Annotated in this window: 48 protein-coding genes and 2 pseudogenes; 34 read left to right on the forward strand and 16 right to left on the reverse strand. The window is 64.8% G+C overall.

What is annotated here, in order from left to right:
- Positions 1-52: 52 nt before the first annotated feature.
- Together pcaC and pcaD are read right to left on the reverse strand one after the other, a co-directional pair.
- Positions 53-472: a 4-carboxymuconolactone decarboxylase gene (gene pcaC / locus DFO45_RS25355; RefSeq protein ID WP_280960295.1), complete on the reverse strand. Its 420-nt coding sequence runs from the start codon at positions 470-472 to the stop codon at positions 53-55.
- Positions 458-1234, reverse strand: a pseudogene (pcaD, locus tag DFO45_RS23925) (3-oxoadipate enol-lactonase); the annotation flags it as partial. The gene pcaC and the pseudogene pcaD, both read right to left, overlap by 15 nt.
- A gap of 89 nt (positions 1235-1323) precedes the next feature.
- On the opposite strand from pcaD, the gene pcaQ reads away from it, so the two are divergent.
- Positions 1324-2250 carry a pca operon transcription factor PcaQ gene (gene pcaQ / locus DFO45_RS23930; RefSeq protein ID WP_133866837.1) on the forward strand — a complete coding sequence of 309 codons (927 nt, stop codon included), beginning with the start codon at positions 1324-1326 and terminating at the stop codon, positions 2248-2250.
- 22 nt (positions 2251-2272) lie between these two features.
- On the opposite strand, the gene pobA is transcribed toward pcaQ, so the two are convergent.
- Positions 2273-3445: a 4-hydroxybenzoate 3-monooxygenase gene (gene pobA, locus DFO45_RS23935; RefSeq protein ID WP_133866838.1), complete on the reverse strand. Its 1173-nt coding sequence runs from the start codon at positions 3443-3445 to the stop codon at positions 2273-2275.
- Between the two features lie 605 nt (positions 3446-4050).
- Here pobA and aroQ point away from each other — a divergent pair.
- Positions 4051-4494, forward strand: coding sequence for a type II 3-dehydroquinate dehydratase (gene aroQ, locus DFO45_RS23940; RefSeq protein ID WP_133866839.1), 444 nt, complete (start codon positions 4051-4053; stop codon positions 4492-4494).
- 12 nt (positions 4495-4506) lie between these two features.
- Here the strand turns inward: aroQ and DFO45_RS23945 are convergent, their stop codons facing one another.
- Positions 4507-5187 carry a TetR/AcrR family transcriptional regulator gene (locus tag DFO45_RS23945; RefSeq protein WP_133866840.1) on the reverse strand — a complete coding sequence of 227 codons (681 nt, stop codon included), beginning with the start codon at positions 5185-5187 and terminating at the stop codon, positions 4507-4509.
- A 212-nt stretch (positions 5188-5399) separates the two neighbouring features.
- Between DFO45_RS23945 and DFO45_RS23950 the strand changes: the two genes are divergently transcribed.
- The 7 genes from DFO45_RS23950 to DFO45_RS23980 all read left to right on the forward strand — a co-directional run bounded on the left by DFO45_RS23950 (position 5400) and on the right by DFO45_RS23980 (position 11805).
- Entirely contained in the window at positions 5400-6068 is a 669-nt protein-coding gene (locus DFO45_RS23950; RefSeq protein WP_133866841.1) for an amino acid ABC transporter permease, read from the forward strand.
- A gap of 10 nt (positions 6069-6078) precedes the next feature.
- The gene (locus tag DFO45_RS23955) at positions 6079-6720 is read left to right on the forward strand and encodes an amino acid ABC transporter permease (protein WP_012169978.1); all 642 of its coding nucleotides are present in this window, start codon (positions 6079-6081) and stop codon (positions 6718-6720) included.
- Positions 6721-6776: 56 nt separating this feature from the next.
- Positions 6777-7610, forward strand: a complete 834-nt coding sequence (locus DFO45_RS23960; protein ID WP_012169979.1) for a transporter substrate-binding domain-containing protein — start codon at positions 6777-6779, stop codon at positions 7608-7610.
- Positions 7611-7683: 73 nt separating this feature from the next.
- Positions 7684-8412, forward strand: a complete 729-nt coding sequence (locus tag DFO45_RS23965) for an amino acid ABC transporter ATP-binding protein (RefSeq protein ID WP_133866884.1) — start codon at positions 7684-7686, stop codon at positions 8410-8412.
- An 88-nt stretch (positions 8413-8500) separates the two neighbouring features.
- Complete coding sequence (locus DFO45_RS23970) at positions 8501-9331, forward strand: shikimate dehydrogenase (protein WP_133866842.1); 831 nt, start codon at positions 8501-8503, stop codon at positions 9329-9331.
- A gap of 13 nt (positions 9332-9344) precedes the next feature.
- A complete protein-coding gene (locus DFO45_RS23975; RefSeq protein ID WP_133866843.1) occupies positions 9345-11264 on the forward strand; it encodes a sugar phosphate isomerase/epimerase and 4-hydroxyphenylpyruvate domain-containing protein in 1920 nt (639 codons plus the stop codon).
- Between the two features lie 142 nt (positions 11265-11406).
- Positions 11407-11805, forward strand: coding sequence for a cupin domain-containing protein (locus DFO45_RS23980; protein WP_133866844.1), 399 nt, complete (start codon positions 11407-11409; stop codon positions 11803-11805).
- A 39-nt stretch (positions 11806-11844) separates the two neighbouring features.
- Here DFO45_RS23980 and DFO45_RS23985 read toward each other — a convergent pair whose 3' ends face one another.
- Positions 11845-14199: a heavy metal translocating P-type ATPase gene (locus tag DFO45_RS23985; protein ID WP_133866845.1), complete on the reverse strand. Its 2355-nt coding sequence runs from the start codon at positions 14197-14199 to the stop codon at positions 11845-11847.
- Positions 14200-14301: 102 nt separating this feature from the next.
- Between DFO45_RS23985 and DFO45_RS23990 the strand changes: the two genes are divergently transcribed.
- Positions 14302-14757 (forward strand): helix-turn-helix domain-containing protein, encoded by a 456-nt coding sequence (locus DFO45_RS23990; RefSeq protein ID WP_133866846.1) that lies wholly within the window; start codon positions 14302-14304, stop codon positions 14755-14757.
- Positions 14758-14767: 10 nt separating this feature from the next.
- Here the strand turns inward: DFO45_RS23990 and DFO45_RS23995 are convergent, their stop codons facing one another.
- Positions 14768-15076: a GNAT family N-acetyltransferase gene (locus DFO45_RS23995; protein ID WP_133866847.1), complete on the reverse strand. Its 309-nt coding sequence runs from the start codon at positions 15074-15076 to the stop codon at positions 14768-14770.
- Positions 15077-15434: 358 nt separating this feature from the next.
- Between DFO45_RS23995 and DFO45_RS24000 the strand changes: the two genes are divergently transcribed.
- Together DFO45_RS24000 and DFO45_RS24005 are read left to right on the forward strand one after the other, a co-directional pair.
- Positions 15435-15623, forward strand: a complete 189-nt coding sequence (locus DFO45_RS24000; protein WP_133866848.1) for a hypothetical protein — start codon at positions 15435-15437, stop codon at positions 15621-15623.
- 351 nt (positions 15624-15974) lie between these two features.
- Positions 15975-16253, forward strand: coding sequence for a hypothetical protein (locus tag DFO45_RS24005; protein WP_133866849.1), 279 nt, complete (start codon positions 15975-15977; stop codon positions 16251-16253).
- 127 nt (positions 16254-16380) lie between these two features.
- On the opposite strand, the gene DFO45_RS24010 is transcribed toward DFO45_RS24005, so the two are convergent.
- The 5 genes from DFO45_RS24010 to DFO45_RS24030 all read right to left on the reverse strand — a co-directional run bounded on the left by DFO45_RS24010 (position 16381) and on the right by DFO45_RS24030 (position 23500).
- Entirely contained in the window at positions 16381-17154 is a 774-nt protein-coding gene (locus tag DFO45_RS24010) for a hypothetical protein (protein WP_133866850.1), read from the reverse strand.
- A gap of 336 nt (positions 17155-17490) precedes the next feature.
- On the reverse strand, positions 17491-18582 hold the full coding sequence (locus DFO45_RS24015; protein WP_133866851.1) for a hypothetical protein: 1092 nt from the start codon (positions 18580-18582) through the stop codon (positions 17491-17493).
- A gap of 335 nt (positions 18583-18917) precedes the next feature.
- Positions 18918-20114 (reverse strand): aminotransferase class V-fold PLP-dependent enzyme, encoded by a 1197-nt coding sequence (locus DFO45_RS24020; RefSeq protein ID WP_133866852.1) that lies wholly within the window; start codon positions 20112-20114, stop codon positions 18918-18920.
- A 465-nt stretch (positions 20115-20579) separates the two neighbouring features.
- Positions 20580-21995 (reverse strand): class I SAM-dependent methyltransferase, encoded by a 1416-nt coding sequence (locus DFO45_RS24025; RefSeq protein ID WP_133866853.1) that lies wholly within the window; start codon positions 21993-21995, stop codon positions 20580-20582.
- Between the two features lie 758 nt (positions 21996-22753).
- On the reverse strand, positions 22754-23500 hold the full coding sequence (locus DFO45_RS24030) for an N-formylglutamate amidohydrolase (RefSeq protein WP_133866854.1): 747 nt from the start codon (positions 23498-23500) through the stop codon (positions 22754-22756).
- Between the two features lie 140 nt (positions 23501-23640).
- Between DFO45_RS24030 and DFO45_RS24035 the strand changes: the two genes are divergently transcribed.
- Positions 23641-24447, forward strand: coding sequence for a transglutaminase family protein (locus DFO45_RS24035; RefSeq protein WP_133866855.1), 807 nt, complete (start codon positions 23641-23643; stop codon positions 24445-24447).
- Between the two features lie 68 nt (positions 24448-24515).
- On the opposite strand, the pseudogene DFO45_RS24040 reads toward DFO45_RS24035, so the two are convergent.
- Positions 24516-24648: pseudogene (locus DFO45_RS24040) on the reverse strand (IS5/IS1182 family transposase); the annotation flags it as partial.
- Positions 24649-24912: 264 nt separating this feature from the next.
- Here DFO45_RS24040 and DFO45_RS24045 point away from each other — a divergent pair.
- The 4 genes from DFO45_RS24045 (at position 24913) to DFO45_RS24060 (ending at position 26879) form a co-directional block, all read left to right on the forward strand.
- Positions 24913-26019 carry an FkbM family methyltransferase gene (locus tag DFO45_RS24045; protein ID WP_133866856.1) on the forward strand — a complete coding sequence of 369 codons (1107 nt, stop codon included), beginning with the start codon at positions 24913-24915 and terminating at the stop codon, positions 26017-26019.
- Positions 26020-26120: 101 nt separating this feature from the next.
- On the forward strand, positions 26121-26408 hold the full coding sequence (locus DFO45_RS24050; protein WP_133866857.1) for a hypothetical protein: 288 nt from the start codon (positions 26121-26123) through the stop codon (positions 26406-26408).
- Positions 26405-26617, forward strand: coding sequence for a tail protein X (locus DFO45_RS24055; RefSeq protein ID WP_133866858.1), 213 nt, complete (start codon positions 26405-26407; stop codon positions 26615-26617). The genes DFO45_RS24050 and DFO45_RS24055 overlap by 4 nt, the downstream gene beginning before the upstream one ends.
- Before the next feature lie 31 nt (positions 26618-26648).
- The gene (locus DFO45_RS24060; RefSeq protein WP_133866859.1) at positions 26649-26879 is read left to right on the forward strand and encodes a hypothetical protein; all 231 of its coding nucleotides are present in this window, start codon (positions 26649-26651) and stop codon (positions 26877-26879) included.
- A gap of 1046 nt (positions 26880-27925) precedes the next feature.
- On the opposite strand, the gene DFO45_RS24075 is transcribed toward DFO45_RS24060, so the two are convergent.
- Positions 27926-28408: a helix-turn-helix transcriptional regulator gene (locus DFO45_RS24075; RefSeq protein WP_133866861.1), complete on the reverse strand. Its 483-nt coding sequence runs from the start codon at positions 28406-28408 to the stop codon at positions 27926-27928.
- Positions 28409-28671: 263 nt separating this feature from the next.
- Between DFO45_RS24075 and DFO45_RS24080 the strand changes: the two genes are divergently transcribed.
- From DFO45_RS24080 to DFO45_RS24150, 16 genes are all read left to right on the forward strand, one after another.
- Positions 28672-28977, forward strand: a complete 306-nt coding sequence (locus DFO45_RS24080) for a helix-turn-helix domain-containing protein (protein WP_012170652.1) — start codon at positions 28672-28674, stop codon at positions 28975-28977.
- Positions 28974-29150 carry a hypothetical protein gene (locus tag DFO45_RS25045; protein ID WP_166657244.1) on the forward strand — a complete coding sequence of 59 codons (177 nt, stop codon included), beginning with the start codon at positions 28974-28976 and terminating at the stop codon, positions 29148-29150. Before DFO45_RS24080 ends, DFO45_RS25045 begins: the two co-directional genes overlap by 4 nt.
- 33 nt (positions 29151-29183) lie before the next feature.
- Positions 29184-29642, forward strand: a complete 459-nt coding sequence (locus DFO45_RS24085; RefSeq protein ID WP_133866862.1) for a hypothetical protein — start codon at positions 29184-29186, stop codon at positions 29640-29642.
- Positions 29639-31816 (forward strand): DDE-type integrase/transposase/recombinase, encoded by a 2178-nt coding sequence (locus DFO45_RS24090; protein ID WP_133866863.1) that lies wholly within the window; start codon positions 29639-29641, stop codon positions 31814-31816. The genes DFO45_RS24085 and DFO45_RS24090 overlap by 4 nt, the downstream gene beginning before the upstream one ends.
- 29 nt (positions 31817-31845) lie before the next feature.
- Positions 31846-32607, forward strand: coding sequence for an ATP-binding protein (locus DFO45_RS24095; RefSeq protein ID WP_133866864.1), 762 nt, complete (start codon positions 31846-31848; stop codon positions 32605-32607).
- 1 nt (position 32608) lies between these two features.
- On the forward strand, positions 32609-33229 hold the full coding sequence (locus tag DFO45_RS24100) for a helix-turn-helix transcriptional regulator (RefSeq protein ID WP_133866865.1): 621 nt from the start codon (positions 32609-32611) through the stop codon (positions 33227-33229).
- Entirely contained in the window at positions 33226-33609 is a 384-nt protein-coding gene (locus tag DFO45_RS24105) for a transcriptional regulator (RefSeq protein WP_133866866.1), read from the forward strand. The genes DFO45_RS24100 and DFO45_RS24105 overlap by 4 nt, the downstream gene beginning before the upstream one ends.
- Entirely contained in the window at positions 33606-33938 is a 333-nt protein-coding gene (locus DFO45_RS24110) for a hypothetical protein (RefSeq protein WP_133866867.1), read from the forward strand. Before DFO45_RS24105 ends, DFO45_RS24110 begins: the two co-directional genes overlap by 4 nt.
- Positions 33935-34513, forward strand: coding sequence for a helix-turn-helix domain-containing protein (locus tag DFO45_RS24115; RefSeq protein ID WP_133866868.1), 579 nt, complete (start codon positions 33935-33937; stop codon positions 34511-34513). The genes DFO45_RS24110 and DFO45_RS24115 overlap by 4 nt, the downstream gene beginning before the upstream one ends.
- Positions 34503-35150 (forward strand): DUF3164 family protein, encoded by a 648-nt coding sequence (locus tag DFO45_RS24120; protein ID WP_133866869.1) that lies wholly within the window; start codon positions 34503-34505, stop codon positions 35148-35150. Before DFO45_RS24115 ends, DFO45_RS24120 begins: the two co-directional genes overlap by 11 nt.
- 7 nt (positions 35151-35157) lie before the next feature.
- Positions 35158-35343 (forward strand): hypothetical protein, encoded by a 186-nt coding sequence (locus tag DFO45_RS24125; protein WP_133866870.1) that lies wholly within the window; start codon positions 35158-35160, stop codon positions 35341-35343.
- Positions 35340-35939 (forward strand): regulatory protein GemA, encoded by a 600-nt coding sequence (locus DFO45_RS24130; protein WP_133866871.1) that lies wholly within the window; start codon positions 35340-35342, stop codon positions 35937-35939. The genes DFO45_RS24125 and DFO45_RS24130 overlap by 4 nt, the downstream gene beginning before the upstream one ends.
- Complete coding sequence (locus DFO45_RS24135) at positions 35936-36322, forward strand: helix-turn-helix domain-containing protein (protein WP_133866872.1); 387 nt, start codon at positions 35936-35938, stop codon at positions 36320-36322. The genes DFO45_RS24130 and DFO45_RS24135 overlap by 4 nt, the downstream gene beginning before the upstream one ends.
- A gap of 890 nt (positions 36323-37212) precedes the next feature.
- Positions 37213-37977 carry a hypothetical protein gene (locus DFO45_RS24140; RefSeq protein ID WP_133866873.1) on the forward strand — a complete coding sequence of 255 codons (765 nt, stop codon included), beginning with the start codon at positions 37213-37215 and terminating at the stop codon, positions 37975-37977.
- Positions 37978-38002: 25 nt separating this feature from the next.
- Positions 38003-38992, forward strand: a complete 990-nt coding sequence (locus tag DFO45_RS24145; RefSeq protein ID WP_133866874.1) for a hypothetical protein — start codon at positions 38003-38005, stop codon at positions 38990-38992.
- Positions 38985-39638 (forward strand): hypothetical protein, encoded by a 654-nt coding sequence (locus tag DFO45_RS24150; RefSeq protein ID WP_133866875.1) that lies wholly within the window; start codon positions 38985-38987, stop codon positions 39636-39638. The genes DFO45_RS24145 and DFO45_RS24150 overlap by 8 nt, the downstream gene beginning before the upstream one ends.
- Here the strand turns inward: DFO45_RS24150 and DFO45_RS24155 are convergent.
- From DFO45_RS24155 to DFO45_RS24165, 3 genes are read right to left on the reverse strand one after another with little or no spacing between them, the layout of a single operon-like run.
- Complete coding sequence (locus DFO45_RS24155; protein ID WP_133866876.1) at positions 39618-40199, reverse strand: hypothetical protein; 582 nt, start codon at positions 40197-40199, stop codon at positions 39618-39620. The genes DFO45_RS24150 and DFO45_RS24155 overlap by 21 nt on opposite strands.
- Complete coding sequence (locus DFO45_RS24160) at positions 40196-41047, reverse strand: bis-aminopropyl spermidine synthase family protein (RefSeq protein WP_133866877.1); 852 nt, start codon at positions 41045-41047, stop codon at positions 40196-40198. Before DFO45_RS24160 ends, DFO45_RS24155 begins: the two co-directional genes overlap by 4 nt.
- Positions 41044-41622, reverse strand: coding sequence for an ATP-binding protein (locus DFO45_RS24165; protein WP_166657245.1), 579 nt, complete (start codon positions 41620-41622; stop codon positions 41044-41046). The genes DFO45_RS24160 and DFO45_RS24165 overlap by 4 nt, the downstream gene beginning before the upstream one ends.
- Before the next feature lie 446 nt (positions 41623-42068).
- On the opposite strand from DFO45_RS24165, the gene DFO45_RS24170 reads away from it, so the two are divergent.
- Positions 42069-42248: a hypothetical protein gene (locus DFO45_RS24170; RefSeq protein ID WP_133866879.1), complete on the forward strand. Its 180-nt coding sequence runs from the start codon at positions 42069-42071 to the stop codon at positions 42246-42248.
- Positions 42249-42305 lie beyond the last annotated feature (57 nt).

Genomic DNA, 42305 nt, shown 5'->3' on the forward strand with positions numbered 1-42305 from the left:
GGGCCTTCCGGCGCCTTGGTGGCGCTTCGTCTTGTTCTCCGGACGCCGGGCGTCAGACCGCCGCGACGCCGTCCATCTGTTCATACGCCTTCTTGGCGAGCTTGATGGCGTGATTGGCGGCGGGCACGCCGGCATAGATGGCGACGTGCAGGAGCATCTCGCGCACGTCCTCGCGCGTCGCCCCCGTATTGGCGGTAGCCCTTACATGCATGGCGAATTCGTCGTGCTGGTTCAGCGCGGCGAGCAGCGCGAGTGTGAGGAGCGAGCGATCGCGGCGCGAGAGCGTGTCCCGCGACCAGACCGTGCCCCATGCCCCCTCGGTTATGAGTTGCTGGAACGGCCGGTCGAAGTCGGTGGTCTGCGCGTTGGCCCGCTCCACATGGGCATCGCCGAGCACCGCGCGGCGGGTCTCCATGCCCTGCGCATAACGATCGTCCGCAGCAGGGCGCAGGCCGGCAAGGAAATCGCGCATGAGCGTGATCAGCGCCGCCGGTTGCTCCACGCAGGGAATATGGCCTGCGCCGGAGATCACCTCATACCGGGCGCCGGGAATGAGCGCGGCCATGGCGGCGACGAGGTCGGGCGGCGTCGAGCCGTCCTGATCGCCCACGACGCACAGGGTCGGCACGGCAATGCGGCGAGCCTCGTCGGTCAGATCGGCGTCGCGGATGGCGGCGCAGGTGGCCGCATAGCCCTCGCCGCTCTGGCGGGCGAACATCATGCGATAGCCGGCATAATCCGGATTGTCGGCGCGCCGGAAAGCCGGCGTGAACCAGCGTTCCATCACCGGATCAAGGAGGCTGGGGAGGCCGTCCTGTGCGATGGCGGCGATGCGGGTGTTCCAGCTCTCGGGCGTGCCGATCTTCGGCGCGGTGTCGCAGAGGATGAGGGCGCGCACCAGATCCGGCCGTGCAGCGGCGAGCGCCTGCGCGATCATGCCCCCAACGGAAAGGCCGCAGATGGCTGCTGGCCCGAGGCCGAGCGCATCCATCAGTCCGGCAAGATCGGCGGCATGGCTCGCGATTGTCGCGGCGGCCGTGCCGAGTTCCGACAGACCATGACCGCGCTTGTCATAGAGCAGGACCGTATGGCTCGGCGCAAAGGCGCGCGCCACGGCATCCCAGATGCGGAAATCCGTGCCGAGCGAATTGGAAAAGACGAGCACCGGCGCACCCTTGCGGGGACCGGAGAGCTTATAGTGAAGCGTGACGTCTTTTATGGTTATGAACGGCACGGGCAGTTCCTCCGTGCTCAATTTCGTCGTTTGAAGGCGCCGCGTAAAATGATATTTCCGGAACGATCTATAACCTGAGGGTTATGAACATGATCGATCCGCGCATCAAGTTCCGCCATCTCCAGACGCTGATGGAAGTGGCGCGCCAGAAGAGCGTGGGCAAGGCCGCGCAGGCGCTCCATGTCAGCCAGCCGGCGGTGACCAAGACAGTGCGGGAGCTGGAGGAGGTGCTTGGGGCGGCGCTGTTCGAACGCGAGGGGCGGGGCATCCGGCTGACGCGGGCGGGGGAGGTGTTCCTCCACCACGCGGGCGCAGCCCTCGCCGCCGTGCGGCAGGGGCTCGATTCCGTCTCCCACGAGCGGGCGGGGGCCGCTCCCTTGCTGCGGATTGGCGCGCTGCCCACCGTCTCCACCCGCATCATGCCGGCGGCCATGGCGCTGTTTCTCAAGGCCCAGCCCTGGAGCCGTGTGAAGATCGTGACAGGCGAGAATTCCGTTCTCCTCGAACAGCTTCGGGTCGGAGATCTCGATCTGGTGGTGGGCCGCCTCGCCGCGCCCGAAAAGATGGCGGGCTTTTCCTTCGAGCATCTCTATTCCGAGCCGGTGGTGTTCGCCGTGCGGCGCGGCCATCCGCTCCTGGGGGGGCAGGCGGTGCCGTTCGATGACATCGCCCGCTATCCCGTGCTGATGCCGACCGCCGGCTCCATCATCCGCCCCATCGTGGACAGCTATCTGATCGGCAACGGGATTTCAGCCCTGCCCAACCAGGTTGAGACGGTGTCCGACGCCTTCGGACGGGCCTTCGTGCGGGCGAGCGACGCGGTCTGGATCATCTCCGAGGGCGTGGTGGCGCAGGATATCGCCGAAGGCCTTCTGGGCCGTTTGCCGGTGGATACGGGCAGCACGCGGGGGGCGGTCGGCCTGACCGTGCGGGCGGGGGAAACACCCTCCTTCCCCCTGGCCCTGCTGGTTGATTTCATCCGCGAGGCGGCGCGGGACGTGTTGGCAATGGCTTGAGCCGCGCCGCGGATGATGCGCCTCAATAAGGAAGGCCGACGTAGTTCTCCGCCAGAGCCGTGCGGGCAGCATGCGAGGAGAGCGTGTAGGCGATCTCCGCATCATGGATGCGCCGGCCGAAGGCGTCCACCTCCGTGAAGGTGTGCAGCATGGTGGTCATCCACCAGGAGAAGCGCTCGGCCTTCCACACGCGGGCGAGCGCCCGCGCGGAATAGGCGTCAATCCCCGCGCGTGACCCGTCCTTGTAGAATTCCCTCAGTCCGTCAAACAGGTAGCGGATGTCGCTGGCAGCGAGATTGAGGCCCTTGGCGCCCGTGGGCGGCACGATATGGGCGGCGTCGCCGGCGAGGAACAGGGTGCCGAAGCGCATGGGCTCGGCCACGAAGGACCGCAGCGGCGCGATGGATTTCTCGAAGGACGGTCCGGTAACGATGGCATCCGCCACTTTCTCGGGCAGGCGACGGCGGAGCTCGTCCCAGAAGGCATCGTCGGACCAGTCTTCCACCTGATCGGCGAGGGGGACCTGAATGTAGTAGCGGCTGCGGGTCTTGGAGCGCATGGAGCACAGGGTGAAGCCCCGGCTGTGTCGGCCATAGACCAGTTCCTCGCGGGCCGGCGGCACGTCCGCCAGCACGCCCAGCCAGCCGAAGGGATAGACCCGCTCGAACGTCTCGATTGCCCGCGACGGAGCGGATTTCCGGCTCACGCCGTGGAAACCGTCGCAGCCGATGATGAAATCCGCATCAATGCGGCCCGGCACGCCATCCTTCTCATAGGACACCCACGGGCGATCGCCGTCGAAGTCGAAGGGCGTGACGTTCTGGGCGTCATAGATGGTCGTCACGCCGTCGCCAGCGCGCTTGTCCATGAGGTCGCGCGTGAGTTCCGTCTGGCCATAGACGGTTACGGTCTTCCCGCCCGTCAGTCCTTTCAGATCAATATGATGCAGGGCGCCGTCCACGGCGATGTCGAAGCCCGCGTGCGGCAGGCCTTCCGCCTCCAGGCGCTCGGCGGCCTTGGCCTCGCGCATCATGTCGACGAGCCCCTGCTCGAGCACGCCCGCGCGGACCCGGCCGAGGATGTAGTCGCGCCCCACGCGATCGATGATGACGTTGTCGATCCCCGAGAGGGTCAGCAGCCTCCCGAGCAGCAGGCCGGAGGGCCCCGACCCGATGATGGCGACCTGCGTCCGCATGCGTCTCTCCCTGATGTGATGTTGTTGTGCGCCACCACGCCGGACGGTGGCCGGGGCCGTGGAGGCGCCTGTTCTGGAGATGGCGTGCACCGCTCCCACCCGGTTTCGCGGCCGGAGGGGAAGGTGCTGCGCCCTTTGAGGTGAGGCCCGCCTGACTGGGGCGCCCACCACCGTCTGCCGGATGGAACTCCAAGGGTCCCCGGCACCGTCGTGCCCAAGCAGAGCATGTTTGTCGGCGGGTCAACAAGTCCCGTTTCGCGCGCTGGTCGCGGTCCGGGAGGGGCGGAGTCGCGGAACGCCATGGTCAGGCTGCGAAAATCCGAGTGTTCAATATGCGAACAAAAATCAAATGACGCACAATGCCACTTGCTGGTGGGCGTAGGGCCACCTAACCTTTGCGGAACGACGTCGCTCCGAAGAAGAGAGCGATGCAAGGGAGAAGAGCGCTGGCGTCCGGCATGAAACGCCGCGGCATGAAAAACGCCCCATCGTCGCCGGTCTCGCTGCCGCGTTCCTGTTCATTGGCAAGACATGAACTGACTTGCAGATCATCAGGTCTCGCTCCATTGGGCGCGGATCGGGCGGTTCGTTAGGGGAGGGAAAGGGTGGAGCGGCGTATCTATCTGTTGAACGGGCCAAATCTCAATCTGCTGGGGCAGCGCGAGCCGGCCATCTATGGCACCACCACGCTGAAGGAGATCGCCGACCGCAGCGCGGAAAAAGGCCGGTCGCTCGGGTTCGGGATCGAGTTTCGTCAGACCAATTTCGAGGGCGAGCTGGTCGAGAGCGTGCATGAAGCGCGCACACAGGCCTGCGGCATCATCATCAATCCCGCCGCTTATACCTTTACGTCTGTGGCGTTGCTGGATGCGCTGAAGATGTTTGACGGGCCGAAGATCGAACTGCACATCTCCAACGTTCATGCACGCGAAAGCATCTATCACAAGTCGCTCGTCTCGCCGGTGGTCACGGGCATCATCATTGGCTTCGGCGCGGCCGGTTATGAACTCGCCATCGAGGCCATGGCGCGCCTTGTGCCGGCGGCGTAACAGCACCGGCCGTCAGGGGCGCAGCATGCGCAGAACGATGTCGATCACCATCTGGCGGCGCTGCCCTTCGATCTCCGGCGCACCCATATCGTGGCCGAACACCTGCCCGATGCTGGCGCGGTTCGAGACATTGTAGAAACTGAGCGCGCTGATGGTGAGGTGGATGTCGAGCGGTTCGATGCCCGGCCGGAAGAGGCCTGCCTCAACCCCGCGGCCATAGACCTCGCCGATGACGCTGAGGATGGAGAGGTTGAGTCCGGCGATCTTGTCCGAACTGGCGAGGTGGCGCGCGTGATGGATGTTCTCGATCATCACCATGCGCACGAAGTCGGGATTTTGCGCGTGATAGTCGAAGGTGAAGCCCGCGAGCTTCCCCATCGCCTCTTCCGGCGGCAGGGCTGAGAGGTCGAGGCTGCGCTCGAAACTGCGGATGCGGTCGTACATCGCCTCCAGCACGGCGCGGTAGAGTCCCTCCTTGTCGCCGAAATAGTAATAGATCATGCGCTTGCTGGTGGCGGTCTTGGCGGCGATCTCGTCGACCCGCGCGCCTCTCAGCCCGTGCTCCACGAACTCGACCCGCGCGGCCTCCAGGATGTTGCGCCGGACGCCCTCCGGATCCTGTGTCCAGGACTGGGTGCGTTTGTCGGGCGCGGGGGACGTCTGCGCCTTCGCCAACCTCTGTGCCTTCGTCATGCCTGCACCGCCGGCTTTCACCGTGCTGATCCTGTTGCGATGCGAAATGTACTAGCTGGTCCATTTCGCTTGACCAAATGAACTGGATGGTACATTTCACATATAGCGGAACGAGCGCAAGTCGCCTCTCCGCGATGCGCCAGATGCGCGCAGACGCATCGGCGAAGGTGCAACGGACCGTCCCGCAGAAGGGCGGCTGTCGAGGAAACGCCATGAATTACGTGCTTGATTTTACCCCCGTCATCGAGGGGCTGCCGGATCTGCTTGCCGGCTGCCTTGGCACCTTCATGCTGGCACTTGGCGGCATGGCGCTGGCCATCGTGATCGGCATCGGCGGTGTGCTGCTGCGCGACTCGCGCCACGCCCCCGTGCGCTTCCTTGTGAAGGCCTTCGTGGAAGTCATCCGCAACACGCCGTTCCTGGTGCAGATCTTCTTCATCTATTTCGCCCTGCCGCTGGCCGGCGTGCGCCTTGACCCGACACCCACCGCCATCATTGCGCTCGGCATCAATGGCGGGGCCTATGCCATCGAGATCATTCGGGGCGGCGTGCAGTCCATCAGCCGTGGCCAGATCGAGGCGGGGCTGGCGCTCGGCCTGCACAAGGCTCTGGTGTTCCGGCTCATCGTGCTGAAGCCGGCGCTGCGGGCTGTTTATCCCTCGCTTACCAGCCAGTTCATCCTTCTGACGCTGACCACCAGCATCGCTTCGGCGATTTCCGCCTATGAGCTGACCTCGGTGGCCCAGCGCATCGAATCCGACAGCTTCCGCAGCTTCGAGGTCTTCGGCACGGCGACGCTCATGTATCTCGTCATTTCCTGGATGATGATGCGCTTCTTCGCGCTCATCTCCGCCCGCTACTTCAGCTATCCGGTCAAGTGAGGAGCGTGGGATGCATCTGGGCGAATTCCTCTTCCTCCTTCAGGGCCTGAAGTGGACGGTCATCCTCTCCGCCATCGCTTTCGTGCTCGGGGGTGTCGGCGGCCTCGCGGTGGCGCTGCTGCGCACCTCGGGCGTTCCGCTTCTCGAGCGCGTCACCGCCGGCTACATCTCCCTCTTCCAGGGCACGCCGCTGCTGATGCAGCTGTTCGTGGTCTATTACGGTCTCGCCCTCGTCGGCATCCGGCTTAATCCCTGGGCGGCGGTCTCCGTCGGCTTCACGCTTCATGCCAGCGCCTATCTCGGCGAGATCTGGCGCGGGTCCATCGAGGCGGTGCCGCGCGGCCAGACGGAAGCCTCCCATGCGCTCAGCCTGGGTTACGTCTCGCGCATGCGCGATGTGGTGCTGCCGCAGGCCATCCGCATCTCGCTGCCGGCGACGATCGGCTTTCTGGTGCAGCTCATCAAGGGCACCTCGCTCGCTTCCATCGTCGGCTTCACCGAGCTGGCACGGGCCGGAAATATCGTCTCCAACCAGATTTTCCAGCCGCTGCTGGTCTTCGGCATCGTCGGTATTCTCTATTTCCTGATGTGCTGGCCGCTGTCGCTGTTCGGCGCGCATCTGGAACGGCGCTTCGCCACACCCGCCCGCTGAGACGGGCCAAAACCAAGAGCATCGCTGCCAAAACAGAACATCAAGGGAGAGGAAACATGAGCATTCAGAAGCCGACCCGCCGCCTCGTGGCCGCAACCCTCCTCGCCGCGCTGGCGCTGCCCACCCTTGCGTTGCGCCCGGCCTCGGCCGTGACGCCGGAAGAGATCAAGGCGCGCGGGAAGATCATCGTCGGCATCCAGGGCGACAATCCGCCGTGGGGCTTCGTCACCAGCGAGGGCAAGCAGGACGGCATCGATGCCGACATCGCCCGGCTCTATGCCAAGGAGCTGGGCGTGCAGGTGGAGTTCATGCCGCTGGAGGTGAACAACCGCATTCCCGCGCTCACCACCGGTCGCGTGGACGTGCTCTTCGCCACCATGGCCATGCTGCCCGAGCGTGCCAAGGCGGTGCAGTTCAGCAAGCCCTATGTGGCGAACGCCATCGTGCTGATCGGCCCCAAGTCCGCCGAGATCAAGAGCAATGCGGACATGGCGAAGTTCACCATCGGCGTGGCCAAGGGCGCGGCGCAGGATACGCAGGTGACCAAGAACGCACCTTCTGGCACCACCATCCGCCGTTATGACGGCGATGCGGCGAGCATCCAGGCGCTGGTGTCGGGGCAGGTGCAGGCCGTGGGCGGCAACATCTTCTACATCCAGCGCATCGAGCAGGCCAAGCCCGGCGAGTTCGAGAACAAGCTGGAGTTCCAGAAGCTTTACAACGGCGCCTGCACGCGTCTGGGCGAGAAGGAAATCAATGCCTCCATCAATGCCTTCATCGACAAGATCAAGGCCAATGGCGAGCTGCAGAAGATCTACGACAAGTGGATGAAGGTGCCGGTCCACCAGTTCCCGGACAGCATCGAAGGCGTGCCTTTCTCGGCCGGCTGACGGCAGCCCTTGTGATCGGAGACCGGCCATGACACCGCATGTCGCCAACCTCAGCGGAACCGCCGTGGACGCCATGATCGTCATGGTCGACGTGGAGAAATGGTACGGCGCCTACAAGGCGCTGTCCGGCATCAACCTTGAGGTCCGCCGGGGCGAGAGGATCGTCCTGTGCGGGCCTTCGGGATCGGGCAAGTCGACGCTCATCCGCTGCATCAACCATCTGGAGGCCTATCAGAAGGGCGAGATCCGGGTGGGCGGCACGCGGCTTGGCGACGACAGCCGCACCATCGACAAGGTGCGCCGAGAAGTCGGCATGGTGTTCCAGCACTTCAACCTGTTCCCGCACATGACCGTGCTGGAGAACTGCATGCTGGCACCCGTGCGTGCCCTCGGCGTGTCCCGCAAGGAGGCCGAGGAGACGGCGCGCGGCCTGCTGGAGCGTGTGAAGATCCTGGAGCAGGCGGACAAATATCCCGCCCAGCTTTCCGGCGGCCAGCAGCAGCGTGTCGCCATCGCCCGCGCCCTGTGCATGCGGCCGAGCGTCATGCTGTTCGACGAGCCGACATCGGCGCTCGATCCGGAGATGGTCAAGGAGGTGCTCGACACCATGATCGGTCTCGCCGAGGAGGGCATGACCATGATCTGCGTCACCCACGAGATGGGTTTTGCTCGTCAGGTGGCGGACCGGGTCATCTTTATGGCCGGCGGGGCCATCGTCGAGGAGGCGCCGCCGCAGGAGTTCTTCACGCGGCCGCGCCACGAGCGCACGCGCAAGTTCCTCGGCGAGATCCTCTCGCACTGAGGCCGACAGGATGGGGAAGGGCGGGTGCGCCCTTCCCGCTCTCGCGCCGGGGGCAGGCCGCCACGGATGGAACAGGTCGGGGCATGAAATGATCAGTGGAACAACAAAGCTCATCGGCCATATCGGCTTTCCGACCGAGAGCTTCAAGTCGCCGATGATCTACAATCCCTATTTCGAGCGCGAGGGGATCGACGCGGTCGTCGTGCCCATGGGCTGCGAGGTCCCCGATTATCCGTCCTTCCTCAAGCTCTTCTTCCGCCTTTCCAATGCGCTCGGCACGCTCATCACCATGCCCCACAAGGTGACGACCCTCTCGCTGGTGGACGAGGCTTCGCCCACCGCCGCCATCGCCGGAGCCTGCAATGCCGTGCGCCGGCGCGAAGACGGCCGTCTTGAGGGCGACCTGTTCGATGGGGAGGGCTTCGTGCGCGGGATGCGCCGGAAGGGGCGGGTGATCGAGGGCACCCATGCCCTCGTGGTGGGAGCCGGCGGCGTCGGCTCGGCCATCGCCGCGTCTCTCGCCCGTGCCGGCGTCGCCCGCATCACGCTCTTCGACAGCCACCCTGAGGCCGCCCTGCAATTGGCCGAGCGGCTGAAGCGCCATTATCCGGCCCTTGAGGTTGAGGTGGGCGTGAACGATCCGGCCGGTTGCGACATTGTGGTGAACGCGACCCCCCTCGGCATGCGCGCGGGCGATCCGCTTCCCGTGGAGGTGGAGCGCGTTGCGCCCTCGGCCTTCGTGGGGGAGGTGGTGATGACCCACGAGATCACGCCCTTCCTCGCCGCCGTGCGGGCGCGCGGCTGCGCCTTCCAGGTCGGCACCGACATGCTGTTCGAGCAGATTCCGGCCTATTTCGAATTCTTCGGCCTGCCGCCCACGACGCCGGAGGCCCTGAGGGCCGCCGCGCAGCTCGATTGAGAAGGAGCCCGCCATGATCCCGTCCATCGCCACGGTCTGCGTTTCGGGAACCCTCGTGGAAAAGCTGGAGGCCATCGCCGCCGCCGGCTTTCCGGCGGTGGAAATCTTCGAGAACGATCTCATTGCCTTTCCCGGCTCGCCGGCCGATGTCCGCCGCATCTGCGCCGATCTCGGCCTCGCCATCGTCACCTGCCAGCCGTTCCGCGATTTCGAGGGCATGCCGCAGGCGCGTCGCCAGCGCACCTTCGACCGGGCCGAGCGCAAGTTCGACCTGCTTGAGGAACTCGGCTGCGACCTCCTCTTCGTCTGCTCCAGCGTCTCGCCGGAGGCGGAGAGCGGCATCGATCGGCTGGCCGCGGATTTCGTGGAACTAGGCGAACGGGCAGCGCATCGCGGCCTGCGGGTCGGCTATGAGGCGCTCGCCTGGGGCCGGCACGTCTGGGACTATCGCGACGCCTGGGAAATCGTGCGCCGCGCGAACCAGCCCAACGTAGGCGTCGTGCTGGACAGCTTCCACATCCTCGCGCGGGGGCTGGAGCTGACGTCCATCGGCCGCATCCCCCGCGACCGGATTGCCATGGTGCAGATGGCCGATGCGCCGCTGCTTCAGCTCGATCCGCTCTCCTGGAGCCGCCACTGGCGTTGTCTGCCGGGGCAGGGCGATCTCGATCTCTCCGGTTTCATGGATGCGCTCGCCGCCACCGGTTACGAGGGCGTGCTGTCGCTGGAAATCTTCAACGACCGTTTCCGCGCCGGCTCGGCCCGCTCCGTGGCGCTGGATGGGCACCGCTCGCTGATCTGGCTGCTGGACGAAACCGCGCGCCGGCTCGGGCGGCCTCTCAAGGGCGCTGTACCCATGCCGCCGCCGGGCCCGGTGGAGGCGGTGGAATTCATCGAATTTGCGGTCTCCGAGACAGGCCGTCCGGCGCTTGAGGGCGTGCTGGCGGCACTCGGCTTCAGCCGCACGGGGCGGCACCGCTCCAAGGATGTGGCGCTCTGGAGCCAGGGCGACATCCGCATCGTGCTCAACAGCGACGCGGAGGGCTTCGCCCACAGCTACCAGATCACCCACGGCACCTCCGTCTGCGCGCTCGCCCTGCGCGTGCCGGATGCGCGTGCCGCCACTGAGCGGGCGCGGGCGCTGCGGGATGTGCCCTATGCGGGCGCCATCGGGCCGGGGGAACTGGACATTCCGGCCGTGCGCGGTCTGGGGGGCAGCCTGCTCTATTTCCTTGATCGGGCCTCGGCGCTGGGCGGCTGGTCCGCCGTGGATTTCGAGCCCGTGGCGGCGAACGTGGCGCCGACGGGGCTCACCCACGTCGATCACATCTCCCAGAGCATGCAATATGAGGAAATGCTGACCTGGCTGCTGTTCTATTCCTCGCTTTTCAAGACGCGGAAAACGCCGAGCCAGGCGGTGATCGATCCCGGCGGCGTGGTCCAGAGCCAGGTGGTGGAGAGCGGGCTCCATGGTGCGCGCGGGCAGGGGCTGCGCCTCATCCTCAATGGCTCGCAAAGCCACCGCACGCTTTCCGCGCGTTTCGTTCACGAGCTTTTCGGCTCGGGCGTGCAGCACATTGCCTTCGCCACCACCGACATCGAGGCCACCGTCCGCCAGCTTGTCGCGAACGGTGTCACCATGCTGCCGATCCCGGAGAATTATTACGATGATCTGGAAGCGCGGTCCGACCTCCCGCCCGATGCCATCGACCGCATGACGGCGCTGAACATCCTCTATGACCGGGATGCCTCCGGCGAATTCCGTCAGGCCTATACGACGCTGCTGGACGGCGGTCTGTTTTTCGAGATCGTCCAGCGCGATGGCTATGAAGGCTATGGCGCGGCGAATGCCGGCATCCGGCTGGCGGCGCAGGCCCGTCTCCAGCCACTGGAAGCGCCGGTGTTCGGGGAGGCCGGCGCCGCGCCCGAATGAGCGCGCGGGGCGATCGCATTCATGAGCGGGCCATCTGAGTTTATGCCGTTCGAGCGGCTAATCTCATCGCCCGCTTTAGGATAGCGTGCCGGCACCGACCGGCCGCCGATGGCCGGCGCCTCTCATTCAGGAACTGCGCTCCATGAAGATTACCAGAAGCGGCGAGGTCGCCTCCCGCCCCGCCCCGCCGGATTATTTCACCGGAACCGTCCGGCTCGATGCGCCGTTCAGCGGCAGCGGCGCCCTCAGCGGCGTGACCGTCACCTTCGAGCCCGGCGCCCGCACCGCCTGGCACACCCATCCGCTCGGGCAGACCATTCTCGTCGTTTCCGGCTCCGGCCGCACCCAGCGCGAGGGCGGGCCGGTGGAGGAACTGCGGCCGGGCGACGTGGTCTTCTTCGAGCCAGGCGAGAAGCACTGGCACGGTGCCTCCCCCCAATGCGCCATGACCCATATCGCCATTGCCGAAATGGAGAACGGCAGCCCGGTGACCTGGCTGGAGAAGGTCTCCGACGAAGACTATCTCGGCGCCACCTCCTGACGGAACGGGCCCGGCCACGCACAGGGCCGGGCCATCCGATCAATCGGCCGCTGGCACCCGCAGCAGGCGCAGGGCGTTCAGCGTCACCAGCACGGTTGCGCCCGTGTCAGCGAGGATGGCCGGCCACAGGCCCGTGAGGCCTATGAGGGTGGTGACGAGGAACACCAGCTTCAATCCGAGGGCGATGGTGATGTTCTGGCGGATGTTCGCCATGGTGCGGCGGGACAGCGCCACCATGGCGGCGACATCGCCGACGCGGGCATGCAGCACGGCGGCATCCGCCGTCTCGAGCGCCACGTCCGTGCCGCCGCCCATGGCGACGCCCACATCTGCCGCCGCCAGCGCCGGGGCGTCATTGATGCCGTCACCCACCTTCAGCACGCGCGCGCCGTCCTGCTTCAGTTCGGTGACGATGCGCTGCTTGTCCTCCGGCAGCAGACCGGCGCGGACCTCGATGCCGAGCTGCGCGCCGATGGCGGCAGCGGTGCGCGGATTGTCGCCCGTGAGCATGATCGGCGTGATGCCGGCCGCCCGCAGCGCCTGAAGTCCGCTGAGGGCATCCGCGCGCGGCTCGTCCCGCATGGCGATCGCACCGGCGAGCCGCCCGTCCGCCACCAGCACCGAGACCGTCTTGCCGGCATCGTTGAGCGCCTCGATCTGCGCTCCGGCCTCTGCCGGGACAGTCGTCCGCTCAGCGGCGGCGCCGGGCGAGCCGAGGAAGACATCCTGCCCCTCCACCTGGCCGCCGACGCCTCGGCCGCCATAGGCGCGCGCCTCGGATGCGCCGGGCGGGGTGATGCCCGCCTCGGCCGCCCGCTCCAGAATGGCGCGGGCCAGGGGATGGCTCGATCCTGTCTCTAGCGCCGCGGCGAGGCGCAGGACGTCCGCCTCCGACGCCTCGAATGGCAGGATGTCGGTGACGCGCGGGGTGCCGGCGGTGAGCGTTCCGGTCTTGTCGAAGGCGGCCACCGTCACCTTGCCGATGGTCTCCACCACCGCGCCGCCCTTCATGAGCAGGCCGCGCCGCGCGCCGGCGGAGAGGCTGGCGGCGATGGCGGCCGGTGTCGAGATGACCAGGGCGCAGGGGCAGCCGATCAACAGGATGGCGAGGCCCTTGTAGATCCAGACCTGCCAGTCGCCGCCGAGGAGGAGCGGCGGCAGCACGGCCACCAGCGCCGCCACCAGCACGATGGCCGGGGTGTAATAGCGGGAGAAGCGGTCGATGAAGCGCTCGGTGGGCGCCTTGCTCTCTTGCGCCTCCTCCACGAGACGGATGACGCGGGCGATGGTGTTGTCCTGCGCCGCCGCCGTGACGCGCACGCGCAGCGCGCCGTCGCCATTGACGGTGCCGGCGAAGACGGCCGCGCCTTGCCCCTTCACCACCGGCGTGCTCTCGCCCGTGACGGGGGCCTCGTCGATGGCGCTCTCTCCCTCCGCGATCTCGCCATCTGCCGGAATGCGGGCACCGGGCCTCACCAGAATGAGGTCGGCGACCCGCAGGCTGTCGGCCGGCACCTCGCGGGTGCCCGCCTGCGTCTCGATGAGGGCCGTCTTCGGAACCAGCGCGGCGAGCGACTGGATGCCGGCGCGGGCTTTGCTGGCAGCGATGCCCTCCAACAGTTCGCCGATGAGGAAGAGGAACACGACGGCGGCAGCTTCCTCCGTCGCCCCGATGATGACCGCGCCGACGGCAGCCACAGTCATCAGCATCTCGATGGAAAAGGGCGTTCCGGCGCGCGCCGCCGAGAAAGCGCGCCGGGCGATGGGCACGAGCCCCACCAGCATCGCCGCGGTGAAGATCAGCCCCGCCCATTCCGGCAGCAGATGGCCGAGGCCATAGGCGGCCGCCAGAGCGGCGCCGCTCATGAGCGTGAGGCGCCCCTTGCCCGTCTGCCACCAGCGCCGCGCGGGCAGAATCGCTGCGGCCGGACCGTCGGCGGGAGTCGCACGGCCCAGCGGCCCCGGGGCGGTGTCGCCGGAATGCTCATGGCCCCCACGCTCATGGGGAGCGTGATCATGGTGATCGTGCCCATGGTCGTGATGCGCGTGAGCGCCATGGTCATGATGGGCATGGTCGTGATCGTGATGGTCATGATCATGGTGATCATGGCCTTGGCCGCAGCAGGCGGAGGCCGGCGCACCCGCGGGCGCTGGCCCCGCGTCCGCTGTCGTCGCCTTGGCCGGATAGCCGAGACCGGACACCCGACGCTCGATCTGGGTCACCACATCCTCGGGCGCATCCTGATGCGCGACCGTCATGGTGCCGGCAGTGACGGAGATGGACACCTCGGTCACGCCGGGCAGGCGGCGCACGGCGGTTTCGATCTTGGCGGCACAGGAGGCGCAATCCATCTCCTCGACGCGAAAGCGGCTGCGGGATAGGGCGCTCGACATGACTCGTCCTCCGATCTTTCCAGCGCCGTGTTACGTCCTCTAGTCACTAGAGGAGCAAGACCCCATCTGTGGAAAAATGCAGCGGGCCGGAGCGGAGGCGAGATGGCGGGACGAGTGCGAGACGGGCAGAGCGAACAGGATGAGGTCGCCATTGGCGAGGCGGCACGGCGCAGCGGCGTGAAGGTGCCGACCATCCGTTATTATGAGCAGATCGGCCTTCTGGCCGCGCCGGTGCGCACCGAGGGCAATCGCAGGACCTATCGAAGCGAGGACCTGAGCCGCCTTGCCTTCATTCGCCATGCCCGCGAACTCGGGTTCGAGGTGGAGGAGATCCGCGCGCTTCTGACGCTCCAGCAGGATCCCTCCCAATCCTGCGAGGCCGCCGACAGGATCGCGCGGGGCCATCTGGCGGATGTGGAGCGGAGGATTGCCAGCCTCATGGCCCTGAAGGCGGAGCTGGAGCGCATGATCGAGGGGTGCAGCCATGGTCGGCTCGCCGACTGCAAGGTGATCGAGGTGCTGGCCGATCACGGCAAATGCACCCATCACCAGCACTGAACCCGAAGGATCAGGCGGCCGGAGCCGCCAGGAGATCCTGCCATTCCGGGTGTCGACGGAACTGCGCCGCCACGTAGGAGCAGAGGGGCACGATGGCGAAGGGTTCGTGCCGCGCATCGGCGATGAGCGCGGCCATGAGCCGCCCGGCGATGCCGCGCCCCTCGAAGGCCTTCGGAACGCCAGTATGATCGACGATCACCGTTCCATTGGCGCCGCGCCGGAAGCTCATCTCGGCTTCCACGCCGGGCGCCAGCGCGATGATGTAGCGCCCGTGGCCGTCTTTTTCTTCCCGGCGGACCTCAGTTTCGGCGTCACTCATCGCAGCCTCGATTCATAGCGTTCGATGAAACCTATCGCCCCCGCACTGCCCGCGCCATGCGGTTCGTTTCGTCCGGCGGCATGGGCCGACAGGCCCGAGCCGGTTTGAAGAACGCACGGCCTTGGGGCGTGTTCCCTTTGTGTGCAGAGCTTCTGAGCGGAAGCGAGTGGCGCTCGTCGGCGCGCTGGAAGGGGCGGGATCGCTCTGCCCGTCCTGGAGCAAGCCCCCCGGTGGGCCGGCGCGGTCGCGGCGCCGCGCACCCGGCGGCCTTCTGTCACCGGGCGAGTTGGAAATCCCGTCTTCGCCCCAGGGAGCGCCGGGTGATAAGACTGGGCCGAACAATCGGAGAAAGCGCGCCATGTCCGACGGCCTCAACACAGACGACCTCGATGCCCGCATCGCCATCGCCCGCGACAACCTCCGCCAGCTCACGGAGCAGGCCGCAGCCTATTCCGGCGCAGCGGACGAGGAACGCGCCGCCGACCGCATTGCCGAACAGCAGGCCGAACTCGACGCCCTGCTGAAGGAACGCGAACAGCGCAAGTAAGCGCGGCGTTCGCAGCGGTCATACAATCATATCCCGGCGCGCGTCCGCAGCCGCGCCGGGACCAGCGACTGCCGGCCGGCTCACTGAATGCCAACAAAAATACCAACATTGCGCAAAGGTAGGGGAATCAAACGGGAACTGCCGGGAGGAGCCGGGATGGATTTGCCACCCTTGCCCTATCCAGAGACGCCGATGTCTTTCACCAATCGCAGCCCTGCGGCGTGAGCTAGGTTGCGGCGTGACGCGGCTCTCGTATTTGCCGGCGGTCGGCTGCGGATCCTGCCAACCTGACGGTGCCTCGATCAGTGGGAGCCAGAAGAACTGTGCCCCGCGGGAATAAGAAGCGACGAGGTGCGTTTGCGGCGCATGCCATGGCGCCCGGAACTATCGTTTCCAATCAAGATGCGCGGCGGCGAAACACTGCGCACGCTGGAAGACGCAATGCTCGTGCTCGGAGAGCGCAGTGTGCTCCTTCCCTTCAACGAGCGGAGGGAAGCGGCCGAAGCCGCCCTTGAGCGGGCGGCGCAAACGCATCTGCCCGACGATATTCGGACGGCCACCGAGCTGGCGTACGACTATTTCCGTAGCGAGGGAAAACTGGCTCGCGCCCGGATCGCCCGGCAGAGATAGCGGCATCAGGCCAGACGAACGCCGCAAAGGAGGTGGCGTCTAAGCGGGAAGCGGAGCCAACGGCGCCCCAGGTTTTAGGCGGCCCGGAACGAAGCTGGCAGCAAGCCTTATCCCAGGCGTGGCGGTGCTAGAAGAGCACGCAGGCGGAACAGCCGCCGAATGGAGGGTTGATTGCAAGATGGTCCATGTGGTCCATCTTGCCAGCCACGTTGGCGATGAACCACGCCATGCCGTCGGCGGTGCGCCTCAGCATTGTATGTGGGGCTCTGCCGAGATCCGGCTGCTCATTACCGTCGGCCCCAAAATACCACGTTCCGCCGTAGCCGTCGTTATATCCAAGGAATTTGTGCGTTAGTTCGTGTATAATAATGATGCTCATTATATCTCGATGTTCTATAAAGGCCCCTGCACGAAGCGTAATATTTGATGTATATCCATCATGTGCTATAATTTTGAAACCCTTTACACCCCTGTCTTCGACCTCGAATCTGTCCGCGGATGTTGCTGCAAATTTTTTGAATTTGTTTTTTGACTGATTTTTAAATCTTACTTTTCCATTCGCGGTTTCGCTCATTATGCCATTCATGTTCAGGCGATTAGTTATCTTCAATAAAAGGTGGGATTCTGATTTTTTCTTAAGCTCCCTTAACTCATTCAGGATTGTGGGTAGCTCGGATCTGAAATCTTCTTGGGGCACGCCAAGGTATGTCTCTGCAAAGCCTTTGACCCGATCGATTCCCTGGTTCCGCTCAAGCACCACAAGGCAGCGCCCAATCGTGCGCCGCGCTCCGGTGAGCGCTTTGGCGGCCTCTGCCGAGAGATCGGGGAGTTCGACGCCTGCCTTGTAGGCGATTGAAAAGTTGTGTCCCGCCTGTTCCTGTGGTGGTCCGTACGAGGTCATGCCAGTCTCCAACAGCAGTTGTCGGAGCATAAGGCTTCCTTACAGAGGGGCCATGCCAGCGGGCTACCGATCCGGACGCCTCTCTCGTGTGGGTACCCTCGCTGGTCACTCAAGCCGCTCATGCACGCCATCCCCGCATGTAGAGCGCTCGGGCAGCCGATCGGCATTTGCGATTGCGAGCAGTTTCGGGAGTTCGCTCGCAGGATTTTAACTTTGATGTTCCGCACCGGGCGCGGCGCCCGGAACCAGAACGCCCCCACGACTGCGGTGCGCCCCTGCACTTCGCCGAGCGCCCCATTCGCAGGAAGGCGCTCGTCACAGTGTGTCCCTCTCAGTTCACGGCAACTGCCCCTCCAGCCGCCCCGGCCAGCCGAACGCACTCGCCCGCCACGGATCGTCCTGCCGAATGAGGTTCGTCCACATTCGGCAGTCGATCATGACCCATCCCGGCGCTGGCGGCGTTGAGAAGGGTAATGGGGGGCATCGGCCAGACTGCGCGAACTGTGCGCTCTGCCGGTCGATCTCGCTGTTGAAGCTCCGCCCGCGTTGCTCCCACCGCTCCCAGCGATACATCCCGAGGCCGTTGCCGAGGAAGAAGCGCTCAAGGTGATCGGATGCTCTCACGGTGTCGCGGGCGAAATGCTCCGAGACGATGGTGGGAACGAGCGCCGTCAGGGACTGCCGTTTGCCCTCGAAGAGGGCGAACAACGGAACCGGAATCGGCTCCAGGCGATAGCGCGTCAGCGACTGCGAAAAGCCGGGGGCGCATCCGGATGCCGAACGGACCATTGTCAGCTCCGCGATCCGCTGCCGCCAGGAGCCCGGGGTGACATCCGCGGCGAAGAAGAGCCAGCTCTTGAACCGCTCAAGTCCTCCTGCTGCACCCCGGCAGCCCGGGCCGACGAACCACTGGTATCCTGCGCCCCCGTCCTCGGTCATGATCGCGTATGCCGCGCCATCGATGATCTGCACCACCTGACCGCCATCGCCCTTCCCCGCGTCGAAGCGGCGGAACTGTCGCTCGGTGTCGCCAAAGTCCGCGATATGGGCAATCAGAGGCGCAGGACCAGAGCTGAGGACGACGGCGTCATTGGCCAGATAGCCCGTGGGGAAGGCCAGCGGATCGCCCTGAGCCGGCCAGTCGAACTTGCGCCAGACCATCGGCTCGTCTGCCCCGAGACTGTGGTTATGGCAGGTTCCCTGGGCCTGGTCGCCGAAGCGGGGCAGGCCATCGGCGCCTGTCTCGATGCATTGGGCAAGGAACCCAATCATCGCATCACGATCCTGCATCGCTCCTGAGAGTTCATTCTCCCGAGCCGAGCTCGACCATGCGGCGAGCACACCGAGAGCTACACCAGCTCCCATGGCCAGCCATTTGCTCGGGGTGAGGCCGCTTCCCCGATGAGAAGGCGTGGGATGGGTCTGCATCTGCAGATTTCTATCCGCCCCTGCGCGCCCTGGCCAACACGAAACCGTGCCGCCCCGCCGCTCTGCCGGACCGTGGCATTGACCTCTTCGATTTCCTAACCACAGAGCCCAGCGGGTCCGTCGTCTCGGTCCACCCCAAGGCCATGCCGGTGGTCCTCACCGAACCTGAGGAATGGGAGGCACGGATGGCGGCACCATGGGCGGAAGCGAAGGCAGTTCAGAGACAACTGGCGGCGCACGCAGTCAACATCGTAGGCCGAGGAATGAAGAAGGGCGATGGCACAACGACGCCCGGCCGCGCTTGATCTTTGCTGAAACGTCCCGCATTGGGCCGTTCATCGCCCTGCGAGCGAGCGCACCGCATCAACCAACTGCTCCAACTCGCTTTCCGTGTTGTAATAATGGGGCGAAACGCGAACGAGGTCGGGCAGGTGACGGCGCTCGCCATCGATTGGGGTGCTGGTTGGTGCGGAGACGGACACGTTGATCGCGCGTTCGGCCAGGCGGGCAGCGACCGCAGCGGCATCCATGCTCGCGAGCGTGAAGGTCGTGATCGCGGCCGGATTGGGGCCGAGGTCCCTGACGGTAACCCCGGGCACATCGCCAAGCATCTCCCGCAGGGAGGCCGCCAATGCCTTCACCCGCTTCTCGATGCGCGGAATACCGATCGCCAGGGCCTCTTCGATCGCTGCGCCGAGCCCGAGCCTCGCCGCATAGTTGCTTTCCCACGTCTCGAAGCGGCGCGCGTCGGAACGCAGCTTGTAGCGGTCTCCACCCGCCCAGGTCGCCCCGTACATGTCGATCATCGCCGGCTCTGTCCTCTCGAGGAGCGCGCGCTTGATGTAGAGGAACCCCGTGCCGCGGGGACCGCGCAGGAACTTGCGGCCTGTCGCTGCCAACATGTCGCAACCCACCTGCGCCACGTCCACGGGGAGCTGGCCGACCGCCTGGCAGGCGTCGAGCAGGAAGGGGATGCCATGCGCGTTGGCGATCCGCCCCACCTCGGCGGCGGGATTGACCAGCCCTCCGTTGGTCGGAACCCAGGTGATCGAGATCAGGCGCACCCGTTCGTCAATCATTGCATCCAAGGCCCCGGGATCCAGCCGACCTTCGGCGTCGTCGGGGATCAATTCGATCACCGCGCCTGTGCGCTTCGCGACCTGCAGGTAGGACAGGTAATTCGCGGCATATTCAGCCGTGGTCGTCAGGATGCGGTCGCCCGCCTTGAAGCTCTGGGCGTAGAACGCCCACTGCCAGGCGACCGTCGCATTCTCCGCGAGCGCGATTTCTTCCGGATCGGCATTCACCAGGCGGGCAACGCTGCGATACACGCCTTCGATCCGATCGACCTCCCGTGCCTTGGCCTCATAGCCCCCGATATCGGCTTCGAGATTAAGGTGATCGAACACTGTGGACAGCACGCCCGTCGTCATCAACGCCGCGCCCGCATTGTTGAAGTGGACCCGATGGCGTGTGCCCGGTGTCATCGCGCGAAGGCGGTCGATCTCATTGGTGGAGAAGGCTTCGATCATAAGCGTATTTGCTCTTGCTGCCCCGATCGGCCATGTCCCGACACGAAAATATTCACGCGTCAAGGAGGGCAAGGCCATGCCTGTGATCCTGACGGAGCCGGAAGAGTGGGAAGCGTGGATGGCGGCACCGCAAGCCGCGCCTGGCCTGCACGCCGAAGACCAAAGGTAGGCCGCGCGCTTTATCCAGCCCCTGTTGCACGATGGGCCTATGCCATCCCGTCTGCGTTGTGCCGGATGGCCTGCGCGCACTGATTAACGCGAAGGCGACCAGCCCGGCCCCCGGCGCATGAACCCCTCAGAAACGCTTGCCGAGGCCGCCCGCCATCTGGCGCGGTTGGTAGGGCACCTGGATGGATGTGTTGCCCATGACGATCACCGTCATGGGCTGATCTGAGAAGCCTGTCATCCCTCCGCCGTTTATCGGCTGGCACTATCGGTGCCGCGCGGTTTCGGGGATTGAGCGGCTCACGCGACCCGGGCGAATGCGACGGCAGCGACGACAGAGACGTCGCTGCCGGCCCCCCGCATCCGTACCTCGACGCCTTCGAGGTCATTAGGGGCTTTGAAGGACATCTCAAGGAGGTGCCAACCGGAGGGCGTGGGCAGGGGAGTGACTACCCGAGTTTCCTCCGGCACGAGGACCTGGCTGCCCGCGATGACATCCATCACGACATTGACCGGCTTTGTGCCGCGGGTGCGGGTTGCGACGTACGCCTTGTAACGACCTTGGGCTAGCTGGGAATACGGGCCGTAGAGGACATATCCGTCCTCGCTATCGGTTCCGCGGAACGATGGGCAGCAGCCATCCAACGAAAAGCCACCGACCTGCGTGAACATCTGAGTGCGGATGTCGCTTCCGTTGGGGAATATGCCGCGAACATCTTCACCGGTCGATCGAACCGATATCCACTCTGGGAACACAGACCGGCTGTGAGCTGCGAGGGCTGAGGTGAGCTTAGAGTAATTGTAGACGGATATGCTGTCGGCTGAATCGGCGATCGTAATTCGAGCGCCGTCATGTGTATAGCCGAACGCTTTCACGATAAGATCATCTTGCCACAGGAACAGGTTGGGATAGATCCCAGCCGCCTTGTAAGCGTCTTCGTACTCCGAGATTTTATACCAAGCTTCATAGAAATTGGCCGGATCCCGCTGGCAAGCGGCTTCCCAATAACGATCTTCGGGCTTGAAATGTTCTGGATATATCCCCTCGCCAAGCAGGAAGAACGCCCCACCTTCCTCGCGAGGCTTCAGCACCCTTTTCACCTCTGTCAGGCAATCGTGGAGATTGGACGGGTTGCACCATTCAAAATCCGCATCGTTCCGCGGCAGGGCGTGGTGAATGGCGGCGTGGAAGTAGATCAGATCCAAGCTGTGGTCGGCAAACGGCAGGCGCGCCATCGGAGCCGATACGCAGGCAAAAGAAGGGTTCCCCTGGCGGTCTGCCTGGCGTAGCGCGGCCTGCATTTCCCACGGGAAGAAGTCGACGGCGACGGTTTCATGCCCGAGCGCCTGGAAGCGGCGGATGATGTCGCAGGCTCCGACTCCGACCTCGACGGTTCTGCGCGTCTGGGAAACATCATACTGCAATGCGGAAAACATGAACTCCGTGTTCAGGCTCCGGCACCGGTTGTAATATTCGTGCCGAACTTTTTGTTCTGGCGTCCGAAAGATCGGGTTGTCATGGTCCAGTACAAGCTGAAACGGAGCGGCGTCGCGGGTGAGAAATGGGGAAACATCTTTCTCATCATACAAGAACGCAACGCCCTTCTCGAACTTGTAGGCTGTCCCGTTTTCGCTGACGAATGATGATCCATCAAAGCTAAGCTTCTCGCCATTCGGAGCGCGAAGAATGCTGACGATAGACGGCGTGAAACTCATTATGGCGATCCCCACCCCTGGGAAATTCAGATAGCCGGGCCGGCTGTCTCAGCCGCACATATAGATGCTGGCGCAAGGGTGTGCCAGCCGGATAGTGCCCCGGCGGAAACGGCCGGCGGAGATCCGGCTGGACGGTCGTTGGGGCGGGGAGACTCCCGACCGCCCAGCCGTTCTGGTCAGCCTTCGAACGAGCGCAAGAGGACGGCTGGCCGCGCCGAAGCGAAGGAACCGGCCTATGAGGACGGCATCCGCTACACCGCCGAGCGCCTGGTGATCGAGACGCGGGCCTTCACCAACAAGCGCACGGGCGAGATCGTGCATGTGCCGGTGGGCATCGATCCTGGCTGGGGCGGCAATCCGGGCCTTGTGCGCGTGAAGGGGCCTGTCGCGCGCCTTCGAGCAGTCCGTGGTGGCGGCAGAGCCGGCCGATGCCATGCCAAATTGGAGGAGCTGTGGGCTAGCCCCCGGACGGGGTGGTGAGCCGTCTGCCGCCGGACTGGGCCCGGCAGGGCTGGTATAAGGATGGCTGCAGCTTTCAGGACCTGCGGCGGCTGCCACAGATCATTGCCAAGGGACGGTGGTGCCGGATGCCAATCCGCAACGGCGACGCCTCATCTGGAAGCTCGGCGATGATTGGTGGTCGGCCTCCATCGTGCGCCCCAAAGGCTGCTTCTTACAGGTGCGCCGAATGCGGAGGCATAATCTTGCACCCAATTCCGGCATTTTGGGCAACGCTGATTAGCGGGGTTTGCACCCGATCAGCTTGCCGCCTCGCCAGACTGCGCCGACTGAGTGAGCAGGGCCGCCAGCCGCACCGCCCACAAGCGTTGGCCTTCGGGCTCCGTGATGAGGTCCTGACGGATCTCGATGCCCACGTGGAGAAGCCCTCGCCGCTCTCCATGCTGTGGAATTGTCCAGTCTGTCGCGTCACTGACGTCGTAGGGCTGGTTATCCCCCACCGTCAGCGTACCGTCCGCCAGAAGGAGCGGGAGCAAGGCATGTGCAAGCCGATTATCCCGATGATGGAGAAGTCCTATGTGCCATGGGCGGTCCAGGCCGGCAAAAATGGGCGTGAAGCTGTGCATCGCGATGAGGATGGCCGGTCGCCCCAGGGAATGCCGACGATCAAGCTCGGCCGAAATACGCGTATGATAGGGAGAAAAGATTTCTGCTTCCCGCCTCTGCCGGTCTGTAACGTGGAGGGCTTGGTTGCCGGGAACGGCTGTTCCGTCGCTCGTGACAGGGATCGACTGGTGTGTGCCAGGAGGGCGGTTACAGTCGATGACCAGCCGAGAATAGTTCTGTTGAATGAGCGTTGCATCGAGTAAGTTCGACAAAATGCGGCAGACACCGGCGATCCCGATATCCCAAGCGATGTGACGCGCTCGATCCGCTGCCGCAAGACCGAGTGTGCCAAGCTCCCCTGGAATGGCATTTCCTGCATGGTCCGCGACGATGAGGAACGCGGAGCCGCCATTGGCATTGAGGATGGTCACAGGCGGCATGTCATACGCCGACAACAGGGAAGATGGTCCGTTCACGTTATGGGCCACTCAAGTCGAAGGCCGCGTCGGTGGCGCGACAGCTCACGATCCCGGCACCTTATCCTAATGCCGCGGGCAGAGCCCGTATTTTAGAGGTTCATATGCAGATCCATGCCGGCTACGAAATTTCCTACACCTGTCCCAAATCGACGCCTATGATCCTCACTCTGAGCGTCCATCCTTCCCGGATCAATGATCTTGTGAGCCTCGACCGAGCGATCTTCGATCCACCGATCTCGGCGAATACCTATCACGACAGCTTTGGCAACTTTTGTCATGTCATCGAGGCTCCACCCGGTGGCCTCACCATTCGAGCGAATTTCGTGATCCGCGATAGCGGACGGCCCGATGACGTTGCGCCGGACGCGCCGCAGCTCGCCCTTGGGGAACTGCCTGTTGACGTGTTGCTCTTTCTCCTTGGCAGTCGTTATTGTGAGACTGATCGCTTGAGCACTTTCGCCTGGTCGCAGTTCGGTCAGGTGCCGAAGGGGTGGCCGTTGGTGCAGGCAATATGTGATTTTGTACATAGCCACATTGCCTTCGACTACGCGCATGCGAGCCCACTCAAGACGGCGTTCGATGCGTATACGCAGAAGCAGGGTGTGTGCCGCGACTTCGCCCATCTTGCCATTACCTTGTGCCGATGCATGAATATTCCCGCGCGCTACTGCACCGGATACCTTGGGGACATCGGCGTGCCGCCCGACCCGTCACCCATGGATTTCAGCGCATGGTTCGAGGTCTTTCTCGGCGGGCGCTGGTACACATTCGACGCGAGGCACAATGTGCCACGAATTGGTCGCATCCTCATGGCGAGAGGACGCGATGCTACCGATGTTGCCCTGGTTACATCTTTCGGCCCCTCGACGCTCACCGGCTTTAAAGTTGTGACAACGGAAATGGCCTAGGGCCGCACACGCGAAATTCCTGACAGTCCCGTCATCCAGCCGAAGGACGCTCGACAACCCGACGCCGCAGGCCGCCCCCGGCGTCCGGGAGGTGGCATCAACGGAGCCATCCGTTCCCATTCCTCATCCGTCACATCCGACGGTTAGCGTTTCGTCTTCCGGGCGATCCTTGGCCATCCGGTCCCGCTCTGCTGTCCACATCCAGCGCTTGAATCATAAGCCGGACCAACAGGAATCCCCGCGTCACGAATTTCCGCACGGGCTCCGAGGATCGATTTCCGCAAGGTGATGTCGCAAGGATGGCGCAATCCAGAGTGGCTATGCTCACCCCGTACAGTACCAGCTTGGGCCTTGCTCGACGCCATCTGCTTGCGGCGATGGAGCGAGGATAACTCGATGGTATCGTGAGACAAAAGCCGGATTGGGCTTTCAGCGCCCTCTGCGCCCCAACGAGGATATCGCCAAGTGCTTGAGACGCTACTAAAGACGACCGGCAAGATCGATCAATTCCTCGACAGCGCCGGGACCAATCCTGACATCGTGCTCTATGGTGCCGGGTTCGCGCTTCCGGAATTCTTGAAAAAGCTCGAACGGCATGGGTTCCGGGTGCAGGCGATATGCGACTCGAATCCGGCAAAGTATGGGCAGAGATTTCGTGATGCCTATCCCGTCATGGCATTCGAAAAGGCTGCAGTGGAGTTTCCGCAGGCGCGCTTCTTGATTTCAAGCCCCGTCTATTATGATGAAATCAGGCGCATTCTGAATGAGAATCTGGATAGCAGCAGGTTTTGTGATGTCGATCTGACATGCTCATATTTTTTCGACAAAGGTGAGTTTCGGAAATTTTTCTCGAATAATATCGAGAAATTTGAAGAAGTATTGAACAATTTATACGACGAAAAATCTCGTGAGACCTACCGCAGGGTTATCAAGGCCCATCTCAGTGGTGATCGCAGTGATTTCGAACATGCCTCTACCGGCATCGATGATCTCTATCTGATGCGCAGTCGACTGAAGCCTGAAGCTGACACAGTCTATGTGGATTGCGGCACTCATAACGGAGATACGATCAAGTTATTCCTTGAAGCTGCGGATCACGGTTACCGTAAGGCCTTCGCCTTCGAACCTGATCCGACGATGCAGGCAAGCCTCCACTCATTGGCAGCGACGCAGGACGGTCGAGTTGAGGTCATCGCGACCGGCGTGGGAAACTGCGACGGTACCATCAGCTTTGCCGTGGACGGAGTTTTCTCCGCCATCGTGCAAGACGGCTTTGCTCAATCTGAAAATACGATCTCCATCCCTGTTGCGAAGCTTGATAGTCTACTGCTGGACGCTGACGTTTCGATTATTAAAATGGATATTGAAGGCGGCGAATACGATGCACTCAAAGGAGCGGCGCAGCTCATCCGGAGACGGCGTCCCAAGCTCGCGATCTGCCTATATCATCGCGTTGATGATTTGGTGCGCATTGCGCAGTTGGTGAAACAATTGGTCCCTGATTACAATCTGCGGATTGAGCACCAATCTAAAAGTTGCACTGACACGGTGCTATTTGCCACATTGGATTGACCGTTCATCCTTTCCCTGGGGTGACTCACGCGGGTAAGCCCTGGGGCGGGACATGCGGCCGTCGGTGCATCCTGAAACTCATCCACCAGCAGCAGACGGTGGTGCCGCTCCTGCGTCTCGGCGCCAATTATGCCGGCAGCCTCGAAGGGCTGGTGGTGGTGCAGTTCCTGGACGTGGGGGAGGAGCGCTTCCATCCAAGGAGCGGCGTCGGCCGCATCCTCCATGGCGAGGCCGAACTCCTGCATGTGGGCTGCGCCACGTCGCTGGCGGCGGGCGCGCTCGGCACCGGCCTCGGTGCGGCGGTGAAGGCGCTGGGTGGCACCTCGGCGCTCGGCTTGGCGGTGGCACTCTCCTCGACGGTTGCCGGTGCGCTGCGGTGCTTCCGATGACCGCTTACCTCGTCACCCGCGACATCCGCCTCGACCAGCTGGTGGACGCGTTGATAGGCACCGCCGCCCAGGGCGCGGTGGAGGCGGTGATCACCGCCAATCCCGGCATCGCCGCCCTCGGTCCGGTGGTGCCCGCCGGCAACCGCGTCGAGGTGCCCGAGCTGCCGGAGCCCGAGGCCAGCTCCACCTTCGTGCGCGTGTGCGAATAGGCCATGGCCATCCGCGAAGCCCATCGTCATCGTGCAAGGGCCGAAGACGGCCAACCTGCTGTCCGTGTGGGGCGATACGCTCACCTCGGCGCGGATCCGCGATGCGTTGGGCCATGAGAGCGATACCTGCACGCTCACCTTCCGGGTGAGCCCGCCCTTCGAAAAGAAGGACGGCAAGACGGAGGGCGGTGGCACCGCCGGTTCAGGCACCATGGCGGGCGATCCGAGGGCGGGAATGTCGCCTGAGGCCGAACGCAGGTGAGCCTGGCAGCATGATCTCGCGCGACCGAACGAAGCGGAACGGTCCTCCGAGAGGGCGGCTAACCCGCAAGGCCTTAAGGGGAGAACATCCGCCGTGGAACCTGCCGCGCGCTTCTCTTCCGCGCCGGCCGGGGCGCCATATCCGGCGTCATCGAGATCAAGTGCCGCCGCTGCGGCACCCTGAATGCCCTGAGGCCCCAAGAGCCCACACCCGAGCGCCCCGCTCAAGGACATGCGTGTTATTGGCGAGAAGGACGCGGGCGCGCTTCGATGCGCGGGCCACCTGGGCCGGATCGAGTTGGTCGGCCAGTTGCCGCTTCAGATCGTCAGCCTTCCGCGCCTCTGCCAGGCTGATAATGGGGTAGGCGCCGAAGCTGGCGGTACTCCGCTTCCCGTCGAGACGGTCGCACCGCCTCAGCTTCCCGCCGGTAGGCGAGACGTAGAGGCCGGCTGATCCGTTAATTTGAAAGGCTTTTGGCCGGGTTTGGTGTTCCGGCAAACCACGTCAGACAGCATGACGGTATTTCTCCGCGCTGTGTGTTCTGACGGTACTGTACCAACTGCCGTTAAACGCGTGAGGTGCCACGATATCGACTGTGATGCGGTGAGCCCAGAAAGTGTGACGCGCAGGATCGGGCGTCATCCGGGGCGATGTCGCGGGATTAGGCGGGATCTGCCGGGAATGGGCGGGAAGGCCTTGCGGTGAAAGGGACGGCGTGCCCTGCGCCTCCCGTGAGCTGCAAAACACGCCGCGCAGGATCAAATGTCACCCGGCCTGCGGTGATCCCGTCGCGCAAGACCGGATGTCACCCATGGCTAGCCTCTTCGCGCTGAGCCGGCTGAAGATATCCCCACACGGATCGCGAGTGCCCAGGGACCGACCGCCCTGCGAGCCCTTTTGGCTTGAGCTTTACCGCAACTGCAGGGCGTCGCCAACAAACATCGCTTGCGCATCAATGCTTTAGCGGCAGCCGGATACAAGCAGGCCTTCGACGATCTCGGCTACAGCGTCGATCACAGCTGCAACAATGGCCTCCTTCACAATCATCAGGCCAAGCGTTTGCCGGTGCCGGGTTGTTCCGTCGCCGACTTGAGGCGCCGTTTGAGCCGCTTGAGCATCAGCTCCAATTGTTCCGGGTACTCGTCTGGCCCTTCAGCGGCGGCGAATACGTCCGCGAGCACCTCGGCAGATACGTGACCGAGGCGCACTTCCGGAAGATTGATACCTAGCTCCTTGTGAGCCCGAGCAACGGCCTCCACCAAGCGGCCCATGAATTCTGGTTCGACGGATTGCATGGCGGCGTTGTCGCCCCTCCGCATATGGCCTTGGCCTGTCATCAGCCAGGAGAGGTCATAGCCGAGGGCAGCGAGCTTCTGCAGGGTGGCCCAGCTGGGGGTTCCTTTCCCCTTCTCGTATTCACGCCAAGCGTTCTCGCCGATCCCCAAACGGTCAGACATTGCCTTGGGTGTTGCCGCGCCCACGTCGACGCGTATTTGCGCGAATCTGGCGCCGATATCAGCGTCGGTCACGGCTCAGCCCCATAGCCGTGACCGATGATGAGCCATCTGCCATCGCGGTCACACCCGGCGCAGGTTCTTGAAATATAAAGATCTCAGTCGCGATCCGCCCGGCGGGCAGACGAGCTTCAGGCGTGACGCTGATTTTAGCGTTGAATGACGCTGAAATTAGTGTCATCTTGGCTCCATCGTGAACGCATTCGCGATCTCATTCGTGTGCGCAATGCCCCGAAAAAACCGGCTCTGGCAGGAGCCGGCGTCCGAGGAGTTCATCCATGACCAAGTCGGCGCCTGTCGTGTGGGACAGGCACGCGATCCGGGCCGAGGTGCATCGGCGCGAGACCACTTTGACGGCGATTGCCCTCGCAGCCGGTCTCGACCAATCCGCCTGCCGTTCCGCTCTCGTCCGCCGTCATCTGGCGGGTGAGAAGGCCCTGGCCGATTTCCTCGGAATCGCTCCCGAGAAGATCTGGCCCGAGCGGTACGCCAAGCCGTCACCCTGGGCAAAGCGTATCTTGGAAGGCCGCTCGGCCGCCAGCCAAAACGGCGGCGCCCCCGTGGACATGGGAGCGGCGGCATGACCGCCCGCCCGTCCACGCCCGCCAATCGGCCGGACACATCCGCCCATCCCATGGATATGGACAACCGGCGGCTCGCGCAGATCCGGCAGGAGAGCCTCCACCGCATGATGGGTGTTGCCGCCCTCATGGTTGGGGCGCACCTCCTCGCCGTGCTCCTGATGCTCTGCCTATGACGCCCCGCGGCCCCCGGCGGAAGGACGCGTGACATGGCGCGCGCACCGGATCGCATCACGCTCGACCTCTTTCGCGACTGGGAGCCGCCTCAGGTCGCGGTGGCGCCGCGCGAGGAAGAGACGCGCGGGCCGCTCGATCTGGTCATCACGCGCCTCATCAGCCTTGCCATCAAGAAGTCGGAGCGCAGCCGCGAGGAGATCGCCCAGCAGATGAGCGCCTACCTCGGCCGCACCGTCAGCAAGGACACGCTGGATGCCTGGGCAAGCCCGGCCAAGGCGAGCAATCGCATTCCGCTCGACGCCTTTGTCGCCCTCATCGACGCCACGGGAGACCATGATCTCCTTGGCTGGCTGCCGGCCCAGCACGGCTATGTGGTGGTGCCAGCCCGCTATGCCGACCTCATCGAACTGCACCTCCTGGAGGAGCGAGAGGCGGAGATTGCCCGCCGCAAGGCCGCGGTCCAGGCCCGCTATCGGGGAGGCAGCCGATGAAGAGCTGGTTCACCGCAGCGGAGATTGCCGGTCTCGGCCTTCCGGACATTCCCGAGAGCGAGCGCGGCGTGCGCAAGATGGCGGGCCGCGACGCATGGCCGTCCCGCGAACGGGAAGCCTCCGGCGGCGGCCGGGAGTATCCGCTTTCGGCCCTGCCCACCGCCGCCCGTGCCGCTTACGTCGCCCGGCACCTCCAGGCGCTCGATGTGCCGGTGGAGGTGGCGCGGGCCGCCGCCAGCGAGCCGGAGGCGGAACTGGCTGCTCCCGCCGCGCTCGATCAGCGGGACGGTCGCCTCGCCATTCTGGCGGCGGTGGAGGATTTCGCGGCATCCGCCGGCATCGGCCGCAAGCGGGCGGATGCCCTGTTCTGCGCCGCCTATGAGGCGGGGGCGGTCGAGGTGGCGCCCTGGGTGCGCGCCGCCGTGCGCTCGGTCACGCCGCGCACGCTCGCCCGCTGGCGGGCGGCGCAGGCGGCGGGCGCCACCCATCGCCTTGCGGTGGACAAGGGCGCCGCCCGGCGCGGCAAGGGCGTGCTGGAAATCGCCAACGGCGGCGACGTGAAGGTGTTCTGCCTCGCGCTCCTCTCCCGCAACCCGCTCTTCACCGCCGACCATGTGCGCGACCTGGTGGGCGGGCAGTTCGGCCCGACGCTGGAGGTGCGTGGCAAGACGCTGCCGCTGCCGCCGCTGCGCACCTTTCAGGAGGCATTGAAGGGCTGGAAGACCACCCACAAGGTGGAACTCACCGCCCTCACCAATCCAGACGCCTTCAAGAACCGCTACCGGCTCTCCGGGCGTGGCGCCATGGCCCATGTGCAGGCGCCGAACCAGCTCTGGATGATCGACGCCAGCCCCGTGGACATGCTGTGCCTCGACGGCCGGCACAATGTCTATGTGGCCATCGACATCTTCACCCGCCGCATGGTCGCCTATGTCACCCGCACCCCGCGGGCGGAGGGCGTGGCCCTCCTCATGCGCCGGGCCATCCTCGCCTGGGGCGTGCCGGAAGAGGTGAAGACCGACAACGGCTCGGATTTCGTCGCCCACGCCACCCGGCGCCTGTTCGCCGCCATCGGCATCCGGCGCGTGACGGCGGAAGCCTTCAGCCCCGAACAGAAGGGCCATGTGGAACGGGCCATCGGCACCTTCCAGCGCGGTTTCGTGCGGCTGCTGCCGGGCTTCATCGGCCATAGCGTCGCCGACCGGAAGGTGATCGAGGCCCGCAAGAGCTTTGCCGCCCGCCTCGGCGAAGATCCGCGAGAGGCCCTGTGCGTGGAGCTGAGCGCGGCCGAGCTGCAGCGCTATGCGGATGCGTGGATCGCCAGCAAGTATGACCACCGGCCGCACGAGGGTCTCGGTGGCGTCACCCCGTTCCAGGCCGCTGCTGCCTCCACCGCGCCCATCCGCACCGTTGAAGAACGCGCCCTCGACATGCTGCTCGCCCCCGTGGCGGGCCAGCATGGCCTGCGCACCGCCACCAAGAGCGGCATCCGCATCGACGGCTTCCATTATCTCGCCCCGCAGGTGCTGCCGGAAACGCAGGTGATGGTGCGGATGGACCCGGCCGACATGGGCCGCGCCTTCCTCTTCGATCCGGCGGGCAGCACGTATCTCGGCGAAGCCATCTGCCCGGAACTGGCCGGCATCGATCCAAAGCTCGCGGTGGAGGCGGCCAAGGCCGAGCAGGCCCGCATCATCGCCGAGCGCACCGCCGGCGTGCGCAAGGAGGCCCGCCGCCTCACCAAGGGGCCGCGCCTCATCGATCTCGCCTTGCGCCACTCGGCCCGCAGCGCCGGCACGCTGGTGGATTTCCCGAAGGCCCGCGAGTTCCACACCACCCCAGCCCTTGAGGCGGCGTCGGAAGCCGCAGCCCCGCGCAGCGCCCCCAAGCCCCGCCTGACCGACGAGACGCGCGCCCTGCGTGCCCGCCTTGCCGCCGAGGCATCGCCGGAGGGGGCGCAGGTCCGCCCCCTCCATCCCACCGAGACGCCGAAGCAGCGCTGGACGCGGGCGCAGGCGCTGGAACGGCGGCTCGCCGCCGGAGAGGCCCTCGCGCCGGAGGAGACCACCTGGCTCCTCGGGTACGCGCAGGGCCCTGAATACAAGGGTTTCAAGCTCACTTTCGGAGACAGCCATGACGTAGCGCCCCGCCAGGCGCCGGTGGAAGCCGGCTGAACACGTTCGAGCATTGGGGATTTTCGAGAATGTTGCAGGCAGGTTTGACGGTTAAGGGGCCGGTTGCCACGGCCAATGTGGCGGCCTTCATGGGGCTCGCCACCAAGCTCATCGAGCGCGATCCCACCGCGCCCGGCATCGGCGTCTTCCACGGCCCCTCGGGCTACGGAAAGACCTATGCCTCCATCTTCGCGCAGAACCGCACCCGCGCCATCCGCGTCGAGGTGGGCGATTACTGGACGCGCAAGACCCTCCTCAAATCCATCCTCGCGGAAGCCGGCCTCCAGGCCCGCGGCACCATCGCCGACATGGCCGAGGCGGTCATCCGCATCCTGGGGGATGACCCTCACCGCCCGCTCATCATCGACGAGGCCGACCGGCTCGTGGACAAGCGGATGATCGAGCTGGTGCGCGACCTCCAGGACAAGAGCACCGCCCCCATCATCCTCATCGGCGAGGAGCACCTGCCCACCAAGCTCGCCACGGTGGAGCGCGTGCACAACCGGGTGCTGGACTGGGTGGCCGCCGAGCCGACCGACCTTGAGGACGCCCGCGCGCTCGCCGCCTCGCTGTGCCCGCGCCTCACGCTGGAGGATGATCTCCTCGCGGAGATCGTGAACCGCTCGGACGGGCGGGCGCGGCGCATCGTGGTCAACCTCATCCGGGCCTCGGAGATCGCCCGCAATCTCGGCGTCACCCGCCTCGACCGCGCGGCCTGGGGCAATAACGGCTTCTTCGACAGCCGGCCGCCGTCGCCCCGCAACATCGCCGCGCTGGCGAGGGGGATGTGAGATGGCGCGCCGTCCCACCCCCGATCATGTGAGCCTGACCGTGCGCGTGCCGCGCGGCCATGAGGGCTTCTGGCGCATCATCCGAGACCTCGACGCCGCCGGCCCCTGGACGGTCGGCACGGTGGCCGAGCGCACCAACGCCGCCCTCGCCAGCGTGGGCGACTATGTGCGGCGTCTGGCCAAGGCGGGCATCTGCACCGTGGTGGAGGAACGCCCCTCGGCCTTCAAGCCGGTGAAGGTCTATCGCCTCACGGAGCGGCCCATGCTGGCGCCGCGCCTGCGGCGGGACGGCACCCGCTGCAAGCCCACCGGGCAGGAGCAGATGTGGCGTGCCCTGCGCAACCTCGGCACCGCCACCTATCCCGAGCTGGCGCTGGCGGCGAGCACCGACGAGGTGGCCATCGATCCGGTTGCGGCCAAGGCCTACATCAAGATGCTGGCCAAGGCGGGCTATCTGGTCGCCATGGCGCAGGAGCGGTCCAATACGCCGGTCCTCTGGCGCCTCAAGCCCAGCATGAACACCGGCCCCCTCCCGCCGCTGGTGATGCGTACCAAGCTGGTGTGGGACCAGAACGAGGGCCGCGTGGTCGGCGAGCCCCGGCTTGAGGAGGCGCGGTCATGAGCCTCCGTCCTCCCGCCGACTTCCGCGCCCGAGCCCTCGCCGGCTGGGGCACGCCGCCGGACTGGATCCTGGCGCTGGCCGAGGCCTGCGCCCGCACCACCCAGACCGCCACCGCCAAACAGCTCGGCGTCTCCGGCTCCATGCTCTGCCAGGCCCTCGCCAATCGCTATCCCGGCGACATGGCGAGCCTGGAGCAGCGGGTGCGCGGCGCCTTCATGGGCTCCACCGCCGATTGCCCGGTGCTGGGCGAGATCGGCATGGACCGCTGCCTCGCCGAGCAGAAGACACCCTTCTCCGCCGCTTCCTCCGTGCGCGGGCGCCTGTTCCGGGCCTGCCGCGCCGGCTGCCCCCACTCGCGTCTCACGGGAGGCCAGTCATGATGCCGGACCGCACCCTCAGCCAGTCCATCGAGGCCCTGCGCGAGCAACTCGCCCGCTTCGAGGCCCGCGGCCTCACCTTCGAGCCGGAGGCGGTGCGCGTCATCGTCCGCGCGCTCGCCTCCCTGCGTCGCTCCGCCGAGGCGCTGGAGGCCGCCGGCAGGGAGCGCGACCTTCCTGCCGTCGCGGCGGATCCCGACGTGCTCCCGGCACCCCGCCTCTCGGCCATGCGCAGGGCCGTGGCGCGGGTGGCAACGCCGGTGCCGCAGACGAACGTCATCCTCTTCCCCCTCCAGCGCCGGCCGGCGCCGGGCACGGGGGATGCGGCATGACGCTCCTGCTTGAGACCCCGGAGCCCAGCCTCCGCCTCATCGCCGCGGCGGTGATGGAGGCGACCGGCGCCAGCATGGCGGACATCCGCTCCACCCGCCGCCAGAGAGAGGTGGTGAGCCAGCGCCATATCGTGTGCTGGCTGGCCGCCCGCCTCACGGGCAAGACCTTCCGCCAGATCGGCGTCTTCCTCGGCGGGCGCGATGCCAGCACGGTGCGCGAAGCCGTACTCCGGGTGGAGGAGCGCATGGCGCAGGATGCCGCGCTCGCCTCCCGCGTCGCGGCCATGCTCGCCGCCATCCAGGCGCTCGCTGCCCATGGGGTGGCCGAGCGCTTCCCGGAGGTGGATGCGCTGGCGGTGGCCGCGCACATCACCGGCGCCGGTGTGCCCGAGCGGGCCGCCATCGGCGCCTCCACCGACCAGATCGTGGCCATGGCCGGCCAGCTCATGGCCCTGCACCGGGCGGCCGAGGCCGCCGCCGGGGCGCTCATCGCGGCCGGCGGCAGCGTGCCGGATGAGCTGGCCGGGCTCGGCTACGCCCCCCTTCAATCCCCGGAGCGAAACGATGGACAGTGAGAGCAGCGCCATGGACGGCGTCATCGAGATGGGCGGCAACCGCTACATGACCGACCCGCAGGGCCATCTGGTGCCGGTGGATCTGGTGAAGCCGCAGGATGCGCTGGAAGACCAGACCGTGCGCAAGATCATCCGCTATGCCGACGACCTCTCGGCGCGGATCGCCCGCTTCCGGGGCCACACCTTCGATGATGTGGCGAGCTTCGTCTCGATCCTCGCCGAGCGCTATGGGGCGACGCGGGGCGGCGCCAAGGGCAACACCACCCTCACCAGCTTCGACGGCTGCCTCAAGGTGGTGGTCCAGGTGCAGGACGTGCTCACCTTCGGCCCGGAGCTGCAGGTGGCCAAAGCCATCGTGGACGAGTGCGTGGCCGCCTGGTCGGACGGCGCGCCGGCCGAGGTGCGGGCGCTCGTTCAACATGCCTTCCAGACGGACCGGGAGGGCCGCATCAACCGGGCGGCCCTGTTCTCGCTGCGGCGCCTTAAGATCGAGCGCGCGCCCTGGCCGCGGGCCATGGCGGCGCTGGACGACGCCATCCGCGTGGTGGGCTCACGGGAATATGTGCGCTTCTACCGGCGGGCCAATGCCCGCGCGAAGTGGGAGCCCATCACCATCGACCTCGCCTCGGCCGCGTGAGGCGATGATGGCGCGCGTTCAGCCCACACCCGAGCGCCCGGCGCTGCCGGCCGCCACCGTGCTCGCGGTGGAGTGCCGGCACCTTGGCGCGCTCCTCGCCCAGGGCCTGCTGCTGGAGCGGGACGTGGACGCCGCCCTGGCGCGGATGCGGGCGGCGCTGCTCGTGGCCATCGGCAAGGGAGACCAGCCATGAGCGGAGCCTCTTCGGCGCAGATCGGCGCCATCCACGCGCTCGCGGGCCGCATCGGCCTCACCGAGGACGAACGCCGCGCCTTCATCGCCCGGCAGGCGTCCGGCAAGACCTCCTGCCGCCAGCTCTCCGGCCGCGAGGCGGTGCGGGTGATCGACGGGCTGAAGGCGCTTCAGGGCGGAAGGGGAGCAACCGACCTCGCCGGCCCCTATGCGGCCAAGCTGCGGGCGCTCTGGCTCTCCGGCTGGCACCTCGGCGTGGTGCGGGACCGCACCGACGCCGCGCTGCTGGCCTTCCTGGAGCGGCAGACCGGGCTGGAGCACACGCGCTTCCTCGCCGACGCAGCCGCCGCACGGCGGGTGATCGAGGCGCTGAAGGCCTGGCTGGCGCGGGAGGCGGGCGTGGAGTGGCCGGCGAGCGGCAACGTGGAGGAGAGCAAGGCGGCGGTCTGGCGGGCGCAGCGGCGGCAGATGGAGGCGCTGGGGCTGGACGGGAGCGAGGGGCAGCCGGGGGCGGACGTGGACGCCGAGATCCGGGCGGCCGGGGCGCTGATCCGCAGGAGGCTCAAGCGGCAGGTGAATGCGGGAGGGCCGGCATGAGCGATCTGCCGCCGCTGCCCCACCTGTTGTCCGCCCTGCTGCCGGCGGCGGGGCTGGCCCGCGTGCTGGCCTTCGCCTCCGAGCATGGCGGGCGCCGGCTCTCCGTGCCGAAGCGGGCGGGAGATGGACATCGCCTGGTGGCGGTGCTCGGGCGGGAGGGGGCGGATCTCCTGTGCGCCCTGTATGGCGGTGAGACGATCACCGTGCCGATGGGTCCAGCGGGGACGTTGGCGGCGGCAAGGATGAGGATGGCGCGCGCGCTGGCGGAGGGGGCATCCATCGACGAAGCGGCTGGGCACGCTGGTCTGCATCGCCGGACGGCGCAGAGGATGCGGGCGCGGGCTAAGGATGGGGTGGACGAGGGACAGAGTCGTTTGTTCTAGTCTCAGAGATCGAGGGGAGAACGCATTCGAGCGGCTGTGGCTAGGAGCAGCCATCGAGCGGTCACCATGTAACGTGCGTTCGATATCGATGTTGATTGCCGACCGGTCTTTTGAGCCATTTTCTCCCCTGGAAAAGCCCGCAGGAACGCCATCAAAATCCCGACTTTGGGCGGAGTTGCATCTTGTTCCCGTTTTGTTCTTGTGCTAGGCTTCAACCGTAGATAGTTGAATTTTATCCTCCCTGAGCATTCGCCAGTTTTGCAATCCGCGCAGCGCGGCCCGCTTCCCAACGACGCTCCGACCACAGCCATAAGCGTGGGCTGCGTACGACGACACGAACCCTATGGTCGACCTCAATGTCGAGATGTAATGCGAGAGGAGCAGGAAGGGTCGTCCGATCGGCATCATCTAGAGAAAGCCGCATAAATCTATCCATGGCGGCGAGGGCGAGATCGTCCCGTTCGGCCCCCTCGGCAGCATCGATTACCACTCTGACCCGCTCGATCGTCTGTTGGCCAGTAGGATCCCACGGCAGGAGTTCCGCCCTCCTCCCTGGCTCGGCAACCGCCAGCAAACCCGTAGTTCCGCCGCGCAACCATGGAAGGCGCTGTCGGACAGCTGGCGGGAACGTAACGCGAGCTTTCGATGCAAGTGTGAGGACGTCTGTCCAGACCTCGCTGTTTAAGTGCGCGACTGGGTTCCAGCTCGGCGGGCGTCCAGTTCTCATGGGAGACTCTGGGAAAAAGTCTTCTGGACTTTTGCACAGGTTATCCAGCGGATGTAAACAGGAAAATTTGCTGATTTGCGGGAGGTTTCCACCGCACCCTCTGCGGCGTGTTTGCGAGTTGCTTCAAAATCGGGGAACTTGCAATTCCGGTTGGGAAAAAATCATGACCTCGCTTTCCGCGACTAAATACTCCGACGCGCTTCAGCCCGAACCCTCTTCCGTTCACGAGTACGTCTGCTGGTCGCGCATGCAGGCTGAGGCCGGCCAGTTGCTGTCCGATATCGTACGGCGCAAGGAGTTGGAGCGCTTGGCGGGCGGTGGCTTATTCTGCTGGGGCGTCGGAAATGCCCCAGCCGCCATGACTGCTGTATTGGCAAAGCTCAATCAGCCAGTGCAGGTGATCTTCTCGACCATGAAGAGTCGGCCGAAGCTGGTCGACGTCAAACCGTCTCGGATTGTGGCGTGGCGGAAGTTCTTCGATCAGGAAGGCATTTTGCGTAGCCTTCCGCGCCACGTCCTCGTCACCAGCCGTGCTGACAGCGCGAAGGGGCCGAAGACGCGCCATTTCGCCCTGATGTGTTACTCTGACCGCGTGCTGGGTTTGCAGAATGGTTGCGCATTCGATCCTTCGGCATTCCGTAACGCCGGCGGAACTGGAGCGCCGGTGGGAGCCTCACAGGTCACGGCATTGCTTCGCCGCGTTTCTAAATCACGCGAAGAGACTGATTATGAGGTCAACCTGGCGGCGTGGCTTACAGCAGGGTACTGGGTGCGATTGGCCGATCCGGCCGAACTGTCCCCGGAGTTCGAACGGATCAACGCGATGAAAAAGAGTTCTGCTGAGGATTGGTTGGAATTTGTCGACTGGGCCCGGCGCGGCATCGATAGGGCAGGTCCTCCTGTATTGCAGCAGGGCTCGCTGCTTTGAACTCAGAATTGGGATGCTGTGAGCGGTGGACGATCAAGCCAAAGCCTTGGTGAGGGAGTTGCTAGATGCCGGGCTCAGCGAGCAGGCGATCAAGGCGGCTTGGCCAACGTGGTGGAGCGACGCGGCAGCCACGAGTCCATCAGCGCGAGCCGATCTGCGTTTCGTGCTGTCACGGAATCTCGGATTGTCGCCGAAATCACTCCTCGGTGAGCGGGTTGAGTTCGTCTGGAGTGACGAAGCTAGGTTCAAAAACCTCACGACGCACGACCTGGTATCACGCCGAGCCTTGGCATCCTTTGGCGTCGCAGTCGGGCGGCTGTTGCTGAGGGCGACACCGAAGGGGCGACCGCTGGACGGCTTGACGGCTGGTCAACTAAGGACGGCAATTCTCCGCAGCCGGAGCTTTGTCGACCTAGTGGGCCTGTTGTCTGCATGCTGGGCTCTTGGTGTCCCCGTCATCCATCTGCGAGTTTTTCCGCTGCCCGCAAAATCAATGCGTGCGATGGTGGTGAATGCTGGTGCCCGCCACGCGATCCTGCTGGGGCGCGACGCCAGCTACCCGGCACCGATTGCTTTCACACTCGCGCATGAGATAGGACATGCTGCGCTCGGTCATGCCGCGAGCGGACAGACGGTCGTCGACGATGGCGACCCGGTGAATGGCAGCGACGACAGAGAGGAGCAGGATGCCGATGCCTATGGCCTTGAGCTTCTGACGGGATCTGCGCGGCCGGAAATCACCCTAAACACGGACCGGCCATCGACGCGAAGCCTCGCCCAACAATGCCTGGAGCTAGGGCCTGCCAATGGGATTGAGCCCGGTACGCTAGCTCTATGTGTCGGCCATCTGAAAGGCGATTGGAAAACCGCAAATGCGGCGTTGAGGCACATCTATACTGATGCGCGGCCGGTATGGTCGGAGGTCAATAAGGTAGCGGAGAAGGAGCTCGACTGGGGAGCGCTCTCGCCCGACTCGATAGCTTATCTGCACGCTCTTCTTGGCCAGAATGTCTAAAGCCCTTCTCGATAACGACGTCATCGTCAAGGTCTGCCGATATTCGCTCGGTTCGGAAACGATCTCCTCGATCCAAAACCTCGGCTACGCGCCGGCGCTCCTTGAGGCAGCCAGATTTGTCGTTGCGGACCGGCTTCGTAGGCAAGCACCGGTCGCCGGACATGCGTCGGCGTTGTTGGAGCCGTTTCTCAGTGGATGCCAAACGATCGAGCCGACAGACAGTGAGATAGAGATCGCGGCGGCCTTCGAAGCTGAGGCCCAACGATTGAATCTTGAGTTGGACTCTGGCGAGAGCCTTTTGCTGGCGATTCTCATCGAACGGCAGGCCGCACTGCTCCTGACGGGCGACAAACGGGCAATCCGGGCGATGGAGGCGATCGCACCGGATGAGATCCAGGGTGCGATAGCCTGCCTGGAGCAGCTATTCGTCACCCTGAACGCCGACTGGGGAGCGCCGATTATCCAGACGCGAGTGTGCGGCGATCAGGCAGCGGATGCAGCTCTGACGAACAGCTATGCATGCCGCTCCGGTGCATCGAGCGCCGAGGCCGTTTCCGACGGTCTGGGAAGCTACATTGAGCATCTCCGCCGTGATTGCGTGCGGATTTTGGTCGACTCGCAGCAGCTACCGCGGCGTGTTCCTTAGGAAGACGGCATAAGGAGCATGCAACTCGGCCACTAGGCCAATAGATATGAGCCGCGGCTCGCCTTCGTTGATCGCCTCCGGCTTGTCCAGCACCTCGAGGCATGCCTTGTCGACACGCCCCTGGATATAGCGGCTACCGAGCCGCCCCATGCTGGGGCCGACCGGTACACGGGTCTGATCAAGCGGTAGAGTGAATTCGCTGCGTTTGAGGCTTTTGATCACCAGAGCGTACCGGGAGCCGAGCACGTGCACGGTATTGGGCATAGGCTCCCACTTGAACCCGTCAGCCGAAAATTCGTCTGCTCGAATTGGGTCAGCATGGTGGTTGGACACCATCGGCTGCATGACCAGGTGGATAGGGCCGACTGCGCCGAACTGAGCTGCGAATGGTTGGACCATCGTCCGGGGATGGCATGTTCCGCCACCGTAGCCCCACATTGCGAATCCGGTCTTCTCAATCTCTTCGGTTTTGCGCCCGATGATGTCCTCCAGGCCCTCCTGAGCATGGGTGCCGACTTTCATAAACAGGATGCCCGAACCGGGTTTGATGATCTCGTTCATTTCGACTCTCCCAAGAGCTCCAAATCGTATTCGCTATCGTCGGCGTTTCCGGGATCCACGCGCTTTTTCTCTCGGACGTAGCGAACCAGGGGCTCCTTTGCACGCCCATAGAAATTCTCGAGCCGGTCCGCTGATGCCGGCTGGCTGCCCCCCTTGTTGGCTTCGTTCCCGGGGAGCGAGCTGATGTAGAGATTGCAGGACTGTAGATTTGGATTGTCGTCGAGGTGATAAGCATGCAGCTTGCGTTGCATCCTGGATACGTAAAAGCCGCGCTCGCGTGAAAAGCTCTGGGTGTTTGCTAAGACCTGCTTAGGCCAGTCCAGTTCGTCGTCATCGGCGATGACGACCATACCTTCGCCTTGGTAGCCGATCGCCTCGATACCGCGCTCGACGAATAGGTTGACGCTCTCCCCGTTGTTGGAGGCCCCCCAAGGGGGATTAGTATAAAAACAGTCGTATTTGTCGGTCACCGGGAAAGGGTCGAGACAGTTATAGAGTACTGCATCTAGATTGGTGATGCCCTCGCGTTCGGCGAACTTCATGACCGCGTTCACGGTGCGCTCGTCGAAGTCGAACACGGTGATGCGTGCGGGGCCAAACATGAGCACCTTCCGACGCATCATGTAGGCGACACAGACGCTGATTGCGTCGCCGTCCCCGATGAAAACCAGGCTTTTGCCTTCAGCCCAGTCCGCGACGATCTCGCTCTGCATGAGCATGTCGCCGACCTTCATATGAATCTGGTCGAAAACCCGAAGCGGTTTCGGTCGGTTTTGGACGACGTCTGAGACGGCATTGATCGCCTTCCTCAGGTCGATACGGGAGCGTCCTGCGGGCGAATTGCTCACTGCAGCCGCTCCTGTAACTGCGAAATCAGTGTATCATGGTCCTGCTCTGTATCGAAGAGGTAGACTGGTGATGGCGCCATGATGCCGTAGGTGGCAGCGACCGACGCCTGAATCGTTGTGTGCATTCGCGCCTCTTCTTCCGAAATGAGTGGCCGTCCGCCAGGCGCTTCTGAGATCCGTCGGCGGGTCTCCTGTGGACTTGCGAAGAAGACCCAAATCTCGTCCGGATTGAGCTCGCGGATCTGCGCCGTAGAGAACGCGGTGATCCTGAAGCCATAGGACTCTTTGGTCACGGCATGGCTGTCGATTAGCACCGTTCGGCGACCGCGGTGCTCGTCGACGAATGCCAATAGTCGGCGATCCATTTCTACGATATCTTCCGGCCGAATGAGTAATGCAGAATGGGTGCGAATATCTTCCTGACCTCGGATGTCAGCAAAGCGTTCCTTGACCATTTCGGTCAGCATGGCTCCGTATTCGAATATCTGAATGCTCGGTTCAACTTCCCTCAAACGGGCGACAGTCGAGCTTTTCCCTGCTGCCGGCGCTCCGGTCAAATAAATTACTTTAGCCATCATCCCCCCGGTGTGCCCTTACGACATCGAGTGCGAAGGATGTCGCGCGGGACCGTTTGTCGGCTGCATTATAGTAAAGAGTGACAACCAGAACGCGCAGATTCGTCAACGCAATCCTTGCCACCCTTTTTTGATTATATGCGTAGAGGGATCGGCAACCGCCTCGCAGGGCAGCCAGGAGGCACCCGAAGCAACTCACACTGCATTGACTGAAGTAACGCCGAAAACCTCTCGCATTTAGCCTTCGGAGGGCCATCTCCGACGCTCGGACGAATCGGAACGCAGCGGAAGCGGGCGTCCCTAGTGCCGGCAATGGATCACGATCCCCACCACAAGCAGCCCCCGGCGACACCTGTCACCCGTCCAACCTCCCCCCGTCCTCCCCATGATCGCCCCGGCGCGCTTCGGAGCCTTGCCGATGCGCGGTCCTTCATGGGGAGTGGCGCGTGTCAGCCCAGACCATTTCGCGCGACGGGGTGGACCTCGTCAAAGCCTTTGAAAGCTGCCTGAAACCGGCCCCCGGCCGCAAGGGCTTCTTCACCACCTATCTCTGCCCGGCGGGCGTCCTCACCATCGGCTGGGGCCACACTGGCCTGCCCCCTGAAAAGTGGTCCTCCGTGAAGTAGGCTTTTTGAGCCTTTGGAGGATGGCGCGATGGCGCAGAAGAAGCACAAGCCGGAAGA

Origin of the sequence: Azorhizobium sp. AG788, assembly GCF_004364705.1 — a bacterium.
In the GTDB taxonomy this organism is placed as follows: Bacteria; Pseudomonadota; Alphaproteobacteria; order Rhizobiales; family Xanthobacteraceae; genus Azorhizobium; species Azorhizobium caulinodans.

Bases quoted from the DNA above. Each gene is read 5' to 3' on its own strand.
- pcaC (WP_280960295.1), bottom strand. From the start codon at position 472: ATGCGCGATTTCCTTGCCGGCCTGCGCCCTGCTGCGGACGATCGTTAT.
- pcaQ (WP_133866837.1), top strand. From the start codon at position 1,324: ATGATCGATCCGCGCATCAAGTTCCGCCATCTCCAGACGCTGATGGAA.
- pobA (WP_133866838.1), bottom strand. From the start codon at position 3,445: ATGCGGACGCAGGTCGCCATCATCGGGTCGGGGCCCTCCGGCCTGCTG.
- DFO45_RS23945 (WP_133866840.1), bottom strand. From the start codon at position 5,187: ATGACGAAGGCACAGAGGTTGGCGAAGGCGCAGACGTCCCCCGCGCCC.
- DFO45_RS23950 (WP_133866841.1), top strand. From the start codon at position 5,400: ATGAATTACGTGCTTGATTTTACCCCCGTCATCGAGGGGCTGCCGGAT.
- DFO45_RS23955 (WP_012169978.1), top strand. From the start codon at position 6,079: ATGCATCTGGGCGAATTCCTCTTCCTCCTTCAGGGCCTGAAGTGGACG.
- DFO45_RS23960 (WP_012169979.1), top strand. From the start codon at position 6,777: ATGAGCATTCAGAAGCCGACCCGCCGCCTCGTGGCCGCAACCCTCCTC.
- DFO45_RS23965 (WP_133866884.1), top strand. From the start codon at position 7,684: ATGATCGTCATGGTCGACGTGGAGAAATGGTACGGCGCCTACAAGGCG.
- DFO45_RS23970 (WP_133866842.1), top strand. From the start codon at position 8,501: ATGATCAGTGGAACAACAAAGCTCATCGGCCATATCGGCTTTCCGACC.
- DFO45_RS23975 (WP_133866843.1), top strand. From the start codon at position 9,345: ATGATCCCGTCCATCGCCACGGTCTGCGTTTCGGGAACCCTCGTGGAA.
- DFO45_RS23980 (WP_133866844.1), top strand. From the start codon at position 11,407: ATGAAGATTACCAGAAGCGGCGAGGTCGCCTCCCGCCCCGCCCCGCCG.
- DFO45_RS23985 (WP_133866845.1), bottom strand. From the start codon at position 14,199: ATGTCGAGCGCCCTATCCCGCAGCCGCTTTCGCGTCGAGGAGATGGAT.
- DFO45_RS23990 (WP_133866846.1), top strand. From the start codon at position 14,302: ATGGCGGGACGAGTGCGAGACGGGCAGAGCGAACAGGATGAGGTCGCC.
- DFO45_RS23995 (WP_133866847.1), bottom strand. From the start codon at position 15,076: ATGAGTGACGCCGAAACTGAGGTCCGCCGGGAAGAAAAAGACGGCCAC.
- DFO45_RS24000 (WP_133866848.1), top strand. From the start codon at position 15,435: ATGTCCGACGGCCTCAACACAGACGACCTCGATGCCCGCATCGCCATC.
- DFO45_RS24010 (WP_133866850.1), bottom strand. From the start codon at position 17,154: ATGACCTCGTACGGACCACCACAGGAACAGGCGGGACACAACTTTTCA.
- DFO45_RS24015 (WP_133866851.1), bottom strand. From the start codon at position 18,582: ATGCAGACCCATCCCACGCCTTCTCATCGGGGAAGCGGCCTCACCCCG.
- DFO45_RS24020 (WP_133866852.1), bottom strand. From the start codon at position 20,114: ATGATCGAAGCCTTCTCCACCAATGAGATCGACCGCCTTCGCGCGATG.
- DFO45_RS24025 (WP_133866853.1), bottom strand. From the start codon at position 21,995: ATGAGTTTCACGCCGTCTATCGTCAGCATTCTTCGCGCTCCGAATGGC.
- DFO45_RS24030 (WP_133866854.1), bottom strand. From the start codon at position 23,500: ATGCCGCCTGTGACCATCCTCAATGCCAATGGCGGCTCCGCGTTCCTC.
- DFO45_RS24035 (WP_133866855.1), top strand. From the start codon at position 23,641: ATGCAGATCCATGCCGGCTACGAAATTTCCTACACCTGTCCCAAATCG.
- DFO45_RS24055 (WP_133866858.1), top strand. From the start codon at position 26,405: ATGACCGCTTACCTCGTCACCCGCGACATCCGCCTCGACCAGCTGGTG.
- DFO45_RS24080 (WP_012170652.1), top strand. From the start codon at position 28,672: ATGACCAAGTCGGCGCCTGTCGTGTGGGACAGGCACGCGATCCGGGCC.
- DFO45_RS25045 (WP_166657244.1), top strand. From the start codon at position 28,974: ATGACCGCCCGCCCGTCCACGCCCGCCAATCGGCCGGACACATCCGCC.
- DFO45_RS24085 (WP_133866862.1), top strand. From the start codon at position 29,184: ATGGCGCGCGCACCGGATCGCATCACGCTCGACCTCTTTCGCGACTGG.
- DFO45_RS24090 (WP_133866863.1), top strand. From the start codon at position 29,639: ATGAAGAGCTGGTTCACCGCAGCGGAGATTGCCGGTCTCGGCCTTCCG.
- DFO45_RS24095 (WP_133866864.1), top strand. From the start codon at position 31,846: ATGTTGCAGGCAGGTTTGACGGTTAAGGGGCCGGTTGCCACGGCCAAT.
- DFO45_RS24100 (WP_133866865.1), top strand. From the start codon at position 32,609: ATGGCGCGCCGTCCCACCCCCGATCATGTGAGCCTGACCGTGCGCGTG.
- DFO45_RS24105 (WP_133866866.1), top strand. From the start codon at position 33,226: ATGAGCCTCCGTCCTCCCGCCGACTTCCGCGCCCGAGCCCTCGCCGGC.
- DFO45_RS24110 (WP_133866867.1), top strand. From the start codon at position 33,606: ATGATGCCGGACCGCACCCTCAGCCAGTCCATCGAGGCCCTGCGCGAG.
- DFO45_RS24115 (WP_133866868.1), top strand. From the start codon at position 33,935: ATGACGCTCCTGCTTGAGACCCCGGAGCCCAGCCTCCGCCTCATCGCC.
- DFO45_RS24120 (WP_133866869.1), top strand. From the start codon at position 34,503: ATGGACAGTGAGAGCAGCGCCATGGACGGCGTCATCGAGATGGGCGGC.
- DFO45_RS24125 (WP_133866870.1), top strand. From the start codon at position 35,158: ATGGCGCGCGTTCAGCCCACACCCGAGCGCCCGGCGCTGCCGGCCGCC.
- DFO45_RS24130 (WP_133866871.1), top strand. From the start codon at position 35,340: ATGAGCGGAGCCTCTTCGGCGCAGATCGGCGCCATCCACGCGCTCGCG.
- DFO45_RS24135 (WP_133866872.1), top strand. From the start codon at position 35,936: ATGAGCGATCTGCCGCCGCTGCCCCACCTGTTGTCCGCCCTGCTGCCG.
- DFO45_RS24140 (WP_133866873.1), top strand. From the start codon at position 37,213: ATGACCTCGCTTTCCGCGACTAAATACTCCGACGCGCTTCAGCCCGAA.
- DFO45_RS24150 (WP_133866875.1), top strand. From the start codon at position 38,985: ATGTCTAAAGCCCTTCTCGATAACGACGTCATCGTCAAGGTCTGCCGA.
- DFO45_RS24155 (WP_133866876.1), bottom strand. From the start codon at position 40,199: ATGAACGAGATCATCAAACCCGGTTCGGGCATCCTGTTTATGAAAGTC.
- DFO45_RS24165 (WP_166657245.1), bottom strand. From the start codon at position 41,622: ATGGCTAAAGTAATTTATTTGACCGGAGCGCCGGCAGCAGGGAAAAGC.